The organism is Bacillus sp. HNG, assembly GCF_003400205.1.
In the GTDB taxonomy this organism is placed as follows: Bacteria; Bacillota; Bacilli; order Bacillales; family Bacillaceae_L; genus Ferdinandcohnia.
In genome coordinates, this window is the sequence record NZ_QUQV01000021.1 from 1 (window position 1) to 54152 (window position 54152).

49 protein-coding genes, 1 rRNA gene, 1 pseudogene and 1 riboswitch are annotated in these 54152 nt (G+C 37.7%); of the genes and pseudogenes, 36 read left to right on the forward strand and 15 right to left on the reverse strand.

Annotated elements, in window-relative coordinates; all coding sequences use genetic code 11:
* The 9 genes from DZB84_RS21975 to dnaA all read right to left on the reverse strand — a co-directional run.
* A 16S ribosomal RNA gene (locus DZB84_RS21975) occupies positions 1-72 on the reverse strand; the annotation flags it as partial.
* Between the two features lie 275 nt (positions 73-347).
* A complete protein-coding gene (locus DZB84_RS21980; RefSeq protein WP_116354440.1) occupies positions 348-1415 on the reverse strand; it encodes an HD-GYP domain-containing protein in 1068 nt (355 codons plus the stop codon).
* A gap of 92 nt (positions 1416-1507) precedes the next feature.
* Positions 1508-4030, reverse strand: coding sequence for a DNA gyrase subunit A (gene gyrA, locus DZB84_RS21985; RefSeq protein ID WP_116354441.1), 2523 nt, complete (start codon positions 4028-4030; stop codon positions 1508-1510).
* Between the two features lie 233 nt (positions 4031-4263).
* Positions 4264-6186, reverse strand: coding sequence for a DNA topoisomerase (ATP-hydrolyzing) subunit B (gene gyrB, locus DZB84_RS21990; protein ID WP_116354485.1), 1923 nt, complete (start codon positions 6184-6186; stop codon positions 4264-4266).
* A 66-nt stretch (positions 6187-6252) separates the two neighbouring features.
* The gene (gene remB / locus DZB84_RS21995) at positions 6253-6516 is read right to left on the reverse strand and encodes an extracellular matrix regulator RemB (RefSeq protein WP_116354442.1); all 264 of its coding nucleotides are present in this window, start codon (positions 6514-6516) and stop codon (positions 6253-6255) included.
* Positions 6517-6527: 11 nt separating this feature from the next.
* Positions 6528-7646 carry a DNA replication/repair protein RecF gene (recF, locus tag DZB84_RS22000; protein WP_116354443.1) on the reverse strand — a complete coding sequence of 373 codons (1119 nt, stop codon included), beginning with the start codon at positions 7644-7646 and terminating at the stop codon, positions 6528-6530.
* 42 nt (positions 7647-7688) lie between these two features.
* Positions 7689-7907 (reverse strand): S4 domain-containing protein YaaA, encoded by a 219-nt coding sequence (gene yaaA / locus DZB84_RS22005; RefSeq protein WP_116354444.1) that lies wholly within the window; start codon positions 7905-7907, stop codon positions 7689-7691.
* A gap of 155 nt (positions 7908-8062) precedes the next feature.
* Positions 8063-9199, reverse strand: coding sequence for a DNA polymerase III subunit beta (gene dnaN / locus DZB84_RS22010; RefSeq protein ID WP_116354445.1), 1137 nt, complete (start codon positions 9197-9199; stop codon positions 8063-8065).
* A gap of 244 nt (positions 9200-9443) precedes the next feature.
* A complete protein-coding gene (gene dnaA / locus DZB84_RS22015; protein WP_116354446.1) occupies positions 9444-10790 on the reverse strand; it encodes a chromosomal replication initiator protein DnaA in 1347 nt (448 codons plus the stop codon).
* A 1055-nt stretch (positions 10791-11845) separates the two neighbouring features.
* On the opposite strand from dnaA, the gene rpmH reads away from it, so the two are divergent.
* The 11 genes from rpmH (at position 11846) to DZB84_RS22070 (ending at position 22194) form a co-directional block, all read left to right on the forward strand.
* Complete coding sequence (gene rpmH / locus DZB84_RS22020; protein WP_057997955.1) at positions 11846-11980, forward strand: 50S ribosomal protein L34; 135 nt, start codon at positions 11846-11848, stop codon at positions 11978-11980.
* Positions 11981-12041: 61 nt separating this feature from the next.
* Positions 12042-12389, forward strand: coding sequence for a ribonuclease P protein component (gene rnpA, locus DZB84_RS22025; RefSeq protein ID WP_116354447.1), 348 nt, complete (start codon positions 12042-12044; stop codon positions 12387-12389).
* A 140-nt stretch (positions 12390-12529) separates the two neighbouring features.
* Complete coding sequence (gene spoIIIJ / locus DZB84_RS22030; RefSeq protein WP_116354448.1) at positions 12530-13303, forward strand: YidC family membrane integrase SpoIIIJ; 774 nt, start codon at positions 12530-12532, stop codon at positions 13301-13303.
* Positions 13300-13920 (forward strand): RNA-binding cell elongation regulator Jag/EloR, encoded by a 621-nt coding sequence (jag, locus tag DZB84_RS22035; protein WP_116354449.1) that lies wholly within the window; start codon positions 13300-13302, stop codon positions 13918-13920. The genes spoIIIJ and jag overlap by 4 nt, the downstream gene beginning before the upstream one ends.
* Positions 13921-14235: 315 nt before the next feature.
* Positions 14236-15612 (forward strand): tRNA uridine-5-carboxymethylaminomethyl(34) synthesis GTPase MnmE, encoded by a 1377-nt coding sequence (gene mnmE, locus DZB84_RS22040; protein ID WP_116354450.1) that lies wholly within the window; start codon positions 14236-14238, stop codon positions 15610-15612.
* A gap of 20 nt (positions 15613-15632) precedes the next feature.
* Positions 15633-17516, forward strand: coding sequence for a tRNA uridine-5-carboxymethylaminomethyl(34) synthesis enzyme MnmG (mnmG, locus tag DZB84_RS22045; protein WP_116354451.1), 1884 nt, complete (start codon positions 15633-15635; stop codon positions 17514-17516).
* 18 nt (positions 17517-17534) lie between these two features.
* Positions 17535-18251, forward strand: a complete 717-nt coding sequence (gene rsmG, locus DZB84_RS22050; RefSeq protein WP_116354452.1) for a 16S rRNA (guanine(527)-N(7))-methyltransferase RsmG — start codon at positions 17535-17537, stop codon at positions 18249-18251.
* Between the two features lie 156 nt (positions 18252-18407).
* Complete coding sequence (gene noc / locus DZB84_RS22055) at positions 18408-19310, forward strand: nucleoid occlusion protein (RefSeq protein WP_116354453.1); 903 nt, start codon at positions 18408-18410, stop codon at positions 19308-19310.
* 436 nt (positions 19311-19746) lie between these two features.
* Positions 19747-20508, forward strand: coding sequence for a ParA family protein (locus tag DZB84_RS22060; RefSeq protein ID WP_057998233.1), 762 nt, complete (start codon positions 19747-19749; stop codon positions 20506-20508).
* A complete protein-coding gene (locus DZB84_RS22065) occupies positions 20501-21361 on the forward strand; it encodes a ParB/RepB/Spo0J family partition protein (protein WP_116354454.1) in 861 nt (286 codons plus the stop codon). Before DZB84_RS22060 ends, DZB84_RS22065 begins: the two co-directional genes overlap by 8 nt.
* A gap of 95 nt (positions 21362-21456) precedes the next feature.
* Positions 21457-22194 carry a DUF554 domain-containing protein gene (locus DZB84_RS22070; RefSeq protein ID WP_116354455.1) on the forward strand — a complete coding sequence of 246 codons (738 nt, stop codon included), beginning with the start codon at positions 21457-21459 and terminating at the stop codon, positions 22192-22194.
* Positions 22195-22221: 27 nt separating this feature from the next.
* Here DZB84_RS22070 and yyaC read toward each other — a convergent pair whose 3' ends face one another.
* Entirely contained in the window at positions 22222-22839 is a 618-nt protein-coding gene (gene yyaC, locus DZB84_RS22075; RefSeq protein WP_116354456.1) for a spore protease YyaC, read from the reverse strand.
* 138 nt (positions 22840-22977) lie between these two features.
* Between yyaC and DZB84_RS22080 the strand changes: the two genes are divergently transcribed.
* The 7 genes from DZB84_RS22080 (at position 22978) to rpsR (ending at position 28947) form a co-directional block, all read left to right on the forward strand.
* On the forward strand, positions 22978-23997 hold the full coding sequence (locus DZB84_RS22080) for a YkvI family membrane protein (protein WP_116354457.1): 1020 nt from the start codon (positions 22978-22980) through the stop codon (positions 23995-23997).
* Positions 23998-24044: 47 nt separating this feature from the next.
* A complete protein-coding gene (locus DZB84_RS22085) occupies positions 24045-24242 on the forward strand; it encodes a DUF951 domain-containing protein (RefSeq protein WP_116354458.1) in 198 nt (65 codons plus the stop codon).
* Positions 24243-24365: 123 nt separating this feature from the next.
* Positions 24366-26372, forward strand: a complete 2007-nt coding sequence (locus DZB84_RS22090; RefSeq protein WP_411266284.1) for a molybdopterin-dependent oxidoreductase — start codon at positions 24366-24368, stop codon at positions 26370-26372.
* A 121-nt stretch (positions 26373-26493) separates the two neighbouring features.
* Positions 26494-27594, forward strand: a complete 1101-nt coding sequence (ychF, locus tag DZB84_RS22095; RefSeq protein WP_116354460.1) for a redox-regulated ATPase YchF — start codon at positions 26494-26496, stop codon at positions 27592-27594.
* Positions 27595-27761: 167 nt separating this feature from the next.
* Positions 27762-28049 (forward strand): 30S ribosomal protein S6, encoded by a 288-nt coding sequence (gene rpsF / locus DZB84_RS22100; RefSeq protein ID WP_116354461.1) that lies wholly within the window; start codon positions 27762-27764, stop codon positions 28047-28049.
* A gap of 54 nt (positions 28050-28103) precedes the next feature.
* Positions 28104-28658, forward strand: a complete 555-nt coding sequence (ssb, locus tag DZB84_RS22105; RefSeq protein WP_116354462.1) for a single-stranded DNA-binding protein — start codon at positions 28104-28106, stop codon at positions 28656-28658.
* Between the two features lie 49 nt (positions 28659-28707).
* Positions 28708-28947, forward strand: coding sequence for a 30S ribosomal protein S18 (gene rpsR, locus DZB84_RS22110; RefSeq protein WP_010677416.1), 240 nt, complete (start codon positions 28708-28710; stop codon positions 28945-28947).
* An 85-nt stretch (positions 28948-29032) separates the two neighbouring features.
* Here the strand turns inward: rpsR and thiT are convergent, their stop codons facing one another.
* Complete coding sequence (thiT, locus tag DZB84_RS22115; protein WP_116354463.1) at positions 29033-29599, reverse strand: energy-coupled thiamine transporter ThiT; 567 nt, start codon at positions 29597-29599, stop codon at positions 29033-29035.
* A gap of 75 nt (positions 29600-29674) precedes the next feature.
* A riboswitch (TPP riboswitch) is annotated at positions 29675-29776 on the reverse strand.
* Positions 29777-30003: 227 nt separating this feature from the next.
* On the opposite strand from thiT, the gene DZB84_RS22120 reads away from it, so the two are divergent.
* The 18 genes from DZB84_RS22120 (at position 30004) to rlmH (ending at position 49958) form a co-directional block, all read left to right on the forward strand.
* Positions 30004-30933, forward strand: coding sequence for a YybS family protein (locus tag DZB84_RS22120; RefSeq protein WP_116354464.1), 930 nt, complete (start codon positions 30004-30006; stop codon positions 30931-30933).
* A 27-nt stretch (positions 30934-30960) separates the two neighbouring features.
* Positions 30961-32934, forward strand: coding sequence for a DHH family phosphoesterase (locus DZB84_RS22125; protein ID WP_116354465.1), 1974 nt, complete (start codon positions 30961-30963; stop codon positions 32932-32934).
* Positions 32931-33377 carry a 50S ribosomal protein L9 gene (gene rplI / locus DZB84_RS22130; protein ID WP_116354466.1) on the forward strand — a complete coding sequence of 149 codons (447 nt, stop codon included), beginning with the start codon at positions 32931-32933 and terminating at the stop codon, positions 33375-33377. Before DZB84_RS22125 ends, rplI begins: the two co-directional genes overlap by 4 nt.
* A 165-nt stretch (positions 33378-33542) precedes the next feature.
* Positions 33543-34907, forward strand: a complete 1365-nt coding sequence (gene dnaB, locus DZB84_RS22135; RefSeq protein ID WP_116354467.1) for a replicative DNA helicase — start codon at positions 33543-33545, stop codon at positions 34905-34907.
* 379 nt (positions 34908-35286) lie between these two features.
* Positions 35287-36723 carry a peptidoglycan DD-metalloendopeptidase family protein gene (locus DZB84_RS22140; RefSeq protein ID WP_116354468.1) on the forward strand — a complete coding sequence of 479 codons (1437 nt, stop codon included), beginning with the start codon at positions 35287-35289 and terminating at the stop codon, positions 36721-36723.
* Positions 36724-36960: 237 nt separating this feature from the next.
* Positions 36961-37668 (forward strand): response regulator YycF, encoded by a 708-nt coding sequence (gene yycF / locus DZB84_RS22145; protein WP_116354469.1) that lies wholly within the window; start codon positions 36961-36963, stop codon positions 37666-37668.
* Positions 37669-37676: 8 nt separating this feature from the next.
* The gene (gene walK, locus DZB84_RS22150; protein WP_116354470.1) at positions 37677-39506 is read left to right on the forward strand and encodes a cell wall metabolism sensor histidine kinase WalK; all 1830 of its coding nucleotides are present in this window, start codon (positions 37677-37679) and stop codon (positions 39504-39506) included.
* Entirely contained in the window at positions 39487-40809 is a 1323-nt protein-coding gene (locus DZB84_RS22155; RefSeq protein WP_116354471.1) for a YycH family regulatory protein, read from the forward strand. Before walK ends, DZB84_RS22155 begins: the two co-directional genes overlap by 20 nt.
* Positions 40796-41596, forward strand: coding sequence for a two-component system regulatory protein YycI (locus DZB84_RS22160; RefSeq protein ID WP_116354472.1), 801 nt, complete (start codon positions 40796-40798; stop codon positions 41594-41596). Before DZB84_RS22155 ends, DZB84_RS22160 begins: the two co-directional genes overlap by 14 nt.
* A complete protein-coding gene (locus DZB84_RS22165; RefSeq protein WP_116354473.1) occupies positions 41580-42374 on the forward strand; it encodes an MBL fold metallo-hydrolase in 795 nt (264 codons plus the stop codon). The genes DZB84_RS22160 and DZB84_RS22165 overlap by 17 nt, the downstream gene beginning before the upstream one ends.
* A gap of 144 nt (positions 42375-42518) precedes the next feature.
* The gene (locus DZB84_RS22170; RefSeq protein ID WP_116354474.1) at positions 42519-43601 is read left to right on the forward strand and encodes a sensor histidine kinase; all 1083 of its coding nucleotides are present in this window, start codon (positions 42519-42521) and stop codon (positions 43599-43601) included.
* 16 nt (positions 43602-43617) lie between these two features.
* Positions 43618-44247: a response regulator transcription factor gene (locus DZB84_RS22175; protein WP_116354475.1), complete on the forward strand. Its 630-nt coding sequence runs from the start codon at positions 43618-43620 to the stop codon at positions 44245-44247.
* Between the two features lie 147 nt (positions 44248-44394).
* Positions 44395-45327: an ABC transporter ATP-binding protein gene (locus tag DZB84_RS22180; protein WP_116354476.1), complete on the forward strand. Its 933-nt coding sequence runs from the start codon at positions 44395-44397 to the stop codon at positions 45325-45327.
* A gap of 11 nt (positions 45328-45338) precedes the next feature.
* Positions 45339-46598 (forward strand): ABC transporter permease, encoded by a 1260-nt coding sequence (locus DZB84_RS22185; RefSeq protein WP_116354477.1) that lies wholly within the window; start codon positions 45339-45341, stop codon positions 46596-46598.
* Complete coding sequence (locus DZB84_RS22190; protein WP_116354478.1) at positions 46595-47707, forward strand: ABC transporter permease; 1113 nt, start codon at positions 46595-46597, stop codon at positions 47705-47707. The genes DZB84_RS22185 and DZB84_RS22190 overlap by 4 nt, the downstream gene beginning before the upstream one ends.
* Before the next feature lie 126 nt (positions 47708-47833).
* Positions 47834-49066, forward strand: a complete 1233-nt coding sequence (locus DZB84_RS22195; RefSeq protein ID WP_116354479.1) for a S1C family serine protease — start codon at positions 47834-47836, stop codon at positions 49064-49066.
* 163 nt (positions 49067-49229) lie between these two features.
* A complete protein-coding gene (locus tag DZB84_RS22200; protein WP_116354480.1) occupies positions 49230-49385 on the forward strand; it encodes a CxxH/CxxC protein in 156 nt (51 codons plus the stop codon).
* 93 nt (positions 49386-49478) lie between these two features.
* A complete protein-coding gene (rlmH, locus tag DZB84_RS22205; protein ID WP_116354481.1) occupies positions 49479-49958 on the forward strand; it encodes a 23S rRNA (pseudouridine(1915)-N(3))-methyltransferase RlmH in 480 nt (159 codons plus the stop codon).
* A 242-nt stretch (positions 49959-50200) separates the two neighbouring features.
* Here rlmH and DZB84_RS22210 read toward each other — a convergent pair whose 3' ends face one another.
* From DZB84_RS22210 to DZB84_RS22225, 4 genes and pseudogenes are all read right to left on the reverse strand, one after another.
* A complete protein-coding gene (locus DZB84_RS22210; RefSeq protein ID WP_116354482.1) occupies positions 50201-50680 on the reverse strand; it encodes a PAS domain-containing protein in 480 nt (159 codons plus the stop codon).
* A 307-nt stretch (positions 50681-50987) separates the two neighbouring features.
* Positions 50988-52109: an ABC transporter permease gene (locus DZB84_RS22215; protein WP_223254532.1), complete on the reverse strand. Its 1122-nt coding sequence runs from the start codon at positions 52107-52109 to the stop codon at positions 50988-50990.
* 1 nt (position 52110) lies between these two features.
* Positions 52111-53040 (reverse strand): ABC transporter ATP-binding protein, encoded by a 930-nt coding sequence (locus DZB84_RS22220; RefSeq protein ID WP_116354483.1) that lies wholly within the window; start codon positions 53038-53040, stop codon positions 52111-52113.
* Between the two features lie 302 nt (positions 53041-53342).
* Positions 53343-53912, reverse strand: a pseudogene (locus tag DZB84_RS22225) (NAD(P)/FAD-dependent oxidoreductase); the annotation flags it as partial.
* Positions 53913-54152 lie beyond the last annotated feature (240 nt).

The following is a 54152-nucleotide window of genomic DNA, read 5'->3' on the forward strand; positions in this document are numbered from 1 at the left end:
GATTCGCTCGACTTGCATGTATTAGGCACGCCGCCAGCGTTCATCCTGAGCCAGGATCAAACTCTCCAATAAGAGTATTGATTGCTCAATAAGTTTGTTACTTAGAATTAACGTTGACGCTTGTATTATGTTTAGTTTTCAAAGAACTTCATTATCGCTCTCAAGCGACTTTATTAATATATCATATTATCATTAATAAAGTCAATTACTTTTTTAAAATAATAATTCTTGCGGACACAACTTTAAAAGTATAAACGGAAATAAACTTATTATCAAGTATTTAAGTAATAAAATATTATTTAACTTTACTTCTTACAAAAAAATAAAACCTCCACATTTGGAGGTAATTAAATGATCTCTTCTATGAAGATTTCTCGGTATTTTTTTAAATCTAAAAACTCACTTTCGCTAATCTTTAGTAAAGGCCTTGTTGGTTGAGATTTATCAATAAATACAATCTCTCCTGATTGACCATTCGAGAGCTTTATTTTTGTTCCAATTGAAATGTTTCCAACTCCGTTTGTTAACGCCTCAACAACTTCCATGTCAAACTTCCCAAACGATTCCCTTCTGATTTCCTCGAGGGCTTTGAAAGGGGATTGGCGGTTGCTGTAGGGTCTTTCTAGGGTTATTGCCGAGTACACATCAGCTACTGCTACTATTTTACTGAATGGATGTAGTCTTTCCCCGTTTACCCCTAGCACATAGCCGGTTCCATCTATCCGTTCGTGATGCTGGAATACTGCTAATTTTACGCTATCTTTTACAAGTGGTATCTTTTCAATCATGCGATAGCTGTATAAAGGATGCTTTTTTACTTCATTATATTCAGCTAATGTTAATGATGAATTCTTTAAAAGAATTTTAGGATCTATTTTTGACATTCCACAATCACTGAGTAGTCCCGCTATCGCTAGATGGTTGCAATCAGCATCGCTATATTTTAGTTTTTTCCCTAAATACCCTGAAAGCAAGCCTAGCATGACGGAGTGATGGTAGATATAGTCTTCCCGATTTGTATATCTATGTAAGGAGAAAAGTTCTTTAGGTTGTTCCTGTATTCTTTTAAATAATGGGAGAATAATTTGGCGAACTTTTGAAATCTCGACAAGTGCACCAGCCTGCCAACTTTGGAATATTTGCTTGTATTCCTTTACCGATTTGAGATAACCCTCCACAATTGAACTTTCTTTTTCCGTAACATCGATTTCTACTATTTGGTCAGTTGGGGTAAAAGGCTCTCCATTGATTAAAAAGGATTCAACCTGCACATCTTTTACTAAAAATGCCTCAAGCACATGGATATGTTCGGAAGCTAAAACAGTTTTTTTGGGAATGATTGGTTTATTTGTTAAAGAAAAAATGTCATTTGACAGAATACATCCCTCTTGTAGTTGGCTTATTCTTACACGCATATTATTCCGCCCTCGTCTCTCATTCGAATACTAGAATCATTTTACCAAAAAAAGAGAAATACTGCACTGCAGCATTTCCCTTTTTAGACAATTTATTCAATTTCGTCTTCGGTTTCTGATTGTTGTACTTCAGTTACTGTTTCTTCTGCAGTTCCCTCAGTTTCAACATCGTGCTCTTCTTCTTCCTCTTCCTTTTCAACGACAGCAACTGTTGCTACATGTCCATTTTCATCTAAACGGATGAGCTTAACCCCTTGAGTTGTACGGCCAATTTGCGAGATATCGCTGATTGCCATTCTAATTAGTACACCATCAGCAGTAATAAGCATGAGGTCACTTTCCTCTGTTACAGCCTTAACAGCAATAACCTTTCCATTCTTTTCGGTGATATTAACTGTTTTTAGTCCCTTACCACCACGGCTTTGGATCCGGTATTCACTTGCTGGGGTACGTTTTCCATAGCCAAGTTCAGTGACAATGAGGACATCTAGATTGTCTTCTAATATTTCCATTCCTACTACTTCGTCACCTTCGGATAGGTTAATTCCTTTAACCCCCGCAGCAGTACGACCCATGGATCTTACATCAGATTCTGGGAAGCGAATGAGCATACCATCTTTCGTTCCAATGATAATATCCTTTGAGCCATCTGTAAGACGTACAGATATAAGTTCGTCACCTTCATGAAGTCCAACCGCGATTAAACCACCTTTACGAATATTGGCAAAGGATGAAAGTGGAGTACGTTTTGAAATGCCTTTTCTCGTTGTAAAGAATAAGAACCAATCATCGACAAGCTCAGATACTGGAATAATTGCATTGATCCATTCTTCTTTATCAATTTCGAGTAGGTTAATGATTGGAATTCCTTTTGCTGTTCTACTAAATTCAGGAATTTCATACCCTTTAAGACGGTAGACTTTTCCTTTATTTGTGAAGAATAGGATAGTATCATGGGTGGATGTTGATAAAAGCTGTTCAACAAAGTCATCTTCATTTGTACCCATTCCTTGGATTCCTCGACCGCCTCGTTTTTGGCTACGGTATGTTGATACTGGAAGACGTTTAATATACCCTTTGTTTGTGAGAGTTAAAATGATATTCTCTCTTGGGATTAAGTCTTCGTCTTCAATCATTTCATATCCGCCTGCTAGAATTTCAGTGCGTCTTGTATCGTTAAAACGTTCTTTAATTTCTAGAAGCTCTTCACGAATGATTTCGAGTACTTTTTCTTCGTCTGCTAGAATTGCTTTTAATTCTGCAATTAATGCGACAAGCTCTTGGTATTCCGCTTCAATCTTATCGCGTTCTAAACCTGTTAAACGCTGCAAGCGCATGTCTAAAATCGCTTGTGCTTGTTTTTCAGATAGATTAAATCTTGTCATTAAGCCTTCGCGAGCAATATCTGTAGTTTGAGATCCACGAATTAACGTAATAATTTCATCAATATGATCTAACGCAATACGTAATCCTTCTAAGATATGTGCTCTTGCTTCAGCTTTTCGAAGTTCAAATGCTGTTCTACGTTTAATGACTACTACCTGATGGTCTAAGTAATATTGTAAGCATTGCTTTAAGTTTAGAACCCGTGGATGACCATTCACAAGGGCAAGCATATTGATACCAAACGTTGTTTGCAATGCAGTATGTTTATATAAATTATTTAAAAGAACATTTGCATTGGCGTCTCTTCTTACTTCCATCACGATTCTCATACCGTTACGGTCTGATTCATCACGAAGATCCGTTATACCATCAATTTTTTTATCACGAACTAATTCTGCAATTTTTTCAATTAATTTCGCTTTGTTTACTTGGTATGGAAGTTCAGTTACGAGAATAACTTCCTTCCCATTTTTCATCTGTTCAATTTCAACTTTTGCGCGTAGGGTAATCGAGCCTTTTCCAGTTTCATAGGCTTTTCTTATCCCGCTTCTACCAAGAATATGACCAGAAGTTGGGAAGTCTGGACCAGGTATAATATCCATCAACTCAGCAATTGTTATCTCAGGATCTTTACTAACTGCCAAGACTCCATCAATAACTTCACCTAATTGATGTGGTGGGACATTCGTCGCCATACCTACGGCAATACCCGCTGCTCCATTTACTAGAAGGTTAGGGAATCGGGCAGGTAGAACGGCTGGTTCTCTTTCAGAACCATCGTAGTTGTCCTGGTAGTCAATGGTGTCCTTGTTGATATCACGCAAAAGCTCCATTGAAATTTTAGACATACGTGCTTCCGTATAACGCATCGCTGCGGCTGCGTCACCATCGACAGAACCGAAGTTACCATGGCCGTCAATTAGCATATAGCGGTAGTTAAAGTCCTGGGCCATACGAACCATCGTATCGTAAACCGCAGAGTCCCCGTGTGGGTGATATTTACCAATTACTTCACCAACGATACGAGCTGACTTTTTATAAGCTTTATCAGATGTCATACCTAAGTCGTTCATCGCATATAAAATCCGGCGGTGTACAGGCTTTAGGCCATCACGAACATCCGGTAGGGCACGTGACACAATAACACTCATCGCGTAGTCTAAAAATGATGTTTTCATCTCTTGGCTTATATTAATCTCATGAATATGCGAATTTTGATTTTCAGACATAAAAAGAAACCTCCCTTATCAGGGGTATAAAATAAATCGGATTCTTATTTTAACCCATTCCATATATGTAACCAAAACACAGGATAGTTACGAAAAGCACAAGGTGCGAAGCTTTCGGTGAGATAAGACAAGCACCGACAAAAGGTGTATTTTACCTTCTGAAGTGATTGGCTTATGATCAGAGAGCAGATGGCACCTGAAGCTAGACATCAGAACTATCCTGCATAAAATCATTAAACGTCTAAGTTTTTCACGTATTGTGCATTTTCTTCAATGAAATTACGTCTTGGCTCAACCTTGTCACCCATAAGCATTTCAAAGGTTTCATCCGCTTCAATTGCATCCTGAAGGGTAACCTGTAGCATCGTACGGTTGTTTGGGTCCATGGTCGTTTCCCAAAGTTGCTCAGGATTCATTTCTCCAAGACCCTTGTAGCGCTGAATACCTGGCTTTGGATTGCTTGGCATTTCTGCTAAATATTTTTCAAGTTCTCGGTCATCATACGCATATTCAACACGTTTACCTTGTTGGATTTTGTATAATGGCGGTTGTGCAATATAGACAAATCCATGTTCAATAATCTGACGCATAAAGCGATAGAAGAATGTCAATAATAAAGTCCGAATATGCGCACCATCAACATCGGCATCAGTCATAATGACAACCTTATGATAACGTGCTTTTGAAATATCAAAGTCTTCTCCAATACCTGTACCTAGTGCTGTGATCATAGAACGCACTTCATTATTTGATAAAATGCGGTCGAGTCTTGCCTTTTCGACGTTAAGAATTTTTCCTCGAAGTGGCAGAATTGCCTGGAAGTGACGGTCACGACCCTGCTTTGCTGATCCACCCGCTGAATCACCCTCAACGATGTAAAGCTCACTAATGGAAGGATCCTTCGATGAGCAATCAGCCAGTTTTCCAGGTAGGCTTGAAACCTCTAATGCACTTTTTCTTCTTGTTAATTCACGTGCCTTTTTCGCAGCCATACGAGCTCTTGCTGCCATCGTTCCTTTATCGACAATTTTTCGAGCGACTGATGGATTTTCTAATAAAAAGGCTTCAAACTTCTCAGAAAACACAGATTCAGTAATCGTTCTTGCTTCACTGTTTCCAAGCTTTGTTTTAGTTTGTCCTTCGAATTGTGGGTCTGGATGCTTAACAGAAATAATCGCAGTTAGTCCTTCACGAACATCGTCACCCGTTAAATTCGTATCATTTTCTTTAAAAATATTATTTTTGCGCGCATAATCATTGATAATTCGAGTTAACGCTGTTTTAAACCCTGATTCATGAGTTCCACCTTCATAAGTGTGGATGTTGTTTGCGAATGAATAGATATTACTTGTATAGCTATCGTTATATTGAAGGGCAATCTCTATTGCGATTCCTTCCTTTTCACCTTCAACAAACACTGGCTCTTCATGAATTACTTCTTTTGTACGATTAAGGTGTTCAACGTACGATTTGATTCCACCTTCATAATGGTATTCCCTACGCTTGTTTTCTTCACGTTTATCTTCAATTGTGATTTTAACGCCTCTTGTTAAGAAGGCAAGTTCACGAAGACGGGTTGCTAGTGTATCAAAGTCATACTCTAGTGTTTCTGTGAAGATTTCACCATCTGGTTTAAAATGCGTTGTTGTACCTGTATGATCTGTTTCGCCGATTACCTTTAATTCAGAAACGACATGACCACGTTCAAAAGCAATATAATGGATTTTACCATCTCGGTGTACATATACCTCTAGATTAGTCGACAGGGCGTTAACAACAGACGCACCAACTCCGTGTAAACCACCAGAAACCTTGTAACCGCCACCGTCAAATTTTCCTCCGGCATGAAGGACAGTCATAATGACTTCGACAGCTGGACGACCCATTTTTTCTTGAATTCCGACTGGTATACCACGTCCATTGTCTTTTACGGTAATGCTATTATCTTCTTCGATGATGACATTAATCTCATCGCAATAACCTGCTAATGCCTCGTCAATACTATTATCGACAATTTCCCATACTAAATGGTGCAATCCTTTTCCAGATGTTGAACCAATATACATACCTGGGCGTTTTCTTACCGCTTCTAAACCTTCTAAAACCTGAATTTGACTCTCATCATATTCTTGTTGTTGCAATTCTTTTTCTTCCATTGCCACCAATATCACCTACACTTTATTTTAACGAAAAAAAGTCGAGTTTCGAGTCACTCTTTATCCTTATATCTCTTCTAAAATGGTTTCAAAATCAGATACTTGCTGTGAACGTTTTTTCAATGTACTAGAGGACAAAGGTGAAAAATATACGTTATCTACCGTTACCACGACTGATTTTGTATTCCCATTAGACAATTCTACCACTCTGTCTTTTTGTACATCTAAAAATTCATTAACGATAGAGGAGGATTTTAAAAGCTGTCGATCTAATATCGTAATGACATCTGATGAACGAACCATAACATTATCTCCCAAATGTATGAACAAACCTCATCACCTCATTTTAGCTTTGTTATAACTCCTGCAGACACAGCATAAGTAGCTGCTTGCTTCAGTGTATCATGAGTGATTCCCTCTACGCTTGTTGTTGTGACAAAGGTTTGCACTTTGCCTTGAATTGTATTTAATAAATGGGACTGTCTAAAATCATCCAACTCCGAAAGGACATCGTCTAGTAGTAGAATTGGATATTCCCCAATTTCTGCTTGAATTAATTCTATCTCTGCTAACTTTAATGATAGGGCTGTTGTACGTTGCTGTCCTTGGGATCCAAAGGTTTGAACATCCTTTCCATTCACAAAAAATGCAAGGTCATCCCGATGTGGCCCCGCTAATGTAACGCCTCTTTCAATTTCCCTCTCTCTTATTTTAGCAAATTTTTCGTCGTATACATCTACCATTTTCGACAAATCAGCGGTTTCTAATACCTCAATAGACGGTTTATATTCAATTTGAAGCGTTTCGAGCCCTCTACTGATTCCATGATGGATGGGTTCAGCCCATTTCTGTAATAATACGAGAAATTCAAATCGTTTTTTGACAATTTTTGCTGCTGCTTGAATTAATTGTGAGGTTAATACATCAAGCATTGTTTGATCGTGTTGCTTTTTAGTCTGAAGCTGTTTTAAATAGTGGTTTCGCTGGTGGAGAATTTTTTGATACTGGCTTAGGTCGTGTAAATAAACAGGCGACACTTGACCAATTTCCATATCAATAAATCGTCTTCTCACCTGTGGACTTCCCTTAACAAGATTTAAATCTTCAGGGGCAAACATGACCACATTCATATTTCCAACATATTGGCTCAGCTTTTGCTGCTCCAAATGATTACTTTTTGCTTTCTTACCCTTTTTAGAAATAACAAGCTGCAAGGATAGGGGACCGTTCCTTTTTTGAACCCTACCTTCTATTTTAGCATATTCTTCATCCCAGCGAATCAATTCTTTATCATTTGAGGTACGATGTGATTTCGCCATCGCTAAAACATAGATGGATTCCATCACATTTGTTTTGCCCTGTGCATTTTCACCTAGAATGACATTGACTTTATTTTCGAATTCGATGGACAATTTTTCATAGTTACGATAATTCGTTAGTTCTATTTCTTCAATGAACAATGGATTCACCCTTTGCGCTAAGCGCCAGGGAAATCTCCCGGGCTAAGCTTTTGATATGACAAATGTTCCAAAGCCAGGGATGTCAACCACATCCTTATCAACTAGCTTTTTTCCGCGGCGATTCTCTAGCTCTTCATTCACGTAGACTTCATGTTCACTAAGAAACCACTTTGCCATACCACCCGATTGGATGACTTCCGCAAGCTTTAAAAACTGTCCTAATGTGATAAAGTCTGTCGAAATTTCTATTTCTTTTGCCATTTTTTCGCCTTCTTTCTTTTATTTTACTAAAGAAACCACAACTAGAAAAGAAAACTACTAGGTTTTTACGGCCTAGTAGTTCCTTTTTAGGCCCACACGAGGTGGGTCACAAAGACGTTTGCCACAGGACGTGGCATTCTTAGTCTTTAATCAATTTAATAAGTACGCACTGGGAGAATTAAGTGAAAGACTGTATCGTCATCAAGTGCTTTTATATAGAACGGTCTCATTGCACCGGTAAAGCTAATTCGAATTTCAGAGCTTTCTATTGCTTTTAATGCATCCATCATATATTTTGCACTAAAAGAAATCTTTAATTCTTCACCGTCAATTGATTTAGTTTGTATTTCCTCATTTACCTTTCCAATTTCAGGGGATGTGGACGAAATTTCGACAACTCCTTCAGGTAAAGTCGTAAATTTTACAACATTGTTATTTGCTTCTCTTGCAAGCAGAGAAGCTCGATCGATTGATTGTAAAAATTCCTTTGTTGCTAAAACGATCTCCGTTTTACTTTCAGTAGGAATCAATCTAGATGTATCTGGATAGCTGCCATCTAATAAACGAGAGAAGAATAACAAATGCTTTGTTTTAAATAGTATTTGGTTTTCAGTTATGACGATATCCACCAAATCAGTTGTATCATCTAAGATTTTACTTAATTCGTTTAAGCTCTTTCCTGGGATCACAGCACTATAAGATCCATCATTCTCTGTTTCAATCGTTGCCGTTCTCATTGCAAGTCGGTGGCTATCTGTTGCGATACATTGTAGTGTATTGTTTTCAACCTTCCAGTTTACACCGGTTAAAATAGGTCGCGTTTCAGATGTTGATACAGCAAAAACTGTTTGACGAATCATATTTTTTAGTAGATCTGCTGGAATGCTAAATCCATGATTACCTTCAATTTGTGGTAAATGTGGATATTCATCAGCATCTAGACCATTTAAATTAAATTCAGCTTTACCTGAACGGATAATCGTAAGTAGGTTGGAATGAACTTCTATTTCAACAGTATCCTTAGGAAGCTTTTTAACAATTTCACTAAAGAAACGAGCTTGTAAAACAATGCTTCCTGTCTCTTTAACTTCAACAATTTCATCTCCAGCTTCTTCAGTAGGTATAAAGGATTCGATTGAAACATCAGAATCGCTTCCTGTTAGAGTTACGCCTTCAGTTGTTGTGACAATTTTTATCCCCGTTAAAATTGGAATAGTTGTTCTTGAAGATACAGCTTTCATTACATCTTGAACACTTCGAACAAGATAGTCTCTTTGAATGATAAATTTCATCAAAAATCCTCCTAAGATGGTTCTATTTTTGATTTCATGCGAATACATTTGTAAGTTATATATTTATATATTTTTTAAAAGAAAAAATCGTAGAAGTACTAGTAGGTCCTGTTGATATGTGGATAACTAGAATAAAGCAAATCAAAACAGCCTATCCACATGTGGACAGACTGTGCGCAACAACAAAGAAGTTATTCACAGTATTCACTGTACAAGTACTTGTCCAAAATAAAAGATAATTTCCTTAGCCCTTTAATTGGGTGATGATTTCATTTATTTGTTTTTGTAATTGTGTGTCTGTTTTCAATAGGTTTGTGATTTTCTCATGGGCGTGAATAACCGTTGTATGGTCACGTCCTCCAAATTCCTCTCCAATTTTAGGGAGTGAGTTATCTGTCATTTCCCTTGATAGATACATCGCAATTTGGCGAGGGAAGGCAATTGATTTTGTACGTTTTTTTGCTTTAAAATCCTCAAGCTTTATATTATAGTGCTGTCCAACGACCTTTTGAATTTCAAAAATGGTGATCACTTTTGGTCTTGAACTTGGAATGATATCTTTTAAAGCTTCTGCAGCAAGATCCGCATTTATGTCTTTATTAATTAAAGAAGAGTAGGCAACGATGCGAATAAGCGCACCCTCAAGCTCACGAATATTCGTGTTGATTTGGTTCGCAATATAAAGCATAACTTCATTTGGAATGTCGAGTCCCTCTGCCTTTGCCTTTTTGCGTAAAATGGCAATCCTCGTTTCAAGATCTGGAGGGGTAATATCGGTAATTAATCCCCATTCGAAACGGGAGCGAAGCCTATCCTCTAATGTTGGAATCTCCTTCGGTGGTCTGTCACTCGAAATGACGATTTGCTTACTTTCTTCATGCAAGGTATTAAATGTATGGAAAAATTCTTCCTGGGTAGATTCTTTTCCGGCCAGAAATTGAATATCATCTATAAGTAAGATGTCGACATTTCGGTATTTATTTCGAAATTCAACAGCTTTGTTATCCCGAATGGAGTTAATGAATTCATTTGTAAATTTTTCTGATGAGAGATAGACCACTTTCGCATTTGGATTATGCTCCTGGACATAATGACCAATTGAATGCATCAAATGGGTTTTACCTAATCCAACTCCACCATATAGAAAGAGTGGGTTATAGGCTTTTGCTGGTGCTTCTGCAACGGCTAAGGATGCAGCATGTGCGAAGCGATTACCAGATCCAATTACAAATGTGTCGAATGTATATTTTTGATTTAGCATGTTTTGAGAGTGTTCAGCTGGTTCATCTTGTTTCGTAGCTTTTTTCTCAGGTGTTTTCAATTCGAATTCTTCATCTAGTTGATTTTGAGGAATAATAAATTTGATTCCGAGTTCTGCACCGGTTAAATCGTAAATTGTTTCAGCGATTAGATGCAGATATCTAGATTCTAGCCAATCTCTAGCAAACTCATTAGGAGCTGTAATAATAAGTGTATCTTTTTGTAGGGCATGGGCCTTTGTTGATTTCAGCCATGTTTCAAAGCTAGGTTTGCTTAACTTTTTCTCGATCTCCTGGAGTGCTTTTGCCCATAAATCTGCAATATTCTCCAACAATATCCCTCCTTTTTTTCTAAATATGTTTTAAAAATGTATAAAAATAAGTCTTTATGCAAATTTTTATTTGTGAATGAATAGGTATTTATAAATATGCATATTAGTAAAATGTGAATAACTATATAATATAGTAGGAAAACATCTTTTCGACATAATCCACTGGTTGTGGACAAGTCTCTATTCACAATGTTGAAAAATCTATCCACACGATATCCACAATCTGTGGATAAATAAAAATTGTTGATAACTTATTACGAGTGAAAACAAAACTATAATATCAGATAATAACTAGATAATCAATGGTTTTTGAAAACTTATCCACATAATCTATACCTTGTGGAAAATAATTATCCACAACACAAGATGATGTGTAAAACTTGTCGATAATTGTTGTGGATTAAAAAAACTGTCGAAAAAAGTTGTCCACAACCAAGAAAAGCGGAAGCGACTCGCCCAGAAACGAGAAAATTGGAAGCTCCGACAAAGAGGCGCTTTTAGCCTCTGTCAGAGGAGCTGAAATTTCTCGAGTTTCTAGTCGCTGGAGCTGGAAAAAAGGAAAGTGGAAGTGACTGGCATAGAATTGAAAAACTGAAGCTCCGGCAAAGAGGTATATTTCACTTCAGCGAGAGGAATTGAAAATTCTCTGGTTTCTAGTCATTAGATCTAGACAGATAAGTTGAAATGCTTCGCTTAAAAGTGAGAAAACCGACCAACTTAAGATGCCTTGTCCTGTGGCTAAGTCGGTACTAGCACCTCCTGTGTGGGGGAAATCTGACAAAGAGGCGCTTTTAGCCTCTGCCGGAGGAGCTGAAGTTATTCGAATTTCTAGGCGTTGAAGCTGGACAACCAAGAAAAGCAGAAGAGGGAATTTAAGGTTTGAGTAAATTTAAGGGAACTGTTACCGATCTCAATGCCTTTTTTCTATGAAGGAATTTTTTTATCCAAAATATAGTACTTCAAATAAGGTTGACATCTTTTATTGATTTTCACTATAATTAGTAAGACTGTCTGATGTGTAAATTGAGAGTTAATTCCTCAGGGAGGTGTCATATATGAAAAGAACATATCAACCAAGCAAACGTAAACACAGTAAAGTTCACGGATTCCGTAGTCGTATGAGCTCTAAAAACGGACGTAAAGTTCTTGCTCGTCGTCGTCAAAAAGGAAGAAAAGTATTATCAGCATAGGCCACTGAAAGCTCAGTGGTCTTTTTTTCTAAAAGGACATGCCGTACGGGAGTTGTAAAAAATGAAAAAAGAATACCGTATAAAAAAGAATCAAGATTTTCAAACGGTGTTTAAATCAGGGAAATCTTCAGCCAACCGGCAATTTATTGTCTACGTCTATCATAGAGAAGAGTTAGAGCATTTCCGCATTGGCTTATCCGTCAGTAAAAAAATTGGAAACGCTGTTACTAGAAATCGCATTAAACGATTGATTCGTCAATTCTTTCTTGAGCACAAAGAACAGGTTCAAATTAAGGATTATGTGATCATTGCCAGGAAGCCTGTTGCTGAGATGAACTATGAAGAAGTAAAGAAAAGCTTACTTCATGTACTAAAGGTGGCAAAAGTGTTAAAAAAAGTCCAAAAATAGCCGACTTTTTTCAAAGGAAAGAAAGAAATTTGACTATAAAGATGGTAGAATACAAGGGTACATATTGATTTTTATTCGAATGAATATGTTTCATAATATATATTTACCTTTAGGATATTTAGAACTAGGAGGAAAAGTAGTTGAAAAGGCGAATATTATTAATAAGTGCGCTAATAGGATTAATTCTTCTATTATCTGGGTGTTCCCAAATAAATGATCCGATTACCGCGGAAAGTACAGGGTTTTGGAACAAATATTTTGTTTATCCATTATCCTGGCTGATTACTTATTTTGCTGAACTTTTTAGCAACAACTATGGTTTAGCAATTATCATTGTTACTCTTTTAATTCGTTTTGCTTTATTGCCATTAATGATCAAACAAACAAAGAGTTCAAAAGCAATGCAAGCAATTCAACCTGAGCTAAAAGCACTTCGTGAAAAATACAGCTCAAAGGACCAAGCAACACAACAAAAGCTACAACAAGAAACGATGCAGCTTTTCCAAAAACATGGTGTCAATCCACTAGCGGGATGTTTCCCATTATTGATTCAAATGCCAATTTTAATTGGATTCTACCATGCAATTATGAGAACGAGAGAAATTGCTGAACACAACTTCTTATGGTTTGACTTAGGTGAGTCAGATCCATATTATATTCTTCCTTTAGTTGCTGGTATAACGACATTTATCCAACAGAAAATTACGATGATGGGAATGGAAAATAACCCACAAATGGCAATGATGCTATGGTTAATGCCAATTATGATTGTTGTCTTTGCGATCAGCTTCCCAGCAGCGTTATCTTTATACTGGGTAGTGGGTAACATCTTTATGATTGTCCAAACGATTTTAATAAAAGGTCCAGATATTAGAGCGGCTAAGTCTGGAGATGCGGGAGGAGCCAAAAAGTGAAACAAGTAACTGCTACAGGGCAAACCGTCGATGAAGCAGTAGAGTCAGCTTTAGCTCAACTAAGTACAACAAGAGACCGCACCGAAATACAAATCATCGATGAGGGTAAAAAAGGGATATTTGGAATTTTTGGAACAAAGCCAGCTGTTGTCAAAGTAACTGTGAAAATCGACCCGGTCGAAGAGGCACAAAAGTTTTTAGAAAAGGTTATTTCATCAATGGGTGTTCAAGCAAAATTGGATATTTTTCGAAATGGAAAGAATGTGACTTTCCAATTATCCGGTGAAAAAATGGCTGTGTTAATAGGAAAAAGAGGCCAAACCTTAAATTCATTACAGTATTTAACACAACTGGTTGCCAATCGATTTTCAGATCATTATTTAAATATTATGGTGGACGCTGAAAACTATCGAGGTCGACGCGAAGAAACCTTGGTTCAATTGGCAGAAAGACTTGCTGATAAAGTAAATCGAACAAAGCAGGATGTTAAATTAGAGCCAATGCCTTCGTACGAACGAAAGGTGATTCATACAGCCCTTGCCAATCATGCGAAGGTTAAAACATCTTCAAGTGGTTCAGATCCAAACCGATATATTGTGATTTCACCAGTAAAATAAATAGAGATGAGCCTAGGCATGTGCCTAGGCTTTTTTGTGCACTTTTTTAATAGGGAAAGCGACTCGGTCTTTTTAGAGAACAAACTGTTATATTACAGTAATAATTTATAATATACATAAGGATGAGTTCTTCATTATTGTTATTCACATGTGGATAAGATAAAATGGAGTGTAGTTTATTTTAGGAAAACTAGAATTTGTTTTCCTTGTGGATAAATAGGTAATACTAGCAGAAAGAAGATATCTAAAAAGTTATTCACAGTTTTAGGGAAAAAGCAGAATGAATGGAATGTTGATATATAAGAAGGTGAAAAAATGGAGTTTGATACAATAGCAGCCATTTCAACTCCAATGGGAGAAGGAGCAATTGCAATTGTTCGATTAAGTGGGGATGAAGCAGTCGATATTGCTAACCGAGTATTTAAAGGAAAAAATCTAAAAGAGGTAGACTCACATACAATTCATTATGGACATATTGTAGATCCAGATACGAATCAAGTCGTAGAGGAAGTAATGCTAACCATGATGAGAGGACCTAGGACCTTTACGAGAGAGGATGTAATTGAAATCAATTGCCACGGTGGACTCGTATCGGTAAATCGAGTTCTCCAGCTGGTCCTTACCAATGGAGCAAGACTAGCTGAACCTGGAGAATTTACAAAGCGTGCCTTTTTAAATGGTCGGATAGATCTCTCTCAGGCAGAAGCAGTTATGGATTTAATCCGTGCAAAGACTGACCGTGCAATGAATGTAGCAATTGGTCAAATGGAAGGAAAATTATCTACCCTTATTAATCGTTTACGTCAAGAATTGCTTGAGACATTGGCACATATTGAAGTGAATATAGATTATCCAGAGTATGATGACGTCGAGGAGATGACCCATCGTGTGTTACTGGAAAAAGCCAGCAAAGTACGTGTGGAAATCATAAAATTATTAGAAACCTCAAACCAAGGGAAAATTTTACGAGAAGGCTTATCTACTGTTATTATAGGTAGACCGAATGTTGGAAAATCGTCTTTATTAAATAGCCTCGTTCATGAAAATAAGGCAATTGTAACAGATATCCCAGGAACAACTCGAGATGTGATTGAAGAATATGTCAATGTACGAGGTGTTCCTTTACGTCTTGTCGATACTGCCGGAATCCGTGAAACGGAGGATATCGTGGAACGAATTGGTGTTGAACGTTCACGCGAAGTTTTGAAAAAAGCGGATCTTATTTTACTTGTGTTAAACTACGGGGATGAGTTCACGGAAGAGGACGAGCGTTTATTTGAAGCTGTCTCAGGTATGGATACAATCGTTATCATTAATAAAACAGACCTTCCGCAAAAGATAAATATGGAAAGAGTTAGGGAGCTTGCAAAAGACAACCCAATGGTTACAACCTCTTTACTAGAGGAAAAAGGGGTAGATGCTCTAGAAGAAGCGATTTCCTCCTTGTTTTTTACTGGTAATGTCGAAGCAAATGATTTAACATATGTTTCTAATTCTCGTCATATTGCCTTGTTGACGCAAGCGAAAAAATCAATTGAAGATGCTATTTCAGGCGTGGAGTCTGATTTACCAATTGATATGGTTCAAATTGATTTAACAAGAACATGGGAGCTATTAGGGGAAATTGTCGGAGATGCTGTTCACGAAAGCTTAATCAATCAGCTATTTTCACAATTTTGTTTAGGAAAATAGAAGTAGAGGAGGAAGTAACATTGAGCTATGATGCCGGTAATTACGATGTCATTGTCATTGGTGCAGGTCATGCGGGCAGTGAAGCGGGTTTAGCTTCTGCTCGTCTAGGTGCCAAAACACTGATGATTACAATCAATTTAGATATGGTCGCATTTATGCCATGTAACCCATCCATAGGAGGACCTGCCAAAGGAACTGTTGTTCGTGAAATTGATGCCTTGGGCGGTGAAATGGCTAAAAATATAGATAAAACACATATTCAAATGAGAATGCTGAACACAGGGAAAGGTCCAGCTGTTCGCGCTTTACGTGCGCAGGCTGATAAGTTTTCCTATCAACATGAAATGAAAAAAACATTAGAAAACGAACCGAATTTAACCCTTGTTCAAGGAATGGTGGAACGTCTAATCGTTGAAGATGATGTGTGTAAAGGTGTTGTTACGAAAACAGGTGCCACCTACCATGCCAAAACAGTAGTCATTACAACAGGTACATTTTTACGTGGTGAAATCATTATTGGTGAATTAAAGTACTCAAGTGGACCAAATAACCAACAACCATCTATTAAGCTGTCTGAGCAACTTGAGGAGCTAGGCTTCAATTTAGTGCGTTTTAAGACGGGTACACCACCACGTGTTAATAGCCATACGATTGACTACAGTAAAACAGAAATCCAACCAGGTGATGAGACACCTAGAGCTTTTTCCTATGAAACGACAAAATACATCACCGATCAGCTTCCATGCTGGTTAACATACACAAGTGAAAAAACACACCAAATTATTGATGCAAATTTACATCGTTCTCCGATGTATTCTGGAATGATTAAAGGAACCGGACCACGTTACTGCCCATCAATTGAGGATAAGGTAGTACGTTTCCATGACAAGCCGAGACATCAAATTTTCCTTGAACCAGAAGGAAGAAACACACAGGAGGTCTATGTTCAAGGACTTTCTACAAGCTTACCTGAAGAAGTACAACATCGTTTAATTGCCTCTGTTCCAGGACTTGAAAATGCCCAAATGATGAGACCAGGATATGCGATTGAATACGATGCGATTATCCCAACTCAACTTTGGCCAACACTTGAAACGAAAAAAATCAAAAATCTTTATTCAGCGGGTCAAATAAATGGAACATCTGGATATGAGGAAGCGGCAGCCCAAGGGATTATGGCTGGTATTAATGCGGGGAGACGTGCTCTTGATAAAGAGGAAGTTATTTTAAGTCGTTCAGATGCTTATATCGGTGTACTTATTGATGATTTGGTTACAAAAGGTACAGCTGAACCATATCGTCTTTTAACTTCACGTGCGGAATATCGTTTACTTCTTCGTCACGACAATGCCGATCTACGTTTAACCGAGCTTGGTCATGAAATTGGGTTAATTCCTGAAGAAAGATATCAAAAGTTCTTAGATAAAAAAGCAGCTATTGAACAAGAAATGGACCGTCTTCAAGGTATACGCATCAAACCAACAGATGAAGTACAAGAACTAATTCGTTCAGTTGGTGGAAGTGAGTTAAAAGATGGCATTTTAGCATCTGATTTATTAAAACGACCTGAAATGACCTATGAGCATATTCAGAAATTAGCTCCTAGTGAACAAGAGATTCATCCTGATGTTGCAGAGCAAATTGAGATTCAAATCAAGTATGAAGGATATATTCAAAAATCCTTACAGCAAGTTGAAAAATTAAAGCGGATGGAAGATAAAAAAATCCCTGAAAACATTGATTATGATGCTATTTCTGGTTTAGCAAATGAAGCTAGAGCGAATTTGAAAGAAGTACATCCTTTGTCAATTGCTCAAGCGTCTAGAATTTCAGGTGTAAATCCAGCTGATATTTCCATTCTGCTCGTATACCTTGAGCAAGGGAAAATTGCACGGGTAAACTAATTGGGAAGGAAACGCTAAATGGACACTTCATTATTTACATCTATGTTGGAGGAGAAGGGGATTTCCCTTTCTTCCACCCAACTAAATCAGTTTGAAATCTATTACAAATTATTAGTTGAATGGAATGAAAAAATGAACCTTACGGCGATTACAGAGAAGCCTGAGGTATATTTAAAGCATTTTTACGATTCGATTTCAGCTGGATTTTATTTTGATTTTACAAAGGAATATTCGATTTGTGATGTAGGAGCGGGTGCGGGCTTTCCAAGTATCCCTCTAAAAATCTGTTTTCCAAATTTAAAAATTTCAATTGTTGACTCACTCCAAAAGCGAATTACTTTCCTCAATGAGCTTTCAAAGGAGCTTCAGCTTGAAAATGTGACATTTTATCATGATCGTGCTGAAACCTTTGGGCAAAAGGGAGAAATTCGGGAATCCTTTGATATTGTAATGGCAAGAGCTGTTGCTAGAATGTCTGTATTAAGTGAATTATGTTTGCCGCTTGTGAAGGTAAATGGAACGTTTATTGCAATGAAAGCTTCCTCCGTAGCAGAAGAGCTAGAGGAAGGGAAAAAAGCCATCACAGCACTGGGTGGAAACTTAAAAGAGGTACATCACTTTTTATTACCGATTGAAAATAGTGACCGCAACATTGTAATCATCGAAAAGAAGAAACCAACACCAAAAAAATACCCTCGTAAACCAGGGACACCAAATCGTTCACCTATTAAATAATCAGTGGTGGACGATTTTATTACATGTAAATCTTTTGTAGCCCCACGAATTAGTAGAAAGATAGTAAGATTTTTGTAAAATTCATGTTATAATAGAAGGAATGAGAGAGAAAATAGAGAATACGTATTAGTGGGAGTTCTAAGGGGTGGTGGAATTATGAAACATCCATTTTCACGATTATTCAGTATCGGTGAAAAAGATGATAAACAACAAATGAATCAAGAACAGGTGGTAGAAACACAATTAGAGGATTCAATAGATGATGAAGAGACACACCTGGAGGAAGTACGACAAATTCCGATAAATGAGATTGTTCCAAACCGATATCAACCGAGAACTGTTTTTGCAGAGGATAAAATAAAAGAGCTTGCATTAACCATACGTACACATGGAATCATCCAACCCATTGTTGTTCGACAATTTGCTGATAATCAATATGAAATCATTGCTGGTGAACGACGTTGGAGAGCCGTTCAAACCCTTGAATGGGAGACAATTCCAGCAATTATAAAAGAATTCAATGATGCAGAAACCGCATCCGTTGCGTTGATCGAAAACCTACAACGAGAAGAATTATCAGCGATTGAAGAGGCGTATGCTTATGCTAGATTACTAGAATTACATAATCTTACACAGGAAGCGCTAGCTCAGCGATTAGGGAAAGGTCAGTCGACAATCGCAAATAAGTTGCGTTTATTAAAGTTGCCTGAAGAAGTCCAACAAATGCTTATGCAAAAGAAGCTTACAGAGCGTCATGCGAGAGCCTTGATCCCTCTTAAAGATCCAGAAAAACAAATTAAACTGATGCATGATATTATTGAAAAAGAGCTTAATGTTAAGCAAACAGAGGATCGTGTCGTAAAAATCCTTGAATTGGAAAAGGAGCAAAAGCGACCGAAGCCTAAATTCAAAGCAGTCAGTCGTGATATGAGAATCGCAATGAATACGATTCGTCAATCATTAACAATGGTTGAGGAAAGTGGTGTCAACTTAAATACAGAAGAAGAAGAATTCGACGACTATTTCCAATTCACGATTCGAATTCCAAAAAATAAATAATCAAATCCATTTCCTTACCTTTACGAGGTAAGGGATTTTTTTTGAATTAGTTCGTGAACTGTTTTTTTGCATAAAACTTTGTAAAAAACAAACAATTTGTCATATGAAATGTTTCACGTGAAACATTTTTTATAAAAAAAGATAAACCCTATCATTTTTTCATGATAGAATAGTAAAAGTGATAGTATAAACTTATTCAGTTGGCAAACTTCAACCGAATAAGTTTAAGCCTCCGGCGGATGCCACAGATTTTCAAAGGAAATTTTGAGTATAGGATCAAAGACTAAGAACGCCACTTCCTGTGGCAACGTCTTTGTGACCCACTTCCTGTGGGCCTAAAAATCTGGGCCCAAATACGCCAAGGCGCATGTGATAAAACCCCTCACTTTGTAAAAAAATGTAGAAAAGTAGTTTATAAGTGAAAGTAGGTGACATCGTGGGGAAAATCATCTCAATTTCTAACCAAAAGGGTGGAGTAGGGAAAACAACTACTTCTGTTAACCTTAGCGCATGTTTAGCTTATGTCGGAAAGCGGGTTTTACTTGTCGACATTGACCCTCAAGGGAATGCAACAAGTGGTTGCGGCATAGAAAAGGCAAATGTAGATCAATGCATCTATGATGTGCTTGTTGATGATGTAGAAGCGAAGGATGTTACGGTTCCAACGACAGTTGAAAATTTATATATGATTCCAGCAACAATCCAATTAGCGGGTGCTGAAATTGAGTTAGTGCCAACAATTTCTCGCGAGGTTCGTCTGAAAAGAGCCTTAGATGAAGTTAGAGACCAATATGACTATATTATTATTGACTGTCCACCATCATTAGGTCTGTTAACATTAAATGCATTAACAGCTTCTGATACAGTGATCATTCCAGTTCAGTGTGAATATTACGCACTTGAGGGCCTAAGTCAGCTATTGAATACCATTCGTTTGGTTCAGAAACATCTTAATACAGATTTAATGATTGATGGAGTACTTTTAACCATGCTTGATGCAAGAACAAACTTAGGTATTCAAGTCATTGAAGAAGTGAAAAAGTATTTCCAAGACAAAGTATATAAAACAATTATTCCAAGAAATGTACGATTAAGTGAAGCTCCAAGTCACGGAGAACCGATCATCATCTATGATCCAAAATCAAGAGGTGCTGAAGTATACTTAGATCTTGCAAAGGAAGTGATTGTGAATGGCTAAGGGGTTAGGTAAAGGTTTTAATGCTTTATTTCCAACCATGGACGAAGTAGGTAAAGAAGAGGTTGTACAAGAGATTAAGGTTAATGAGTTAAAACCAAATCCATATCAACCAAGAAAGACATTTGAGCCAGAGGCAATTGCTGAGCTAAAGGAGTCCATCCTTACACATGGAGTTTTACAACCTTTAATTGTCCGAAAAACGATTAAGGGATATCAAATTGTAGCAGGTGAGAGACGATTCCGTGCTGCAAAGGAAGCAAAGCTAGCAACAGTTCCTGTTGTAGTTCGAGAGCTAGATGAGCAACAAATGATGGAAATTGCATTGCTCGAAAATCTACAACGTGAGGATTTATCACCAATAGAAGAAGCATTTGCTTACCAATCCTTAATAGACCATTTAAAATTCACCCAAGAACAGCTTGCAAAAAGAGTAGGAAAAAGTAGACCACATATCGCGAACCATCTTCGTCTTTTATCTCTACCGAAACATGTACAAAATTTAATTTCCGAAGGGAAATTGTCCATGGGACATGGACGTACATTATTAGGTCTTAAAAAGAAGGAAAAATTGAATGCGATAGTTGAAAAGGTTCTAGCAGAAGAACTTAATGTTCGTCAATTAGAGGCGTTGATTAATCAATTGAATCAAAATGTTCCACGTGAAACATCTAAACCACCAAAAAAGGAAAAGGATGTCTTTATTAAAGAACAAGAGTCCTTCCTTCGCGAACGTTTTGGTACATCTGTAACGATTAAACAAACGAAGAAAAAAGGGAAAATTGAAATTGAGTTCTTTTCAAATGAAGATCTTGAAAGAATTCTTGAACTGTTAGAAACACCAAAAATCTCATAATGACCAATAGAAAGCCTGCATGTTTTTATTTAATTAAATAAGACCGTGCAGCGTTTTTTATTACATGTAAATTTATATACTAGGGGAAATGAAAATTGGTTTTATTAGGGACGATTGTAAATGGGTTGTGTATAGCAGCTGGAACCTTATTAGGTAAGGTGCTACACCGAATTCCTGAAAAGATAAAAACAACGGTTATGCATGGAATTGGGCTTGCCGTCTGTTTGCTAGGAATTCAAATGGGACTTAAAAGTGAACAATTTTTAATTGTTATTTTTAGTTTAGTATTTGGAGGCATTCTCGGTGAATGGTGGGGCCTTGAAGACAAACTAAATAAATTAGGAATATGGATTGAAAAGAAGGTTGGCTCATCTTCGGGTGAGGGTACGATTGCAAAGGGCTTTGTTACAGCTACCTTAATATTTGTAATAGGTGCAATGGCAATCATTGGAGCCCTTGATAGTGGATTACGCAATGATCACCGTGTTCTTTATACAAAGTCCATTCTAGATGGATTTACTAGTTTAATATTATCGACGACATTAGGCATTGGTGTACTGTTTTCTGCAGTGCCTGTTATTCTTTATCAAGGATCTATTGCTTTATTTGCCACACAAATTGATAAATGGGTACCAGCAGAGCTTATGGACTCGTTTATTGTCGAAATGACGGGAGCGGGAGGCTTAATGATTGTCGCAATCGGGACAAACTTATTAGGCATTACAAATATACGTGTTGCTAATCTATTACCAGGTATTTTAGTAGTCGCTATCCTCGTAACAGTATTGTATTATTGGAACTCGATTATCTATTTCGCACAAGCTATTTTTTAAACCTCTTCTATCATAGAAGAGGTTTTTTTATAGGGTAAATCGATCCATCTCAATTGGGTCGAGTTCTATCTTTCGAAGATACTTTTGTTCAGCCATATAAATACCATTTGAAATGGCATCTGCTAGTTTCATAACTAAACTTAATCTTGTGTTTTGTAGGACGAAAAACTCCATAAATCCACTCACATTTACAATCCCTGTAATATGCATGTCGCCAATAGGGGTTAATTCCTTGTTTACGCCCGCACCAGGCTTAATTGGCCCTTCACCAATAGTAATGGAACCTACGCTCTTTAAACGCCCTAAACAGGCATCTATTCCAATAATAAAGGGATTTGCATAGGTTTGTTTCATTTCCTCAATTTTATCTTGAAGATTAACTGCATGAATAGGTTCGTCCAAAGTGCCATATACATGAAAGTGGGACAGTCCTTTTTCGATAATTTTTGAACCGATTAAGGGCCCAAGACAGTCGCCAGTGGAACGGTCTGTGCCAATACAAAAGATTACAATTGGCTGATCAATCGTTGGTGGGAGCATTGAAGTGATTTTTAAGGCAATTTGGTGGTCAGCTAATTCTTGGTCATGTGAAATTCGAAAAGGTTCATTTTTTAGATGGTCAAATAATTTGTATCTAAGATTCATAGGTTTTTCACCCCTTTTTAACTGTAGTAACAGTATACGGAAGAATCTTATATTCTATACATCTGAAAAAAAGGAATCTTAAATTTGGATTTAGTTCGTTTTAGTAGATAGAGGAATTATGAGCGGCGGGGGGATTATATGTTTCAGGCAGGGATTCGGTGGATGTTTCTAATTTTAGGTACGGCTATTGGTGCAGGGTATGCATCAGGTAGGGAAATTTGGCAGTTTTATGGTGAACAGAGTGGTCTAGCTATTATTTTTTTTACATTTATTTTTATCATTTGTTGCTATATCATTATGAAAATTAGCTATGAAAAAAAGGCGGAGCATTTTGTTCCGGTCTTAAAAGAACTAGTAGGGGAAAGGGTCTCACACGTATATGATGTCATCACGATTTTATATTTATTTTCTACGACAGTCGTAATGTTAGCTGGTGGTGGTGCAACTTTAGAATTGTTTAATATACCGTTTTGGTGGGGAATTTTAATTTTTGGCTTTTTACTTGTTTTAGTCTTTTTATGGAATATTAATGGTCTAGTCTCGATTAATATGGCGATTATTCCAGCCTTAATACTATTTTTAGTCACGGTTTTGTTCATTTTTTTAACATCAGGTGGAAAGGAATTCTCATTTAATCTCCATGAGCAAAGCAATTGGCCGTCTGCCTTTACGTTTACAGCACTAAACATTTTACCACTTGTTGCTGTGTTAGGCGCAATTGGCAAGGAAATGAAATCAAAAGGAGAGGCCTGGGTTGCAAGTATTGGAAGTGGATTGTTTTTAGGTGTGATTACCTTTATTTATAATGAGGCTCTTATTGAGGTGGCACAGGAAATTATGCTATATGAAATCCCATTATTTGTGATCCTGAAGAACTTCCCATATGTTGCTGTATTTATTATGTCCATCCTCTTATTTGGTGCGATATTCACAACTGCTGCATCTGGGTTATTAGGATTATCCACACGTTATAAGGAAAAAATGAAAATGCCCTTGTGGATGATTGCAGTTGTGTTCATTTTGCTGATGGTTCCTTTTACAACTTTTGGCTTTTCAACCCTTGTTGCAATTTTATATCCTATATACGGTATTGCGAATTTATATTTATTAGCCGTCATTTTACTTTATCCGATTGTAAACCGCTACAATTTCAAATGATTTATTGGTACAATACAATAAATAAGATGTGTAAAAGGGTGAATGTCATGGTTGATAAAGACTACGGATTACATGATATTGTAGAAATGAAGAAAGCTCATCCATGTGGAACAAATAAATGGAAAATCATTCGACTAGGGATGGATATTCGGATAAAATGTGAGGGGTGCGCACATAGCGTACTCATTCCGCGAAAAGAATTTGGACGAAAGTTAAAAAAGATTTTAGTGAAGCATGAGGAATAGAGCCTCGTGCTTTTTTTATGGATAAGATTAGCATGTTTGGGATGAATCTTTTTAGTAGTATTTTGGAAAAGGTGATTTATAATATAGGATATGATATTTGGTATATGTGGGGAGATGAGTGAATTGACCACATTTAAATCTGCATGTCCGTTAAATTGTTGGGATAGCTGTGGTTTTGTCGTTGAAGTAGAAGATGGAAAAATTATAAAAATAGATGGCGATAAAGAACATCCAATTACAAAGGGGAAAATTTGCGGTAGAGGCCGTATGCTGGAAGCAAGAACAAACTCTGATGAACGGATTCTTTATCCTCTGAAAAAAATAGATGGAGAGTTTCAGAGAATTACGTGGGAACAAGCTTTAACTGAAATCTCATCCAAACTTGCAGAGGTAAAACAGAAATATGGTTCTACTGCTGTATTACATAGCCATGACTATGCAAATGGAGGACTATTAACAAAAATCCCAGATCGCTTTTTTAATTGTTTTGGAGGCGCAACTGAACTAGTTGGCAGCATTTGTTGGGGTTCCGGAATTGAAGCACAAAATTGGGATTTTGGAAATGCCGCAAGTCATGCTCCCGAAGATATATACAATAGTAAAAATGTAGTTATTTGGGGAAGAAATGTGACACGAACAAATATGCATCTTTTCGCTTATTTGCAGGAAGTAAAAAAGAAGGGTGCCAACTTAATCGTTATTGATCCTATCTATAATGGTACGGCGAAAATTGCACATTCATATATCTCCATTACTCCAGGAATGGATGGGTTCTTGGCGATTGGAATTATAAAGGAATTGCTTCGCTTGGAGCTACAGAATCAAGATTTTGTTGAAAAATATACAATTGGTTTTGAAGATTTAGTCGACGTAATAGACTCGGTTTCAATGGAACAAATTGAGAAAATAACGAATGTTCCACGTGAAACAATTACAAATTTAGCACGTGTTTACGGTGATGGTCCAACAGCGACCTATATGGGATTAGGAATGCAGCGTTATGCTAATGGGGGAAATACAATTCGTTTAATAGACGCCCTTGTTGCAATTAGCGGGAATGTCGGGATTCCTGGTGGTGGTGCAAATTTCGGAAATACACAGGTTGGTCAAAGCTTTGATAGTGTTGCAATAACTCTTCCAGAGAGGAAAAAGGAAACAAGAGCATTTGTAATGGCTGAACAAGCGGAAAAAATCTTAACAGCTTCAGAGCCACCAATTAAAATGATTATGGTATCGTGTGGGAATCCATTAACGCAGGTGCCAAATACAACACTAGTGGAGGAAGCTTTTCGGTCAGTAGACACGGTTGTTGTACTAGAACAGTTTATGACTGACACAGCAAGATTGGCTGATTATGTTCTCCCATCAGCGACAGTTTTTGAGGAAGAAGATATTTACTATTCCTCTATGTATCATCATTTTGTAAATTATGGACCAAAGCTGGTCGAACCCCGTGGTGAAGCAAAGTCAGATGTATGGATTTGGACAGAACTAGCAAAAAGGCTAGGTTTTGGAGAAGACTTTGACTTTACAAGAGAAGAGTTTATAAAAATGGGATTGGGTTCATTACAGGATGAAGGTATTACTTTTGACATGATTAAAGAGAAAAACCATGTTCCACTTCCAGTACAACTTGTTCCTTGGCACGATTATCAATTTAAAACTCAATCGAAAAAATTTGAGTTTACTTCATCGTTAGGGGAGATAAAAGGGTATGATGGACGTTTGAAAATCTCATATCCGAGAGAATCCGTTTTTTCTAACAATGAATTAGCCAAAAAATATCCATATACACTATTAACGATACATCCTTTGCGCTCGAATCATTCACAAAATTATCATTTAATTGAAGGATTACAATCAGTAAAGGTTGAAATCTCAAAGGATATTGCAGAGCAAAAGGGTCTCGAGCCAAATGATAGGGTGAGAGTGTTTAATGATCGTGGTGAAATTACAGGAAACGTTCAAATTTTAAAGGACTCGGCTCAAAATATCGTTTGTATTGATGAAGGACAATGGCATATTTTTGGTGGTAGTGTAAACCAACTGACTTCTCACCAGGTTTCCGATAATGGGCTTGGTAGTACGTTATATGATTGTCTTGTTGGAATTGAAAAGATAAATGAATAGAATTATGTGTTATTTCTACGAAAGCCGTTTCTAGCCGAAACGGCTTGTATTTTTGATGAGGAATATCTATAATTGTTGAAGGCTAGTTAGTATGTTACGGATAAGAGGAGTGGAAAAATCAATGGCGTTAACAGCAGGTATCGTTGGTCTTCCAAACGTTGGAAAATCAACTCTTTTTAATGCAATTACTCAAGCAGGCGCAGAATCAGCGAACTATCCGTTCTGTACAATCGACCCAAATGTGGGGATTGTTGAAGTGCCAGATGAGCGTTTAAATAAATTAACAGAATTGGTACAACCAAAAAAGACTGTTCCAACAACTTTTGAATTTACGGATATTGCAGGAATTGTAAAAGGTGCTAGTAAAGGGGAAGGTCTTGGGAATAAGTTTTTATCACATATCCGTCAAGTGGATGCGATTTGTCATGTTGTACGCTGCTTTGCAGACGATAATATTACACACGTAGCGGGTAAGGTGGATCCAATTGCAGATATTGAGACAATCAATTTAGAGCTTATTTTAGCGGATTTAGAATCAGTAGATAAGCGTATTGATCGTGTTGCGAAGCTCGCAAAGCAAAAGGACAAGGATGCTGTTGCAGAGCATGAAGTGCTTGTTATGCTAAAAGAAGCATTTGAAAACGAACAGCCGGCTCGTGCAGTAGAATTTAGTGACGAACAAATGAAATATGTAAAAGGTATGCACTTACTAACAAGTAAACCGGTTTTATACGTTGCCAATGTTGGTGAAGATGATTTAGTTGATCCTTCATCAAATGAGTATGTTCAATTGGTTCGTGAGTTTGCACAAAAAGAAAATGCTGAAGTCATTGTTATTTGTGCAAAGATCGAGTCAGAGATAGTTGAGCTTGAAGGGGAAGAAAAGGCAATGTTCCTAGAAGAGCTTGGAATTGAGGAATCTGGACTTGACCAATTAATTCGTGCTGCATATCATTTATTAGGTCTTGCTACTTATTTTACAGCTGGTGTACAAGAGGTAAGAGCGTGGACGTTTAGAAAAGGAATGAAAGCTCCACAGTGTGCAGGGATCATTCACTCTGATTTTGAGAGAGGGTTTATTCGAGCGGAGACTGTATCGTATGAAGATTTACTTGCAGGTGGTTCAATGACTGCTGCTCGTGAGGCAGGTAAGGTACGTCTTGAAGGAAAAGAATATGTTGTTCAAGATGGAGATGTCATTCATTTCCGTTTTAATGTATAAGGAATATTAAAAAGTAGCCACAGGACGAATTTTCGTTTTGTGGTTTTTAAACATTTCTTGCCTACAAATTATTCATGTGATATAATATCTTTCTGTGAGTAATTGAAATAATTGCTCCTTGCTCTTTTTAGATAAAGAGCCGTTAGTCCAAAAGGAGGTGTAACGTGATGAGAAAATACGAAGTTATGTATATCATCCGTCCAAACATTGATGATGAAGCGAAAAAGGCTTTAGTTGAGCGTTTTAATGGCGTTTTAACTGACAATGGTGCGGAGATTACAAACGTAAAAGAATGGGGTAAGCGCCGTTTAGCTTATGAAATCAATGATTTCCGCGATGGTTATTACATGATTCTTAACGTAGTGTCTAACGCTGAAGCTGTTAGCGAATTCGATCGTTTAGCGAAGATCAGTGAAGACATTATCCGTCATATCGTTGTTAAAGAAGAAGAATAAAAATATTTAAGAGTATAGACTCTGTTTCAATATCCTGTTAAGGAGATGGTTCTGATGATGAATCGCGTAGTTCTCGTTGGGAGACTTACAAAGGATCCGGAATTACGATATACACCAAGTGGAGTTGCAGTTGCAACCTTCACACTCGCAGTGAATAGGGCATTTACGAATCAGTCAGGCGAACGTGAAGCTGACTTCATTAATTGCGTTGTATGGCGCCGACCGGCTGAAAACGTGGCAAACTTTCTAAAAAAAGGAAGTTTAGCAGGCGTTGATGGTCGTCTTCAAACAAGAAATTATGAAGGTCAGGATGGCAAACGCGTATATGTTACTGAGGTTGTAGCGGAAAGTGTTCAATTCCTTGAACCTAGAAATGCGAATGACCAACAGCGCAGTGGTGGAGGTAACTATGGCGGAGGCTATGGTGGAAATCAAGGTGGATATGGTGGCAACCAGGGTGGAAGCCAAGGCGGTGGCCAAGGTGGATACTCACCATTCGGACAGAGTCAGAACCCAAATCAAAACCAAGGACCTACAAGAGTAGATCAAGATCCATTTGCAAATGATGGACAACCAATTGATATTTCAGATGACGATCTTCCGTTCTAACTTGTAAGTCAAACGTATAAATTAAAAACTAAAAAAGGAGGGAAAATCAATGGCAGGCGGACGTAAAGGTGGACGTGCAAAGCGTCGTAAAGTGTGTTACTTCACAGCTAATGGAATTACACACATCGATTATAAAGAAGTAGATTTACTAAAAAAATTCGTTTCTGAGCGTGGTAAAATCTTACCTCGTCGTGTAACTGGTACAAGCGCAAAATACCAACGTAAATTAACAGTTGCTATTAAACGTGCTCGTCAAATGGCATTATTACCATATGTATCTGGTGAATAATAAAGAAAAGCGATGATTGTCAATGCGGTCATCGCTTTTTTACTTCATGTTTTTAAAGGAACCACGAGAACCGTCCCTATGGTTCCTATTTTTGTTTTAGTACGATAAAACGTGGTGAAGCAATTATTAGAATTGATAGTACGATTGTACATAAAATGAATGTTGCTAGCATTGTTATTCCGTTAAAGGTGAAGGAATACCAAATTGGGTTTTCAATTTCTGGTGCAAAATATTCAATAAAGATAAAGCCAGCTAAGAAGTGCCAGAAATAGCGTGCAAGACTACCAATAAATATTGCAAAGGTAATGGCAATCAGTGCTTTTGATTTCTGGTCGTTTTTTAAACTTTCCTGTACGATTGATTTGAAAATTCCTCCTAATCCAATGAACGAAAAGGCAATGATATATTCCATAATGGCTTGAACAGGGTGTACAATCCATGGGTCAAATACTAACTGCAGTAATCCCCATAACAAACCAGATAACATTCCAATTTTTATACCCCATCTTAAAGCAATAATAAAAACAGGGACCATTGCAAATGAAATAGATATGGCTGGAGTAATGTCAATCGATGGAAGTAAATCCAACACTAGTGCTAAGGCAGCAAAAATTGCGGCTTCAATCATTGCTTGTAATCTTGTGCTTCTCATAAAAAAATCCCCCTTGAAGTATGTTGTAAAAAAAACGCACCCCAAAGGAGAACAACTTTAATAAAAGTATAAGTTCTCAGGTAACTCTCACATCCCTACGCTAGCATTAACTAACAGGTTCGAAGGGTCTGAACTTTAATGTTCACTCTCAGCAAAATTGCTCCCCTTGTGGTTACGTTTATTCATTTAATTACTATCATAATAGAAAATAGGGAAAAGTAAAACAAAAAGTTTTAGTTTACAGAAGAACTTTAACAAAAGTCTGAACATCCGATGTCAACATCGAAGTAACCACATCCTGTAGAAGTCCAAAAGTTGAAGACTTTCTAGTAAATCTTTAAAATAGAAAGTGATTGTAAAAATAGGCTCATGTTTACTAGGGTCATCTAAGTTGAGGTGAAAAGGTGAAAAACGCAAAAAATTTAACAGAAGGCGCCATGCTACTAGCTGTATATAGTGTACTGTTACTTCTTACTTTATATATCCCACTACTTGGAACTGCACTTTCATTCCTTTTACCCATACCATTTATCTTGTTTACGGTGAAATATAGGGTAAAGCAGTCATTGTTATTTATACTAATTGCCTTTTTATTATCCGGTCTATTAGGTTCGGTTATGGGGATTATACATACGGTTACGTTTGGAATTACAGGAATCTTACTAGGTGAATTGATTAATCGGGGAAGAAGCGGTATCGAGCTATTTCTAGGCTCCTGTTTATCGTATTTGTTCTCAATCGTGCTCCTGTATGTTACAGCTATAGTAGTTCTGCAAATTGATGTATTTGAAATGATTCGAGAGAGCTCGCGGGAATCTTTTGCCATGGCAGAGAGTATAATGAGGGCAACAGGGGGCGAAGTGAATAAAGAAGTCATTGCACAGCTTGAAGAGTCGATTAACATGATGCAATACATGATCCCAAGTATGTTTGTTTTGCTTTCGATGCTTCTAGCCTTTGTTACGGTCGTAGCCATGAAACCGGTGCTTGTCCGACTTCAAGTAAAATATAATCCATTCCCGCCTTTCCGTGAAATTAATTTTCCTAAAAGTATTTTGTGGTATTACTTACTAATTTTACTTTTTAGCTTTGTTGAACTGGAAAAGGGCACGTTTGGGTATACCGCCTTTTTAAATCTTTTTTTTGTTCTGCAGTTGTTCATGGTGATTCAAGGCTTGTCGCTCATTTATTATTTCTGTCATCAAAAAGGAATTACAAAGGCTGTGCCAATTATACTGACAATCTTAACACCATTTCTCCTTTATATTATTCGAATCTTAGGTATAATTGACTTAGGGTTTCAACTGAGAAATCGAATTAGTGGAAAGAAGTAAAACAAAGCTTTAGGAGCTGAAAATTACATGCCAGACTTTTACAAAAGGAAGTTATTTCGCTATCCTATTTATGCATTGCTTGTTCTTACAAGTGTTTTTAGTGCAATTCTCATTTTTTTTCATTGGATGATTGGGTTAGCATGTTTTCTGCTCCTTGGATTTATTGTGTATTTTTTGTTAAAAGCAAACTCGATTCTAAAAAAGGAAATGGAGCATTATATCTCAACCCTTTCGTATCGCTTAAAAAAAGTTGGCGAAGAAGCGTTAATGGAAATGCCGATTGGGATCTTGCTTTATAATGAAGAGTTTCAGGTAGAGTGGGCTAACGCCTATTTATCGAACTTTCTTGACGCAGATACGCTGGTAGGTAGATCACTTTATGATGTTGAGGAACTGATTGTTCCCTTAATTCAACAAGAAATCGAAAGTGAGACAATTACATTAAATGAGCAGAAATTTAAGGTCATCATAAAGAGAGAAGAACGTTTACTTTATTTCTTTGATGTAACTGAACAAATGGAAATTGTGCAATTGTATGAGGCTGAGCGGACTGTTTTAGGGATTATTTTTTTAGATAACTATGATGAAGTAACCCAAGGGATGGATGATCAACGAAAGAGTTCATTAAATAGCCAAGTTACATCCATACTGAATGAATGGGCGAATGAACATGGTGTCTTTTTAAAGAGGACTTCATCTGAGCGCTTTATCGCCGTGTTGAATGAAGAAATCTTATCGAATCTTGAAAAAACAAAGTTTACGATTTTGGATGATGTGAGGGAAAATACCGCAAAAGATAGCGTAGCATTAACCTTAAGTATTGGGATTGGAATAGGGGTCCCAACACTTCCAGAGTTAGGCGTTGCGGCACAATCCAGTTTAGACCTAGCATTAGGACGTGGCGGAGACCAAGTTGCGCTGAAACTTCCGAATGGGAAGGTTAAGTTTTATGGCGGCAAAACGAATCCGATGGAAAAACGGACTAGGGTCCGCGCTCGCGTGATTTCACATGCATTAAAGGAAATCGTCTCTGAAAGTGATAAAGTCATCATAATGGGCCACAAATACCCTGATATGGATGCAGTAGGGGCTTCCATTGGGATTTTAAAAGTGGCACAAATGAACCATAAAGAAGGATACATTGTTTTAAATCCGAATGAAATTGATTCAGGTGTAGGACGTCTCCTTGAGGAAGTGAAAGAAAATACAGAACTCTGGTCCTATTTTATAACACCGGAACAAGCTCTTGAAATCGCTACAAATGATACGCTACTTGTTGTTGTAGACACCCATAAGCCGTCGCTTGTTATTGAGGAAAAACTCGTATCAAAAATTGATAAAGTAGTGGTCATTGACCATCACCGTCGCGGTGAGGAGTTTATACAATCACCATTACTCGTATATATGGAACCTTATGCGTCATCTACAGCAGAATTGGTTACAGAGCTTCTTGAATATCAGCCAAAGCGTAAGAAAATCGACATGCTTGAGGCAACTGCTTTACTTGCGGGAATTATTGTTGATACAAAGAGCTTTACGCTTCGAACAGGATCAAGAACATTTGATGCGGCGTCCTATTTACGTGCTCAGGGAGCGGACACCGTTCTTGTTCAAAAATTCCTGAAGGAGAACATGGAACAGTATAAAAAGCGTTCAAAACTGATTGAATCAGCGTTTATTTATAAAAATGGAATTGCGATTGCAAAAGGAAAAGAAAATGAGACTTACGATCAAGTGATGATTGCTCAAGCGGCAGATACATTGCTAACGATGAATGATGTTGTCGCTTCATTCGTGATTTCTATCCGCCATGATTTAAAAATTGGAATCAGTGCTCGTTCATTAGGAGATGTCAATGTACAGCTGATTATGGAAGGCTTAGGTGGCGGTGGACATTTGACAAATGCAGCTACTCAGCTAGAAGACACAACGATTGAAGAAGCAGAAGAACAGCTACTTTTGGTTATAGATGAGTATTTAGAGGGAGGTACCAAGGAATGAAAGTTATTTTCTTAAAAGATGTAAAAGGTAAAGGAAAAAAGGGAGAAGTGAAGAACGTATCTGATGGATATGCACACAATTTCCTATTCAAGCAAAACCTCGCGATTGAAGCGACACCAGCAAACATAAAATCATTAGAGGCAAAGAAAAATAAAGAATCAAAAGAAGCAGCAGAAGAATTAGCACAGTCAAAGCAATTGAAAGAAAAACTCGAAGCTTTAACTGTTGAGTTACAAGCAAAAGCAGGTGAGGGTGGCAGACTTTTCGGTTCTGTAACAAGTAAGCAAATTGCCGATGAGCTTGCGAAAAAGCATGGTATCAAAATTGATAAGCGTAAATTTGATCTTCCAGATGGAATTAGAGCATTAGGTTATACAAATGTACCTGTAAAATTACATCCAGAAGTCTCAGCAACTGTAAAGGTACATGTCAAAGAACAGTAATTTCCATTGAAAAAGAATATAGAAAACAGATAGAATGAAAAATGTGGTTTTGTTTACATACAGGATCACATTTTTTTCGTATCACAAGCTTTTTCATTCTGAAATAAGTATAATAGTTAAATAGACTATAAATGATTGAATTAAAATAAAGGGAGTGGAGAATAGTTGAGTGACATTTTTGCTGATCGTATTCCTCCGCAAAATATTGAGGCAGAGCAGGCTGTTTTAGGTGCGATCTTTCTAGAACCAAGTTCACTTACTCTTGCTTCAGAAATATTGATTCCAGAAGACTTTTATCGGACATCCCACCAAAAGATTTTTGACGCGATGCTAAACCTCTCAGATAAAGGTGAACCGGTCGACCTTGTCACGGTTACTTCTGAGTTAGCGGATGTAAAAATTTTAGATGAAATTGGTGGAGTTTCTTACTTAAGTGAATTGGCAGGGTCTGTTCCAACGGCCGCCAATATAGAATATTATGCGAAAATCATTGAAGAAAAATCGATTTTACGACGATTGATTCGCACGGCAACGACGATTGCAACGGATGGTTATTCACGAGAAGATGAGGTTGATTCTCTTTTAAGTGAGGCTGAAAAAAACATTATGGAAGTGGCAAACCGTAAAAATGCGGGTGCTTTCCAAAATATTAAAGATGTTCTCGTCCAGACCTATGATAATATTGAAACCCTTCATAATCGTGTAGGCGATATTACGGGAATCCCAACAGGGTTTACGGAGCTTGATAAAATGACAGCTGGATTCCAACGAAATGACTTAATTATCGTAGCAGCCCGTCCGTCTGTTGGTAAGACAGCCTTTGCTCTTAATATTGCCCAAAACGTAGCAACAAAGACCGATGAGAATGTTGCCATCTTCAGTTTAGAGATGGGGGCTGAGCAGCTAGTAATGAGGATGCTTTGTGCTGAAGGAAACATCAATGCCCAAAATCTACGTACCGGCTCCTTAACACCTGAGGACTGGAGTAAGCTAACGATGGCAATGGGAAGCTTATCAAATTCAGGAATTTACATTGATGATACCCCAGGGATTCGAGTAAATGAGATTCGCTCAAAATGCCGTAGACTTAAGCAAGAAAGTGGATTAGGGATGATTCTGATTGATTACCTTCAATTGATCCAAGGAAGCGGTAGAAGCGGTGAAAACCGCCAACAAGAGGTTTCTGAAATCTCACGTTCCTTAAAAGCATTAGCTCGTGAATTAAAGGTTCCGGTTATTGCCTTATCCCAGCTTTCCCGTGGTGTTGAACAAAGACAGGACAAGCGTCCGATGATGTCAGATATTCGTGAATCAGGAAGTATTGAGCAGGATGCGGATATTGTAGCTTTCTTATACCGTGATGATTATTATGACAAAGAGTCAGAGAATAAGAATATTATTGAAATTATCATTGCGAAGCAACGTAACGGCCCGGTAGGAACGGTTTCGCTAGCATTCGTAAAAGAATATAATAAATTCGTTAATCTCGAACGAAGGTTTGACGACGCCGGTATTCCACCAGGGGCGTAAAGAAAAGACGTATCACAAAATTGTGATACGTCTTTTCTTATCTATGTCATTTTATCTATGAAATATAGTAAACAAATGCCTTTAGATGTGGAGTGTCGACAAAAAATGCATAGTTCTATAAGTGGAAAGACCCAAATCTATGTCAAAATCCTACATTTTTTGTGTAAAAAATTGGAAGTAATACTACAATTATATTACATATTGGAAACTAGTATACTATTTTTCAAATTCTATGGTAAATTAATAAAGTATAAAATAGAGAGATTTGTCGAACTATCGAATACGTCTTGGCGTATTTTGTAAGACAACGCTTTTCAACTCACAGGGTGAGAGGAACGAGTATTTCGGACAAGCAACCTTTGTTCAGGGAGGAAAGACCGTGTCAAATCAAAATAATAATGAAAAAGCACCAAGAACATACATGACTTTATTTAAACGAGTTGCCATTACATCTGTTGCACTTTCAACACTCGTGTTTGGAACTGTATCAGCAGATACAAAAATTCAAACCGTGTATCACATATACATAGATGGCCAAAAAGTTGGAACAGTTGATTCCAAAAACGTCGTTGAAAAAGTAATTGATCAGAAGGTTGATTCTTTAAAGGACCAGTATCAAGGACTAGAATTAGTTGCAGATAATGTATCCGTGATTGAAGAACAAGCTTTTCATCCTACTTTTAATAATGCTACAACTGCAAAGAAGTTAGAAACTGAGCTAGAAATTGCAGCTGAAGCTAAAGCTATTACTGTTGACGGAGAGCCAGTTGCCTACCTTAAAAATGAGGAAGAAGCAAATGAAGCTCTTAAACAACTAAAATTACAATATGTAAACGAAGAAGAGTTGCAGGAGCTTGAAGCTAGAGCAAACTCAGAAGAGCCCCTACCAGCATTAGCTGAAGGACAATCTCGTTTATTAGACGTTTCATTTGTAGAAAAAGTTTCAATTTCAGATGAAAAAGTTTTACCTGAGCAGGTTCATAGTCCTGCTGATACTGTTACATTGCTTCAAAAGGGAACTTTAGAGGAGAAAAAGTATCAGGTCAAAGAGGGGGATGTTCTAGGCTCTATCGCAGTTGACCATGATTTAAAAACTGCTGAATTACTAGCATTAAACCCAGGAATGACTGAAGATACTTTGCTTCAAATCGGACAAGAGTTAAATGTAACAGCGTACAAGCCATTTTTAACAGTTGTTGTTAAAAAAGAGCAAAATCAAAAAGAAACAATTAAGTTTGAAACAAAGGTAAATGAAAATTCAAACATGTTTAAGGGTGACAAAAAAGTAACCCAAGAAGGTCAAGATGGTGAAAAGACGGTTCACTATGAATATAAAATAATCAATGGCGTGACATCTGAAACTAATAAGCTGAATGAATCCATTACCAAGGAACCAGTAACTGAGATTATCGAAAAAGGAACCAAGGTTGTTCCATCTCGAGGATCTGGTCAGCTTGCATGGCCGACAGTTGGCGGTTATATTTCTAGTCATGTTGGATATAGATGGGGAAGACTCCATAAAGGAATTGATATTGCAAGACCAAGCAATTACGCGATTAAGGCAGCTGACAATGGAACAGTTGTAGAAGCTGGTTATGATGGAAGCTTCGGGAATAAAATTGTGATTAACCATAACAATGGAATGAAAACAATCTATGCACATTTGTCTTCCATTCATGTAAGTGTTGGACAAACTGTAACAAGAGGTCAACAAATTGGTGTTATGGGGTCAACCGGAAACTCAACAGGAACTCACTTACATTTTGAATTATATATAAATGGGTCTCTGAAAAACCCGTTAGAATATCTAAACTAACTAAATGTGACACAAAACCTTCAGCATGATGCTGGAGGTTTTTTCATAAGTATAAAGAATGAAAAAGGCGGAAAAGGAGAGGACAAACGTCCTAAATCACCGTTTTTTTCACACTTACTAATGATATACCTCCCTTTTTCTGCTAAAGTTAGAGATAAAGGAGCAAAATAAAAAGAACAATTCGAACTATATAATTGAACCCACATAAATTATTTCAAAGTGAAGGAGTAATCGCGAATGGAAAAAGTAATTCTTGTAGTAGATGATGAGAAACCAATTGCAGATATATTACAATTTAATCTTGAAAAAGAAGGATATAAGGTAGTATGTGCTTATGATGGCAATGAGGCATTAGAAAAGGTAGAAGAAGTGGAACCAGACCTTATTCTTCTCGACATCATGTTACCACATAAGGATGGTATGGAGGTATGTCGTGAAGTACGAAAAAAACACGATATGCCAATTGTCATGTTGACAGCAAAGGATTCTGAAATTGATAAAGTATTGGGTCTTGAGCTAGGTGCTGATGACTATGTCACAAAGCCTTTTAGTACAAGAGAACTGCTTGCACGGGTAAAAGCAAACCTACGTAGACACCAACAAATTTCAGAGGCGGTTAGCCAGGATACATCAAGTGAAATAACAGTAGGATCACTTGTCATCCATCCTGATGCGTATGTAGTAAGTAAACGTGGTGAAACGATTGAATTAACTCATCGCGAATTTGAACTCTTACATTATTTAGCGAAGCACTTAGGTCAAGTCATGACAAGAGAGCATTTATTACAAACCGTATGGGGCTATGACTATTTTGGAGATGTACGAACAGTAGACGTTACCGTCCGTCGTTTGCGTGAAAAAATCGAAGACAGCCCAAGTCATCCAACATGGATTGTGACAAGACGTGGAGTGGGCTATTATTTACGAAATCCTGATCAGGAGTAAATCCCAAAATGAGACGACTAGGTTTTTTTCAGTCCATTCACATTAAATTTGCACTTATTTATTTGCTACTCATTTTAATTGCCATGCAAATTATCGGTGTATATTTTATTGGGAAACTGGAGTTGCGATTAGTAGAAAACTTTAAAGTATCGTTAAATGAACGTGTCAATATGCTAGCGTTTAGCATGGAACAGGAAATGATTAAGGAGCGAGAGGATCCATCAACTTTAGAAAAGGATATCCGGAGTATTTTAAGAGACTATGAGTCAGAGGATATTCAGGAAATCCAGGTAATTGATAATAAAAGCCGCGTAATAGGAACCTCCGATCCGTATAGTCAAGGTGTTGTTGGACGAAAGTCAAATATAGATTTGGTCAAACGTACGTTATTATTAGGTGATAATCTAGATGATGTACGTCGACAGGAATATGACCGCGTATATATATCTTCAACGCCGATTCGTTCGAATGGAGATATCATTGGTGCCATTTACTTAAAAGCAAGGATGGAAAATGTCTATGATGATATAAAAGAAATCAACGATATTTTCGTAACAGGAACTGGGATTGCGATGGCGATTACCGCAATTCTCGGGATCTTTGTTGCACAGACCATTACAAGACCTATTTCCGCAATGAGGAAGCATGTAGTGGAATTGGGGAAAGGGAATTATTCAAAGAAGGTAAAGGTGTTTGGTCAAGATGAGATTGGCCAATTGGCCATGACCTTTAATAATTTATCCAGTAAAATACAGGATGCACAGGCGACAACAGAAGGTGAACGTCGGAAGCTTTCCTCGGTATTGGCACATATGACAGATGGGGTAATTGCGACTGACAAAAAGGGAAGAGTCATTTTAATTAATACGCCTGCAGTCAATATGCTTGATGTTTCACGTGAAACAGTCCTTAATGAATCGATTGTATCTGTCTTAGGATTAGACGAGCAATACACGTTCGAGGAGCTTGTTCACGATATTGATACTGAAATACTTGATTTTAGTACCCATAAAAAGCAATACATTATTAAGGTTAGCTTTTCGGTTATTAAAAAGGAGTCAGGCTTTATTAATGGGTTAATTGCTGTTTTATATGATGTAACCGAGCAGGAAAAAATAGAAAGTGAACGAAGAGAGTTCGTAGCGAATGTTTCGCACGAACTAAGAACACCATTAACGACCATGCGTAGCTATCTTGAAGCACTAGCAGAAGGAGCATGGAAGGACGAAAAGATTGCACCGCAATTTTTAAATGTTACACAAACTGAAACTGAGCGAATGATTCGACTCGTGAATGACTTGCTGAAGCTATCAAAACTTGATAGCAAGGACTACAAGTTCTCAAAGGAACTCATTAATTTCACAAAATACTTTCATCGAATTATCGACCGATTTGAGATGTCGAAGGAGCAGCATGTATCATTCGTCCGTAATTTACCAGAGAAGTCAATTTATCTAGAATTCGATCCGGATAAAATTACACAGGTACTTGATAATGTCATATCAAACGCATTGAAGTATTCCCCAGAGGGAGGTACAGTCACATTCCAATTGATAGAGGCAAATGATGAAATTGTAATAAGTGTGGCTGACCAGGGTGTTGGAATCCCTAACGATAACATTAATCGTATTTTTGACCGTTTTTACCGGGTGGATAAAGCGCGAACTCGTAAATTAGGGGGAACTGGGTTAGGACTCGCAATCGCCAAAGAAATGGTCGTTGCTCATGGAGGTAGGATTTGGGCTGAAAGTGAAGAAGGGGTTGGAACAACTGTTTTCTTTACTCTACCAACTGATGGAAATCAAGAGGGGCTAGAGGATGAATGGGATGAAGTATGAATCAATTAAAACAACCATATTAATCATCTTGGTACTTTCAAGCATTGTTCTGACTTGGACTTTGTGGACTTATCAGCCAGAATATAAGGCTATAGAAGCGGACGATTTAGTTGAGCAAGTAACGGAAAATGTTCAAAAGGAAACATCTTTGATTATTAAACCAAGTAAAATTCTCTATCACATTGAGGGCCAGCATTTTGGAACCTTTAGTGAGACAGAACTAAATCGAGTGATGAAAGAAATTGGGACATGGGAAATTCAAGATGTTCAAAACATTACACATGCTGTTCAAGAAGATGGTTTAGCAGACTTTTTGAGTCAAAGTGGACATGCCGAAATTTTCTTCCCAGATCCATTTCCTTTGCAACTATATAAATCATTTTTAAAAATTAATGATAAAGAACATTCGTTGATTTCATTTGATCGATTTGTTATTGATGTCAATTCGGAAAATCGTGAAGAAAGCATCGTGTACTTTGTGTCAACAGGTGACAATTTGGTGTATGAGGGCCGGATTAATAGCAGGTTAACGCGAGATTTTAAAAGAAGTTTCTATAATACGGCGACGAGATATCCAGAGCAAATTGAATATTCACTTTCAGAGACGAATTCGGTTTATTTGCCAAAGGATGAAACAGCTGTAAATCGCCTTGACTATTTTACTGATACAATCGATATTAAAACCTTTATTGACCGTTTATTTACGGATCCTGACCTTGTAAAAGGGGATAGACTCTCTACAGGTGAGGTTCATACGGATGGAACAAGACTTCTTAGGGTCTTTAACAATCAGAAGTACATTGAATTCATTAATCCAACGAGAATGAGTGGAAATCAATCAGATACGACAGATTTAATTCAGACAAGTATTGATTTTGTTAATGAACATGTTGGCTGGACAGATGACTACCGCTTTTTTAGCTGGAATAAAGAGAGCCAAACGACAGTGTTTAAATTATATGTTAAAAACATACCTGTCTTTGACCACAGGGGTCTAGTGGATATCACACAGCAATGGGAGAATAATGAGATTGTGAAGTATGACCATCCGACGGTAAGCCTACAAATTATGTTAAACTCATCCGAAACGACTCTTCCAAAGGGAGAAAAGGTAATGGAGGTCATTACGGGTATCCAGAATTATAATCCTGAACTGCTTGACAGTGTGACGGTTGCTTATGAGATGACGGAGAAAGAAAATGATTCCCAGTTTCTTTCACTTCAACCGATTTGGTCATACAGGTATAATGGAGTTTGGAGAAAGGTCGAGGATATAGGAGGGCGTGAAGATGGATTGGAGTAAAACCAAGTCTGTATTTATCATTACCTTCCTGATTCTAAACGTTTTTTTAGGGTATCAGCTTGTTCAAAAAAGGGATAGTAGCCAACTGGATGAAATTGCAGAACGTACTATCGATGAAAAACTAGCGGATGAAGGAATTACGTACGAAGCTTTACCGAAGGAACCGAAGGAATTAAGTTATATCAGTGGCAAGGTACAGATTTTTACAGAGGACGATGTCAAAAAACTTAAAAACCAAGAAGTTAACTTAGAAACCGCTGGGGTGTTAAAGGGTAAATTAAGTGATCCTATTAAAATATCGTTAACAGACCAGGTGAAAATACATCAATTTGTGAAGGATCATTTACTAGACGGTGAGAAATACACCGTTTGGAGTGTGGATGAAGAGACAGGGACGATTGTTTTAGTTCAACAACATAACAATTACAAGATCTTTGGTCAGTCTCTAAATATTAGTGGGGTTATTTACTTATATGTAAATGACGATCATGAAGTCGTTTCCTATGAGCAAACATTAATTCCTGAGTTTGAAGAGCATAAGTTGGAAGAGTTAATTACCCCAATGGAGACCCTAGAAAACCTTTATAACAATGACCATTTAAAATCAGGCAGCCATGTATCTAAAGTGGAATTTGGGTATTACCCACTCGTTCCATATTCTGAATCACAGCTATTAGCACCGACGTGGCATGTTGTTATTGATGATGAGACAGAAATTTACGTAAATGCCATTGAAGGACAAATTCTTAATAAAGACGGAGTGAACGATTATGGGGTTGCATTTTAGTGTGCTTGCAAGTGGGAGTACAGGAAATGCGTTCTATGTTGGGACAGACAAGCATTCCTTGCTTGTAGATGCAGGGTTAAGTGGGAAACAACTAGAACTTTTATTTAAAGAAATCAACAAAGAAATTAAGCATCTTTCAGGGATACTTGTGACACATGAGCATAGTGACCATATAAAAGGGCTTGGTGTACTCGCAAGAAAGTACAAGCTACCCATCTATGCAAATGAAAAGACATGGAAGGCAATGGAGCACAATATTGGAGAAATCCCGTCTGAGCAGAAGTTCATTTTTCAAATGGGGACGGTAAAGACATTTGGAAATATGGATGTTGAATCATTCGGTGTTTCTCATGATGCGGCCGAGCCGATGTTTTATGTATTCCATCATGAGGGGAAAAAGGTTGTTGTCATTACGGATACAGGCTATGTCAGTGATAGAATGAAGGGTACGATTGAAAATGCCGATGCCTATGTGTTTGAAAGTAACCATGATGTGTCGATGCTTCAAATGGGCCATTATCCATGGAGCATCAAGCGCCGTATTTTAAGTGATGTTGGGCACGTTTCAAATGAGGATGCGGCACTCGCGATGTCAGATGTGATCGGAGACCGCACGAAACGAATCTATCTGGCGCATTTAAGTAAGGATAATAATTTAAAAGAATTAGCACGCATGTCTGTTAAGCAAACCCTGGAAAGCAAGGGGTATGTGGTTGGAGAACAATTTGATTTGTATGATACCGACCCGAAAGTTCCGACGAAGCTTGCTTACGTGTAACGAAAATAGCCCACGGAATTATGCTAGGGGGCATTGTCATAGAAGCTCATTTGATTTTGATCAGATGGGCTTTTTGTTTTGGAAAACACTTGCCGTACCCATAATTTTCTAGTAACTTGAAACTAGGATGAAAGTGGGGATGGTATGAAAGCTTTTGTTTTGCGGACAGCGGGTTTCATGGTGCTTTGGACGTCTTTTTTTATCTATGAAAAGTCAGTTCCATCCGCGTATTCAATTATGATTTGTGCGGCAGTCCTGACATTCTATTTTTTTCTAAAGATTTCACCTAATCCGGTTTATTTATATGGGGGAATAACCGGACTTCTATTGGTGCTTGGTGTTGTTGAAGAAGGAAACTCATTTACTTACTTATTATTGATGTATATTGTCATGTTAGCAGCGAATCAGTTAGAAAGTAAAACATTTAAATGGTTCGGAACTATAACGGTAGCAGCTTTATTGAGCTTGTTTTTTATAATGGAAATGGACATAACTGTGTATGTTTCGATTCTCTTATTCTATCTTGTTGTACTACAGGTTAATGAACTTTGGACTAAGCGGGAAGAACAGCGCAGCCTATATGAAGAATTGCTTGGGGAATATCGAAAGGTAAAAAGGGTTGCTCTTGTTACAGAGGAGGAAGCTCGCTATCAGGAAAGGACCAAGATAGCTAGGGACATTCATGATTCGGTTGGGCATAAGCTTACAGCGCTACTGATGCAGGTAGAGATTCTTTCTATCCAACAAGGTCCTGAACATTACAACGAATTAAAGGAATTGGCGAAAGAGAGCTTAGAAGAAACTCGATTTGCGGTCCGAACCTTAAAAGACAGGGAGCATGAAGGAATTGCAACGATTTTACAGCTGATTAAAAAGCTAGAGGCAGAAAGCCATATCATGGTTCAGTTTACAACTAAGCAAGGCATTCTCTCAGAGCGACTTACCAATGAACAAAGTGTCGTGCTCTATCGTGTAATTCAGGAAGGACTAACAAATGCCATGCGACACGCTCACTCGCGTGAAATTCAGGTAGTACTAGGAAAGACAGCAGACGGAAATATGGAGTTTGTCATTAAAAACCGAATTCATAAGAAGGATCCATATCAAGAGGGGTTTGGGCTTTTAAATATGCGAAAACGTGTTGAGGAATTAGATGGGACACTAGCAGTCTATCAAACGGATGAACAGTTTGTGATCAAGGGAATGATTCCGTTAGAGAAACTGTAAAGGCGGGGAAACGAACATGTGGAATGTGTTAATTGTAGAGGACCAATCGATTGTGAGACAAGGCTTGAGGTTGATGCTACAACAGGACGAGCAAATACGGGTAGTAGCAGAAGCAGAAAACGGAGAAGAGGCCATCAAAAAGATGGAGGCGCATGTTATCGATGTTGTACTAATGGATATCCGCATGCCGGTTATGAATGGCCTCGAAGCGACGAGAAAGATTAAGGAGCGCTGGCCAAATGTGAAGATTTTAATCCTCACGACCTTTAATGATGATGAATATGCAATCCAAGCATTAAAATATGGTGCCAATGCATTTCTATTAAAAACATCAGATCAAAAAGCATTGATACATGCCGTTCATAGCTGTTTTCAAGGCGGGCTGCCGATTCATGAGGAGGTTGTGGCAAAGGTGATGCCGCGATTATTACATAAAGTGGAGAAAAAGCTTGAATTGCCTTTGTCTGCAAGGGAGTTGGATATTACTAGATTAGTAGGTGAAGGAAAGACCAATAAAGAAATTGCAGATGAATTATTTTTATCGATTGGTACGGTAAAAAACCATATTACACAAATCTTGCATAAGCTAGAGCTTCGGGACCGTACGCAGTTAGCGATTTTTGCTGTAAAAAATGATATTACATAAGGTTTAAGGGATGTCCAAACAAAAGGGTCAGCCCTTTTTTAATGGAAACATGACTAAAGTCATGTTTTTTACATAAACAAGTGACCGGAGATAGTGCTGTCTAGAGAAAGTAAAGTCTATGATGGAAGTATAAAGGAGGATGACGTGATGTTAGAAATTATTGATTTATCGAAGAAATATAAACAAAAGTTTGCGGCACAAGGGATCAATATGTTTTTGGAAAAAGGAGAGATTGTTGGGTTACTAGGTCCGAATGGAGCGGGAAAATCGACGACCATTTCGATGTTGTCATCATTGGTTGTTCCGACTTCCGGGGATGTACGGTTAATGAACGAAAGCACGATTAAGCATCCACAGAATATCCGAAAAATTCTAGGTGTGGTTCCACAGGAAATTGCCCTATATACGGATTTATCAGCTGAAGAAAATTTACGTTTTTTTGGAGAGATCTATCGATTAAAGGGTGCCGAATTGAAGCAGCGAATTGAAGAGGTATTGGAGCAAATTGGTTTAACTGACCGAAGAAAGGATCTCGTGAAAACTTTTTCGGGTGGTATGAAAAGAAGGCTGAATATTGGAGTGGCATTGCTGCATAATCCAGAAATCATCATTATGGATGAGCCAACGGTTGGAATTGACCCACAATCTCGTAACTATATTTTAGAAACGGTTAAGCGTCTGAACAAAGAACGGGGGATGACTGTTTTATATACAAGTCATTACATGGAGGAAGTTGAGTTCTTATGTGACCGGATTTATATTATGGATAAAGGACATATTATTGCATCTGGTACGAAGGAAGAGTTAAAGAATATTTTATCCTCTGAAAATACGATTTCTATCAAAGTAGAACGAGCAAATAAGGAATTTATTCAGTTGCTTGAAGCAGATTCGACCGTTCGTCAAGTAAAGGTGCAGGATCGTGATGTTACGGTTATTGTTCCAAAGGAGTATAATCTGTTCCAAAAAATCTCCCAATTTGCTGAAGAAACAGGGACAGCATTAATTTCAGTTGAAGTAAAAGCACCGACACTTGAGGATGTCTTTCTTCATCTGACAGGTAGAGCACTAAGAGACTAGGGGGTGAAGCAATGATTATTCCATTTATAAAAAAAGATTTATTAGTGTTGATACGGAATCCACAGGAACTACTCGTTTTAGTTCTAATGCCTCTCATCCTTATTGCCATTCTGGGCTTTGCTTTAGGTGGGGTGATGGCAGGTGACACAACTTCCATTTCAGCTAAGGTTGCTTTCATTGATAATAGTGATGAACAAAAGGACATAGATGCTTTTGTCCAAAAGGTAAAGGCAGAGGGATTGCCACAAGAGGCAGAAACTGCATTAATCCAGGGAGCGGACCAACTACGTCCTATTCAGATTTTGCTAGATGAAGTGTTTGGGAGTAAGGAATTAAAAGAAATTGTAGAGCTTGAGCAAGTGAAGCCCGAACAATTGAATGAACTTAAAAAAGATGACCAATATTCTGCTATCATAGAGATACCTGAAAATTATACATTTGATGTACTTTCCTCAGCATTACTTGATGAGCCTTATACAGCGACGATCAGACTCTATAAAAATGAAGGAAAAGAGATTTCTCCAAAAGTAGTGGAGGATGTACTAGTGAATTTTCAAAAGCAAATGACTTCTATGACTGTCATTGGAAAAGCGGGAATCCAGTTAGAAGCAGTTGGGAGTGCAAAGTTAGGAGAAATTGACACTGTAACAAAACGAGAACCAATTAATTCCCTGCAATATTATTCCGTCGGTATGAGCGTTATGTTTATTATGTTTATTGCGTCTCACCTAGGTTCATTTGCGTACCGTGAAAAGCAATTACAGGTGTATAATCGAATTATTTTATCGAATACATCCAGATGGTCGTATTTGGGTGGTATTTTTTTCTCGGTTATGGTTATTTCGATTGTTCAGCAAGCCATTTTATATGGCGTTACTTCTCTTGTATTTGATGTGGTTTGGAATGATCTTCTTGGATTTTTCCTAGTTAATTTGTCACTATGCTTTGCGATTGGAGGAGTAGGGGCATTGTTAACCGCATTAAATTTCCGAATTGATTCAGAAGGTGTGTCAAACTTTTTTGGAAATGTGATGGTTGCGATTTTATCTTTTTTAGGTGGTAGTTTTACACCGATTGGTGAAACTTCTTCGGTAATTGGGGTATTGGGCAATTTCACGCCAAATGGTGCAGGGATGACTGCATTATTGCAATTGCTGCAAGGTGTAGAGCTTTCAGAGATTGATCATCATATCATATATTTGCTTGGCTTTGGTTTGGTGATGCTAACAGCGGCTGTATTTAGCTTTCCGAGAAGAGGTGATGCTATATGATGAGTATTTTACAGGCAAAATTTAAATTGTTTTTAAGAAAGCCAATGCTTATGATTGGCATGACCGTGATGAGTATTGTCTTTGCTTTATTATTAGGTGCTGCAAATTATACAACTATCAATATACCCGTATATACGGAGATTGAAAATATAGAAGAAACGGCACTATGGAAGGATTTAACCCAGTCGCAAAGTTTTGAGTTTATGCCAGTTACGGAAGATAAAGCCAAGAAAATGGTCAGTGAAGGTGATGCTGAGGCTGCGGTGAAGTTGGAGGAGGACTCCTACAAGATTGTCGTAGTGACAGAAACGTCTAATCTTCATTTGTTAGAAAGCTATCTTCAAACCTTTTATGGGGATCTTTTGCTGGAAGATAAAATTAAAGAAGCAACGGCAACAAGTAGCTATATCGATCCTGATGCCATTTTAGAGGAATTAAAAGAAAAGGAAAAGAACCCGTTATTTAAGATTCAGGCTGCTTCTTTCCGTGGTGATGATGCCGTGATTATTGATAACCAGCTACAGACGATTTTTGGATTTACTTTATTCTTTGTCATTTACACCATCTCCTATAATGTCCACAACATTTTACAGGAGAGAACGTGGGGAGTTTGGGACCGCATGATTTTATCCCCATTAAAAAAATGGGAGATGTACGCAGGTAATTTAGTGTATAGCTTCCTCATGGGATACGTTCAGGTTGCTATTATCTTTTTCGTGTTCCGCTATGGTGTTGGGGTAGACTTTTACGGGGGATTTGGAAAAATATTAATTGTTTTAGTCCCATATGTCTTTTCAATTGTCGCCTTAGCTCTGTTTTTAGTTAGTGTTGTAAAAAGTACGCAGCAATTCAATGCCATTATTTCACTTGTATCGGTCTCTTTATCGATGCTTGGCGGGGCTTATTGGCCATTGGAAATTGTTAGCTCAGACTTTTTATTGAAGGTATCAAACTTTGTGCCAATTAAACATGCGATGGAAGGCTTAAAAGCTGCTACCATTTATGGAGCACCAATGAGTGAAATACTCTATCCAATCAGCATTCTGATATTAATGGGTGTGGTGCTAATCGGAATTGGAATTAATGTGATGGAACGAAAAAATGCATAATCTATGTATGGAAAAGGCAGGGGCGATCGGCTCCTGCCTTTTATTCGTTTAGGGTTGGGTCATGATTTACATAAAATATGGGTAAAATTGAATATAAAAAGAACTTTGATAAGGAGAAATGGCGGTATGGGGTATTATGATCAGGATTATGTAAATCAGAGATCAAAACGAAGAAGTTGCGGTGGTTGGTTTTTTTCAGCATTAATTGGCGCCATCATTGGTGCGTTGCTTATTATTGTTTTATTACCGACGTTATCCAAGTATCATTTACTTCCTTACGAGGAGAATGGAGCTCCCGAAGAGGTAAATGGACTAGATGATGTGGAGAAAAAAGCACCGACAGCAGGAGAGAGTGTCCAGCAGACAATTAATGTTAGCGTGACGTCTGAAATCACCAATGCTGTGAATCGGGTAAATGAAGCAGTTGTGGGCATTGTTAATCTTCAACAAACCAATTTTTGGGCGGAGGAGGCTACTGCAGCAGGAACAGGCTCAGGAGTTGTATATAAAAAGGGAAATGGCAAAGCATTTGTTGTTACAAATCACCATGTCATTGAAGGAGCTTCAGATATAGAAGTTAGTTTAAGTGATGGCTCAAGGGTGAAGGGAAGATTACTGGGTAGTGACATTTGGACGGATTTGGCGGTAGTTGAAATTGACGCGAGCCATGTAGAAAAGGTTGCTCAATTTGGGAACTCCGATACTATTAATCTGGGGGAGCCAGTCATTGCTATTGGAAACCCATTAGGACTTGAATTTTCCGGGTCTGTTACTCAAGGCATTATTTCTGGTTTAAATCGGACGATTCCGGTTGATATTAATCAGGATGGAGTGCCTGATTGGAATGCTGATGTCATGCAAACCGATGCTGCAATTAATCCAGGTAATAGTGGAGGCGCGCTTGTGAACATTAAGGGCGAAGTCATCGGCATTAATTCGATGAAAATTGCACAGGAAGCGGTTGAAGGAATTGGTCTATCGATTCCTATTACAAGTGCAAAGCCCATTATTGAGGATCTTGAACTATATGGAGAGGTGAAACGACCATTTATGGGAGTGGGACAGCTTAGGTCACTAAGTGAGATTTCCTCCTACCATCGTGCACAAACCTTACATCTACCGAATGAGGTAACGGAAGGAGTAGCTGTTTTAGAAGTATTACGAAACACACCGGCATCTCAAGGGGGATTACGCGAGCTAGATGTTATTGTAGAACTAGATGGTGAAATAATTACATCAGTGGTAGAACTAAGAAAGCATTTATATAAAAAATCAGTAGGAGACAAAATGGAGGTCACCTTCTACAGAGCGGGTGAAAAGAAAAAGGCGACCATCCAATTGGCAAGAGAATCGATGTAGGTATCACAAACAGGGGAGTAAGGATTCTCCCTGTTTTTTTGTGAACAAAATAATATGCTAAAATGGGTAAGATAAGAACATGTGGATAAGGAAAATTAAACAGAAAAAGTTATACCCATAATTCCCAATGGGCTGTGGGTAAGATTGATGGAGGAAGAAAAGTATGATTAAATGCTGTGAAGAACATGTTGAATTAGCTTTAGATATTGTGGTGGACGAACATGAGGTTGCACCGATTATGACGAAAATTGAAGAAGAAAACTTATCAACAACCTGTGAATTTTGTCAAAATAAGGCGGTATATGTTGTGGGGAACTAATATTCTCATACAAGATGTGGATAGAAAATGTGGATATGTGGATAACTCCTGTGGATAGTTTGTTTGTAAAATGTGAGTGAAGTGGGGATAAGTGTGAACATCACAATTGTGACAATTGGAAAGTTAAAAGAAAAATATTTGATCCAAGGGATCAATGAATACTTAAAACGATTAACAGCTTATGCAAAAGTGGAAATCATAGAGCTTGCTGACGAGAAAGCACCAGAAAATTTAAGTGAGACCGAGATGGAACAGGTGAAGCAAAAAGAGGGAGCGCGAATTCTTGCGAAGCTATCGGACGATACCCATGTAATTGCATTAGCAATTGAAGGCAAAATGAAATCATCCGAGCAGCTAGCTGCGGATATTGATAACCTAGCAACCTATGGAAAAAGCAAAATTGCCTTTGTCATCGGTGGATCTCTTGGATTAAGTAAGGATGTCATGAAGCGGGCAAATGATACATTGTCATTTTCAAAAATGACTTTTCCCCATCAGTTGATGAGGTTGATATTGGTGGAGCAGGTGTATCGGGCTTTCAGGATTATTAGGGGGGAACCGTACCATAAATAGAGTGATAAGTTGAAGATTTCCTTCAAATGTTTTCTTACATGGCGTTGGCTTTGTTAAGCATTGTTCCAACATTCTCTAACGATCTATCAATGGATTTATTAGTTCTGTGGAACTACAATATCGTTAGGGACCAAGTAATCATTCATCTAAGTAATAACCACCAAAACTTCTATCATTAAGAAAAACCCACTGAATTCGGGGATTCAATGGGTTTTTCAGCAACTTCTCAAATAAAGTGTATTTTACTCAGGCTTTACAGCTATAAATTCGTCAATCGTTTCAGGGGTGTGTTTTCCTTCTTTTCCTTGGAAAAGGTCAATATTAACGGTCACATCCATGCATCCAAGATATTTTCCATTTTTATCGCGTACTGCCATGAATTTTTGATAAATTTGACCAGTTTCTTCACCAGAGCGTTTTGGAAACCAAAATTCCCATTCGTCACGTGCTCCTGAACGGAAATCATTCAACAATTTTTCTACGTGATGAGCCATTCTTGGGTGAAGCTCAAGGACATGGCGACCAATCGCTTCTTTACGACGTCCATGCACGCGGTTAGGATTATTTGAATACCAGCGGAAAATATCGTTGGCATCGCAAAAACCCATTTCAAATGGTAAAAGATTAATAATTGAATCCAAAGTGCTTGCTTTTATTTCACCAGTTTCAAAATTAATAACAGCATCAGGACTAATTAATTCGGATAATTTTTCTTCAGACATTAAAAAAACCTCCTATATATAATCTCCGTTTATGAGAAGAATAAAATAGTATATCGACTTAGGTGATTTTATCTAATTCATTAATAATGATAGCATTAATACTGATAACCACATGTGATCTATCTCACAAATGTTGTTTTTGATCATTACTTGTAATTGAGGAACTGAAAGGACCAATCACCAAGTTAGAATACGGATCCTACTATGAAGGCCCGACTAGGATAGGAACCAGTCGGGCCTTTGGAATACGAAAGGCAGGATTTATTTGAAAATTTGATGTGATAGTACCGTCCCTTGTTTCATCGTACTACCTGGTTGATACAATTGATTTTCTTTTATATAACAAGGAACCCATGATAAAGGCAATTCCACCCCATAGGAGCATGTTTCCAAAACCAAACCAAAGGGGGGCTGAAAGAATAGAAGTATTGTAGACCATACTGTCTCTTAGACCGTCTGCAAAATAGGTGAGCGGAAGAATGTTTGATACAGGCTGCAGCCATTCGGGCATTGTTTCAATCGGAAAGAAAATCCCGCTTACAAACATCATCAGAAAGCTGATAATGTTCGCTACTCCCATGTAGGCCTCATTTGTATTGCTAAATGAAGAAATAAAATAACCAATTGCATTGAAGGAGAGGGCTCCCATTAAGAAAACCAGCAGTAAACTAGGGAAATTAATAAACAGATTAGCTCCAAATAGGAATACGCCTATTAAGGATAAGAGAAAGATTTGAATGATGCTAAATAACAGACGCATTACCATGTCGCTAAGGCCAAAGATACCCATTTTTGCCGGGGTCATCCGTAGCCTTTTTATTAACCCTTTTCTGCGCATGTCAACTAAGTCAACCATTCCGAATAAGCCACCTTGGGCGATCGATAAAGCAATCATTCCGGTTAAAAGAAAATCAGTATACTTTAATTCCGGACTGCCTGAGGAAATGGTTTCAAATTGTTGCTCATAGGTTGGGGTTGCACCAACTGCTTGCAAGTTTGCCTGCTGAATGAATTTATCCAGGATACCAGATACGACTTGGGTTGAAACACTTTGTTCATTTTCTTTGTTTACGATCAGTTTAATCGATGTTGCCTGTGCTGATTCAGGCAAGATGATGGCAGCATCAACTTCCTTCTCTTTTACTAAAACTTTTGCTTTCCCTTCACTAACAGAACTATTTTCACTTGTTTCAATAATAGGGATTTTTTGTAATTGACTGGCCATCATAGTAGACATTTCATTTGAAGATTCATTAACAATAACAACTTTGGTGCTGAAATCATCATTTGAACCACCGCTAAAGATGGTCATAAAGATAACCATTAGAATAATAGGAAAAAAGATTCCCCAAAACCACGCTTGTTTTTCACGGAATGTTAATTTTAATTGTGCAAGGAACATTTGTTTAAATTGCTTGAGATTATTCATCTTAATCCCTCCACTCCTTACCGGTATAAGCGATAAAGACATCTTCAAGACTCATTTCGTGAATCGAAACTTGTTCGACTTGATATTCCTTGTCTTTTGTAAATTTAAATAGGTCAAACAGTAAATCCTCGGGTTTAATTGTCCATAGCTTAAGTGCGGCATCTTCGCGTTCCGTCCGTGTCACAGAATCAAGAGCTTTTGCAAAAAGCTCTGCATCAAGAGCGGCTTTCTCTCCATCTAGGAAGGATAGTCGAACCTCTCTTTCATTTGTTAATTTTTCGATTAATCCGGTGGGGGAGTCCAAGGTTACGACCAACCCCTGGTCAACGATGCACACCCGGTCGCTAAGTTTTTCCGCCTCTTCCATGTAATGAGTGGTGAGAATAGTCGTTTTCCCTAATTTCTTAAGCTCAAGAATAATCTCCCAAACATTGCGTCGTGCCTGAGGATCCAGTCCGGTTGTTGGTTCATCCAAGAATACGACTTCAGGATCACTAATCATGGCAAGCCCGATTGCAAGGCGTTGCCGTTGACCACCAGATAATTTTTTGACTTGATTCTTACGGTGCTCGGTTAGATTAACTAATTTAAGAATTTCCTCTGTTGACCGCGCCTTATCATAAAATGTAGCAAATAGATTCAAATTTTCTTCAGGCGTCAATAAGTCAAACATGGCACTAGATTGTGGCTGCACACCAATTTTCTTTTTTATGGTTATGGCGTGCTTGTTCCAGTTCAATTCACCAAACTGTATTTCTCCATGATCCGGTGTAACCAAGCCTTCAATCATCTCGAGTGTTGTGGTTTTTCCTGCCCCATTAGGTCCGATGATGGTAAAAATCTCTCCTTCTTTTACAGAAAAGCTAATATCTTTAACGGCTTGAATGGAACCAAAGGATTTTTTTAAATTCCGAACCTCTAAAATATTCATTGTTACATCACCTTTCTTAAATGCCAGTGATTGTTGCAAAACTCTCAATTTCCAAAAATGATACCAAGTTATTTTTATGTTGTGGAATCTTTAAAGATTCATAAATTTTGAGGATACTCAGGTCAAGATGAGCAAATGGATTTTTGAAAAACTGTCGGTTTTACAGATAGGGGAACTGGATCATAAGTAAATGAAGTTTTTAAAAAAGGAGTCATAATCTCTATCAAAAATCACAAAAAGAAGGGCGTTCTTGACGGAGAAAACTGTATAAAACAAAAAAATGGAGATGTGACCCCATTTTTTTATCCCTTGTTTATCAAGGGGCGCTCCTGTAAATATAAAGCTAGATCTGGACTGTTTCCTTCAACAATCTCCTCGACAATCAACTTTGATAGCAATTGACTATAAACCGTCCCATTATCACCAAAGGCAAATAGAAAATAGCTATTAGGATATTCTTCATATTTACCAATAATCGGAATGCCGTCTAAAATGCCTCCATAAAATGCAGTCAAGTAATATTCGGGCTGTACTCTTATATTAGGAAACATTTTATTAAACTCTTCAATTAGTTTATTCTTTTTGTTAATCAATTTACTGTCGCGGTCTTCAGGGTATGTGGTAGTATCATCAAGTCCGCCTATGATAATTCTGTTATCTCTAGTTGTACGCAAATATAAATAGGGACGGGCCGTTTCCCAGATAAGTGTCCGATTATACCATTCAGAGAGATCTTCAACTGGATTGGTGGTTACCGTATATGTACTTACAAAGGAAGCTTTTTTCTCCTTTTTAATTTCTATTCCTTCATAACCTGCTGCAAAAATAACATAGCGTGCTTGGATAGAATACTCATTCTTTGTAGAAACAATCATCTTTCCAAGTGCCTTATCGTTGTTTATCAAGACCTAAATTAAAAAAAGTTAGATAAACTAAAGGTCATAACATATTTTATATGACTAATATGTTATGACCTTTCTTCTTCAACTAAACCAGCTAATAGGATGTCAATATTTTTCTGTAAAATTATTAAACAGTTAATGATATACTAAAAATGCGCATGCCAAATAACCCTCCTCATCCATATTGGAAGGTTTTTCATGTATTACTTA

Coding starts and splice junctions, on each gene's coding strand:
- rnpA (WP_116354447.1), top strand. CDS start 12,042: ATGAAAAAAGAATACCGTATAAAAAAGAATCAAGATTTTCAAACGGTG.
- DZB84_RS22215 (WP_223254532.1), bottom strand. CDS start 52,109: ATGAATAATCTCAAGCAATTTAAACAAATGTTCCTTGCACAATTAAAA.
- DZB84_RS22220 (WP_116354483.1), bottom strand. CDS start 53,040: ATGAATATTTTAGAGGTTCGGAATTTAAAAAAATCCTTTGGTTCCATT.
- DZB84_RS22210 (WP_116354482.1), bottom strand. CDS start 50,680: ATGTCTGAAGAAAAATTATCCGAATTAATTAGTCCTGATGCTGTTATT.
- DZB84_RS22085 (WP_116354458.1), top strand. CDS start 24,045: ATGGTTGATAAAGACTACGGATTACATGATATTGTAGAAATGAAGAAA.
- thiT (WP_116354463.1), bottom strand. CDS start 29,599: ATGAGAAGCACAAGATTACAAGCAATGATTGAAGCCGCAATTTTTGCT.
- gyrA (WP_116354441.1), bottom strand. CDS start 4,030: ATGTCTGAAAATCAAAATTCGCATATTCATGAGATTAATATAAGCCAA.
- DZB84_RS22165 (WP_116354473.1), top strand. CDS start 41,580: ATGGGGTTGCATTTTAGTGTGCTTGCAAGTGGGAGTACAGGAAATGCG.
- DZB84_RS22200 (WP_116354480.1), top strand. CDS start 49,230: ATGATTAAATGCTGTGAAGAACATGTTGAATTAGCTTTAGATATTGTG.
- walK (WP_116354470.1), top strand. CDS start 37,677: ATGAGACGACTAGGTTTTTTTCAGTCCATTCACATTAAATTTGCACTT.
- DZB84_RS22180 (WP_116354476.1), top strand. CDS start 44,395: ATGTTAGAAATTATTGATTTATCGAAGAAATATAAACAAAAGTTTGCG.
- rplI (WP_116354466.1), top strand. CDS start 32,931: ATGAAAGTTATTTTCTTAAAAGATGTAAAAGGTAAAGGAAAAAAGGGA.
- gyrB (WP_116354485.1), bottom strand. CDS start 6,186: ATGGAAGAAAAAGAATTGCAACAACAAGAATATGATGAGAGTCAAATT.
- rpsF (WP_116354461.1), top strand. CDS start 27,762: ATGAGAAAATACGAAGTTATGTATATCATCCGTCCAAACATTGATGAT.
- DZB84_RS22155 (WP_116354471.1), top strand. CDS start 39,487: ATGAATGGGATGAAGTATGAATCAATTAAAACAACCATATTAATCATC.
- dnaN (WP_116354445.1), bottom strand. CDS start 9,199: ATGAAATTTATCATTCAAAGAGACTATCTTGTTCGAAGTGTTCAAGAT.
- DZB84_RS22185 (WP_116354477.1), top strand. CDS start 45,339: ATGATTATTCCATTTATAAAAAAAGATTTATTAGTGTTGATACGGAAT.
- rpsR (WP_010677416.1), top strand. CDS start 28,708: ATGGCAGGCGGACGTAAAGGTGGACGTGCAAAGCGTCGTAAAGTGTGT.
- DZB84_RS22170 (WP_116354474.1), top strand. CDS start 42,519: ATGAAAGCTTTTGTTTTGCGGACAGCGGGTTTCATGGTGCTTTGGACG.
- DZB84_RS22065 (WP_116354454.1), top strand. CDS start 20,501: ATGGCTAAGGGGTTAGGTAAAGGTTTTAATGCTTTATTTCCAACCATG.
- yaaA (WP_116354444.1), bottom strand. CDS start 7,907: ATGGCAAAAGAAATAGAAATTTCGACAGACTTTATCACATTAGGACAG.
- mnmE (WP_116354450.1), top strand. CDS start 14,236: ATGGAGTTTGATACAATAGCAGCCATTTCAACTCCAATGGGAGAAGGA.
- DZB84_RS22160 (WP_116354472.1), top strand. CDS start 40,796: ATGGATTGGAGTAAAACCAAGTCTGTATTTATCATTACCTTCCTGATT.
- yycF (WP_116354469.1), top strand. CDS start 36,961: ATGGAAAAAGTAATTCTTGTAGTAGATGATGAGAAACCAATTGCAGAT.
- DZB84_RS22125 (WP_116354465.1), top strand. CDS start 30,961: ATGCCAGACTTTTACAAAAGGAAGTTATTTCGCTATCCTATTTATGCA.
- DZB84_RS22190 (WP_116354478.1), top strand. CDS start 46,595: ATGATGAGTATTTTACAGGCAAAATTTAAATTGTTTTTAAGAAAGCCA.
- DZB84_RS21980 (WP_116354440.1), bottom strand. CDS start 1,415: ATGCGTGTAAGAATAAGCCAACTACAAGAGGGATGTATTCTGTCAAAT.
- ssb (WP_116354462.1), top strand. CDS start 28,104: ATGATGAATCGCGTAGTTCTCGTTGGGAGACTTACAAAGGATCCGGAA.
- DZB84_RS22175 (WP_116354475.1), top strand. CDS start 43,618: ATGTGGAATGTGTTAATTGTAGAGGACCAATCGATTGTGAGACAAGGC.
- yyaC (WP_116354456.1), bottom strand. CDS start 22,839: ATGAATCTTAGATACAAATTATTTGACCATCTAAAAAATGAACCTTTT.
- rsmG (WP_116354452.1), top strand. CDS start 17,535: ATGGACACTTCATTATTTACATCTATGTTGGAGGAGAAGGGGATTTCC.
- noc (WP_116354453.1), top strand. CDS start 18,408: ATGAAACATCCATTTTCACGATTATTCAGTATCGGTGAAAAAGATGAT.
- rpmH (WP_057997955.1), top strand. CDS start 11,846: ATGAAAAGAACATATCAACCAAGCAAACGTAAACACAGTAAAGTTCAC.
- DZB84_RS22195 (WP_116354479.1), top strand. CDS start 47,834: ATGGGGTATTATGATCAGGATTATGTAAATCAGAGATCAAAACGAAGA.
- DZB84_RS22080 (WP_116354457.1), top strand. CDS start 22,978: ATGTTTCAGGCAGGGATTCGGTGGATGTTTCTAATTTTAGGTACGGCT.
- ychF (WP_116354460.1), top strand. CDS start 26,494: ATGGCGTTAACAGCAGGTATCGTTGGTCTTCCAAACGTTGGAAAATCA.